The organism is Streptomyces sp. 3214.6, assembly GCF_900129855.1.
GTDB classification, from domain to species: Bacteria; Actinomycetota; Actinomycetes; order Streptomycetales; family Streptomycetaceae; genus Streptomyces; species Streptomyces soliscabiei.
Map to the genome: position 1 here is coordinate 5,086,155 of NZ_LT670819.1, position 57,355 is coordinate 5,143,509.

Sequence of the window (57,355 nt, forward strand, 5' to 3'; positions counted from 1 at the left end):
TCCTCTCCACGGGCGCGCTGGGACGCGCGCACACGGTCGGGGTCCTCACGGAGCAGGCGAAGGTCAATCACGCGGCCAAGGCTACCCGTGCGGGGTTGCCGCTCACGACTCACCATTCCGAACCGTGGGCCGACCGTAGGCCGAGGCTTCCGATTCATGGCTTACGTTCAGTTATGAGGGAATTGCCGCGCGTGTCAATGAAAAGCGTCTCACTCCCTGGGACGGGGCATGTGATGGGCGTCTCGTTGACTCGATTTCCTTGTGGAGGAGGGGACTTGGGGGTGCCGTTGTCCACAGGTATCCACACCCCCGGGATGGTTATCCACAGGGTGTGCGAAAGATCTGTGGACATTGGAATTGATCATTCCGATAGTGCCGTGGGGCTCGGTCAATTCCTTGCCCAAACCGTCTGCCGACCCACTTTCGGGTGGAAATGGGTCGCCCCAAAGGATTGATCGAAGGAAACAGGTGGACGAAGGGTGACGCGCAGGTTGCGAGTCGCCCTTGTGTCATGGAGGCCGATTTGTCGACTGGGTGGGGCTTCGGTGATCGACGTTGTCGACTTGTCCCCAGGTCGAGATGCCGCCCTGTGGATAACTTCTGTGGATAACGAAGATACGCAGATAGGACCGGCTGAACGGCAGCCAGGACGGCGTGAACGACAGCCAGAACCGCTAGGGGACCGGCTGCTAGAACCGGCCGTCCTGGCAGCGGGCCACCCAGTCCGACGCCGCCACGAACTCGCCGTCCGAGGTCCCCGGCAGCGGAGTCGGCACGTCCGCCGAGCTCACCTCCGCGCGCGGGTACGAGCCGAGGAAGCGCACCTCGCGGCAGATGCGCTTCAGCCCCATGAGCGCCTCTGCCATCCGCCGGTCCGAGATGTGTCCCTCGGCGTCGATGCAGAAGCAGTAGTTGCCGATGCCCGCGCCCGTCGGCCGGGACTGCAGCAGCATGAGGTTGACGCCCCGGGTGGCGAACTCGCCCAGCAGGTCGCGCAGGCCGCCGGGATGGTCGTCGCGCTGCCACAGCACGACGGACGTCTTGTCCGCGCCGGTCGGCGCGGCGGGCCGGGCGGGCCTGCCCACCAGCACGAACCGGGTCTGAGCGTTCTCGGCGTCGTGGATCCCGGTCTCCAGGGCCGTCAGGCCGTAGCGGGCGGCCGCGAACTCGCCCGCGAAGGCGGCGTCGTACCGGCCCTCCTGGACCAGCCGGGCGGCGTCCGCGTTCGAGGCGGCCGACTCCCACAGGGCGTCCGGGAGATTCCCCTTCAGCCAGTTGCGGACCTGCGGCTGCGCGGCCGGATGCGCTGAGACCGTCTTGATGTCCGCCAGCTTCGTGCCCGGCCGCACCAGCAGCGCGAAGGTGATCGACAGCAGCACCTCGCGGTAGATCATCAGCGGCGCGCCCGCGACCAGCTCGTCCAGGGTCGTGGTGATCCCGCCCTCGACGGAGTTCTCGATGGGCACGAACGCGGCCTCGGCCTCGCCAGTGCGCACCGCGTCGAGCGCGGACTGGACCGACACATAGGGGATCAGCTGCCGGGTGGCAGCCTCCGGAAGCGTGCGCAGGGCGACCTCCGTGAAGGTGCCCTCGGGGCCGAGATACGCATAGCTCGCTGGCATGACCTCACCCTAATGGCCCTTGCGTATCCGGACGTATGCGTCTCACGACAGCCGCTCGCAGGAATGAATCCGCACGACGGGCCGTAACTTCACGACTCCAGCAGTCGCTGGCCCACGTACTCCCCCTCGGCCGCGCCGCCCGGCACCGCGAACAGGCCGCTCGACTCGTGGCGGATGTACTTCGACAGGGCGTCCCCGCGGTCCAGCTTGCGCTGCACGGTGACGAAGCCGCGCAACGGGTCCGCCTGCCAGCAGACGAAGAGCAGACCCGCGTCCGGAGTGCCGTCCGGGTCGATGCCGTCGTGGTAGGAGAAGGGCCGGCGCAGCATCGCCGCGCCGCCGTTCTGGTCGGGGCGGGTGATACGGGCGTGCGCGTTGATCGGGACGACCAGATCGCCGCGGGCGTCGGTCTTCTCCAGGTCCATCGCGGTCGTCTCGCCGCCCCCCGACAGCGGCGCCCCGTCGGACTTCTTGCGCCCGATGACCTGCTCCTGGTCCTTGAGCGACAGCCTTTCCCAGTCGTCGAGCAGCATGCGGATACGGCGTACGACGGCGTAGGAGCCGTTGGCCATCCACGCCGGGTCCTTGGTGCCGGACGCCGGGACGAAGATGCGCTGGTCGAAGTCGGAGTCGGTCGGCTTGGGGTTGCGGGTGCCGTCCATCTGACCCATCAGGTTGCGGGCCGTCATGGGGTGGGCGGTGGCACCCGGCGTCCGGTTGAAGCCGTTCATCTGCCAGCGGACCTTCGCCGCGCTGCCCGCGTCCTTCTGGATGGCGCGCAGGGCGTGAAAGGCGACCAGGGCGTCGTTCGCACCGATCTGCACCCACAGGTCGCCGTTGCTACGGGACTTGTCGAGGTGGTCGGAGGAGAAGTCGGGGAGTGGGTCGAGGGCGACCGGGCGCTGCTTCTCCAGCCCGGTGCGGGCGAAGAAGCTGTTGCCGAAACCGAAGGTGACCGTCAGCGAGGAGGGGCCGGCGTCCCGGGCCACGTCGGTGTCGTCGTTCGCCGCCGCCTTGCCCGCCATCAGCCGCCGAGCCGTCTCCGACCAGCGGCGCAGCAGCGCGGCGGCCTCCTTGCGGCCCGCGCCGGCGGCGAGGTCGAAGGCGACGAGATGCCCGCGGGCCTGGAGCCCCTGGGTGATGCCGGGCTGATGTTTCACGTGGAACATCGCCTCGTCGGCGCCGATCGAGGACAGCGGCGTGGCCTGCGACGGCGCCGTCGCATAGCCCACGGCGCCGCCGGCCGCGCCGAGCACGAGACCGGTGGTGCCTGCGGTGCCGAGCAGTTTGCGCCGTGTCAGCCCCTCGGGGGAGCGGGATTCCGAGGGCGCGCCTTCGTCCACGGAGGTGTGGGTCTCGGGCGTACGGGACTCGGGCGTACGAATCTGGGGCGTACGGGCCTCGGGGACGGACTGGTCGGGCATGGTGCGGTTCAGCCGATCTGCGCGTTCTTGGAGACGGTCACCTGGTCGATGTCGGAGGTCCGCACGGTCACGGCGATCTTCCACTCGCCGGCCAGGGGGATCTGTACTCCGGTCGCCGACCAGTGACCGGTCGTGATGTGGTCGGGGGAGACGGGCAGCGGCCCGATCTTCTTGGCTTCGAGAGTGAAGGCGACCTTGACCTCGGGCACGTCGAAGGCGCGGCCGTTGGGCCGGGTCACATAGACGTGCATCTCGTTGGCGCCGGCCCGTGCGGGGTCGAGGTCGACGCTGACCACGCCCTTGCCGTCCGTGCCGCCGGTGTCGAACGACATGTCCAGCGTCAGGGCGCCGGAGGTGGAATCCCCCGAGGAGGACGAAGAAGTAGAGGAAGAGGAGGAGGACTGGGTGGCCTTGGCGGCGTCCTGCTCCGTGCGGCCGGGTTCCGTCGACGTCAGGATGGTGGTGACGCCGAGCAGCACGACGGCGACGCCGGCCTCGGCGAGCACCGAGCGGCGCAGGCCGAAGCGGCCTGGATCGGAGTCCCGCAGCCGCTTCTGCCGGGTGGCGTCGACGGCGGCCTGCTGCCGGGCGAGCTGCGCGGCCCGCTTCGCTCCGCCGGACCCGGCCTTGGCGGCCCCGGCCCCGGCTCCGGCTCCGGCTCCGGTCCCGGCTTCGCTCGCGGCCCCGGATCCGCTCCCGGCCACCGCCGTGACGTGCTCCTTCTCGGGCGCCGACTCGGCCGCGGAGTCGAGGGCGGACTGCGGGACGGCCTCCGGGGCGGCCTCCTCGACCGTGGACCCATCGACCGTGGACCCGTCGACCGTGGCTGTCTTGGCCGTGGACCCGTCGACCGTGGCCGTCTCGGCTGTGCGGCTTTCCGCCGTGGGCTTCTCGGCCGCGGAGTTCCGGTCCGTCGTCTTCGTCGTCGTGTCCGCCAGCTGGGCCGTCCAGCGTCGGGAGATCCACGCGATGCCGACGAGCAGCGCCACGAGCCCGATCTTGATGAGCAGCAGTTGTCCGTAGCGGGTGTCGGTGAAGGCGGACCAGGAGCCGAGCTGACGCCAGGACTGGTAGACGCCGGTGGCGACCACGGCCAGGACGCTGCCGAAGGCGACCTGGGAGAAGCGGCGGACGACGGCTGTCTCGACGGGCCGGTCGGCGGGCGCCCGGTACAGCGCCACGAGGAGCGCGGTGAGCCCGCCGAGCCAGGTCGCGACCGCCAGCAGATGAAGCACGTCGACCGGCATCGCGATGCCCGGCTGCAGCCCGGTCGAGGCGTGCTCGGCCATGGCCCAGCTCGCCGCGAGCCCGGCGGCGACGACGGTTCCGCCGATGGCGAGCCCGAAGGTCAGATCCCGCTTCTCCTCGTCCTCTCGCTTGTCGTACGCGCCGAAGAGCACGGCGATGAAGAGGGCGGCCGCGGCGAGCAACAGCAGCCGGGAGACCAGGGCGGCGCCGGTCTTGGTCTGCAGGACCTCCCCGAGGAGGTCGAGGTCGAAGACGTCGCCGAGCTTGCCCGAGCTGGTGTAGGAGCCGCGCAGGAGCAGCAGGAACAGGGTGGCCGCGGTCATCGCGAGCCAGCCGGAGACGATGAGTCGCTGCACGGCCCGCGCCCCGGCGCCGCGCTGCCAGCAGACCAGCACGAAGGCGGCCCCGCCGGCCATCACGATGAATCCGGCGTACGACACGTACCGCCCGAAACCGTAGAGCCCGCCGACGATCCCGCCGCCGGCCCCCTGGTCGGACACCGAGACGCTGGTCTTGGAGGGGGCGCCGATGGAGAAGGTGTAGGCGCCGGCGACGGGATGGCTGTCGGCGGACACCACCTGGTAGGTCACCGTGTATGTGCCGTCGGGCAGCCCCGAGTGCAGCTGCACGGCGTACGACGTGCCGCTGGTGTTGGTCGCCTTGCCGCTGTCGACGCGGGTGCCCTTGGGGTCGAGGACGCGCAGCGAGTCGTCGTTCATCGAGACGGTCTCGGAGAAGGTCAGCGTCACCTGGGTGGGCGCCTTGTCGACCACCACCCCCTGCGCGGGGTCGCTGCCGGTCAGCGCGGCGTGCGCGGAGGCCGGTCCGGCGCAGGCGAGAAGCGCGCCGGTCACCGCCAGGAACAGCAGCATGAACATCCGGACGCGGGGGGCGATGGTCTGCGTCAAGGTGGTCCCTCCCTCAGTGGCCGGTCTTCGGGGTGTACGTGGCGGACTCGACCGGAATCTCGACCTCGAGGGGGTCGGACGCGGCGAAGTGCAGCTCGACGGCCACCGTCTGGCCCTGCACCGGCTTGCTCTTCAGCTTCTCGAACATCAGATGGTTACCGCCGCTCTTGAACACGAGTTGACCATGCGCCGGCACATCGAGGGACGTGACCTCCTCCATCGACGACCCGACGGTCTCGTGGAGGGTGACGCTGCCCGCGGTGGCACTGGTGACGGAGGTCAGTTCGTCCTTCGCACCGCCCTTGTTGACGATGGTGAGGAAACCGGCGGCCATGGTGTCGGAGACGGGCTGCGGTATGTAGGCGGCCCGGACGGACAGTTCGGCCCGTCCGTCGGAGTCCGACCCGCAGCCCGCCAGCAGCAGCGCCCCGGTGACGGCGGTGGCGGGCACGGCGAGGAGCCTCGCGGGCCGCCGCACAGACCGCACCGACCGCACACGCCGCACCGACCGCACAAGCCGCATCGACCGCACACGCCTCACGGGTTCTCGCCCTTGATGATCTTGGGGAGGTCCTTGGTGTAGTCGTTGACCGTGGCCTCCTCGCCGTACAGGAGGTAGCCGCCGTTCGTCTTCGGGGAGAAGGCGACGACCTGGGTGCCGTGGGTGGAGACGATCTTGCCGTTCTTGTCCTTGTGCGGCGCCTCGACGGAGATGCCGAGGGTGCGGGCGGCGGCCTGGATGGTCGCGAACTTCCCGCTCAGGCCGACGACCTGGGGGTCGATGCCCTTGAGCCACTTGCCGAGCGCGGCCGGGGTGTCCCGGTCCGGGTCGGTGGTGACGAACACGACGCGCAGCGCGTCCTGCTCGGCCTTGGGCAGCTGCTTCTTGGCGACGGCGATGTTGCTCATCGTCAGCGGGCAGACGTCGGGGCAGTTGGTGTAGCCGAAGTAGATCAGCGTCGGCCGGCCCGCGGTCTCCTTGCGGAGGTCGTAGGACTTCCCCTGGGTGTCGGTGAGGACCAGGTCGGGCTTGGTGAAGGGCTGGTCGAGCACGGTCGCGGCCTGCTTCGAGGCGCCGTCCTCGGAGACGGCGGCGACGGAACTGCCGCCGCTGCCGCTGCCGCTGCCACAGGCGGAGAGGGTGAGGGTGGCGGCGGTGAGCAGCGCGGCCACGGCGAACGTCTTCTTGCGCATAGAAAAATGTCCCAGATGTGTGAACTCCGGCGTGCACCGGGGTCGCACGCGCGGGTGCGTGCGTGTCCCCGGTGCGCGTCGCGGACGAGCAGGCGTCGGGCGCCGGGCCACAGGGCGGCCGGTCCGACGGGGGGTGGGGCTCAGGCCTCGGTCGTGGTCCGGCGGCGGCCGGCGAGCACGCCGTACGCCACACCGGCGGCGCCGACGACGATGCCGACCACGCCGAGGACCCGGGCGGTCGTGTCACTGCCGCCGGAGTCGGAGGCTGCCTCGGTCGTCTTCGCGGCGGACGCCTTGGCGTCGGCGGAGGACTCGTCGGAGGCGTCCTCGGCGCTCGTGCCGTGGTGGCCGCCCTCGGAAGCGGCCGACAGAGCCAGCACCGGGGCCGGGTTCTCCGGCTCCTCCGCGCCGTCCTCCTGGACCTCGATCCACCGCACGACCTCCTTGTTGGAGTACGTCTGGATCGCCTTGAAGACGAGTTCCTCGGCGTCCTCGGGCAGCGCGCCCACGGAGACCGGGAACTTCTGGAAGTAGCCGGCCTCGATGCCCTTGCCGGTGGCGGTCCAGGTGATCTTGGAGACGGCCTCGGAGATCTGCTTGCCGTGCACCGTGAGGGGCTTGGCGAGCTTCGCCTTGGTGACCTCGATCTTCCAGCCGTTGATCGGCTCCGGCATCGCGGAGGCCAGCGGGTGATCGGTCGGGAAGGTGACCTCGAGCTTGGTGGTCGAGGCGTCGTCCCGCTCGTTGGGGACCTTGAAGTCGACGACGGCGTAGCCGCCCTTGGCGGCGACGCCCTCGGCGGCGACGCTGACGTGCGCGAAGGCGGGCGCGGACAGGGCGAGAACGGCACAGCCGGCGACGGCAGCGGCGGCGGCGACGCGGGAGGTGACGCTGGAGGCGATGCGAGAGGCATTCATGACAGGGAGCACTCCACTCTGAGTGAATCTGCGGGTGAGGAGAGGCGCGCACTCGGTGGTGTGCACGCGCGCGTGCCGCACGACGGCGGCCGCCCCCCCCGTGTGGTGGAGTGCTGGTCGTGTCGCGTCAGGCAGCGAGGACGAGAACGGATACGGCCGGCGGTCCTCGTCTGATCACCGAGTGCTGAAGCGCGACGGTGCGGGGCGCGGATGGCGCGAGCAGGGCGGGGTGCGGGACGCGTGGCCTTGCGCCGGGCAGGCCGGGCAGACCCGCGAGCAGGGCGCGCACCAGCGCGAGCGCCCCGCGCAGGGACCGTACGAGCGCTCCCTCGGCGACGCCGTGGGCCGACAGCGCGAGCAGTCGCAGCAGGGCCGTGTCGCCGCGCCGCAGCAGCCATCCGGCGGCGACCGCCGCCAGGAGGTGGCCGAGCAGCATGGGCACGGACGGCAGCAGGGACATCGACGACCCGGCGGTGGACAGGGCGTCCGCCGGATGGTGCGCGGAGCCCATCCCGCTCATGCCGACCGTCCCGCGCATGCCGCCGGTCCCGGTCATGCCCCGCATCCCGCTCATGTCCGTCCCGGCGCCGCTGCCGGCGCCCTGGGGACGGTAGAGCCGCGCGTCGACGAGCAGCTTCTGTGCCTGGGCGGGGCTGATCGCCGCGGCCGAGGCCCCGCACACCAGCCGTGCCGCGCGTTCGACGAGCGTGGCGTCGGACGCGGACAGCGCGCCGGAGCCGACGGTGGTGGTGGCGGTCGTGGCGGCGGCGGTGTGCTGACCGAGGCCGAAGAGCGTGTGCAGCACGGTCTGTCCGAGCGCGAGGAGCGCCGCGATGCCGGGCAGCGAGCGCGTGCGTCCGGCGAGCGGCAGCACGACCGCGAGGGCGCCCAGGAATCCCGCGCCCAGCGTCCACGGCGGAAGGGTGGCGCAGGAGGCCATGGTGTGCCCGGCCGCGGCCAGCACGACGCAGACCGCGGCGAACACCGCGGCCCGCAGCAGCCGTAGATCGCGTCCGGAGCGCTCACCGTGGGGGGCAGTCATGGCGGGCTCATCATCGCACTGGCCTTACCGCGCCCATACGGCAGGTCCACAAGGTTCCTACGATATGGAAGATCACCTTCTGGTTCCGACTGGTGTGACTGGTGCTGTTGGTTCCCACATACACCGATTCCTGGTTTGCGTGCATCCCCCATATGGGCGGCATCACGCGGAAATCGCGCTTACATACGGCGCTGGGCGGCAATACGTATCGGTATGTCGAGCCGCAGCCAGGAGGCTGGAGCATGAGCATCTGGTGGTCACTCCATCTCCGGCGCGAAGCCGCGAGCGTTCCGCTCGCCCGCCGTCTGCTGATCGGCACCATGGAGACGGCAGGCGTCGATCCCGACGTCAGTTACGACCTGTCCGTCGCCCTGAGCGAAGCCTGCGCCAACGCAGTCGAGCACGGTGGGGACACCGCGCACGGCGGCTGCTCGGAGGCGTACCGCGTCACCGCGTACCTCGACGGTGAGAAGTGCCGCATCGAGGTCGCCGACTCGGGCCCGGGGTTCACGGGCGGGAGCCCCGCACCTGCCCCGGTCCGCACCAACACCGACGCCGAGCAGGGCCGCGGCCTCTACCTCATCCAGGAACTCGCCGACCACGTCCACATCGGCAACAAGCCGGGGCTCAGCGGCGCGGTGGTGAGCTTCGACAAAATCCTCAAGTGGCGCAAGGACGCGCCCCTCATCGCCGTCTGAGCGTCTGTCACCTCAGCGTGATGACCACCCTCCAGGACACCGAACTCCTGCACACCGCAGGCCTCCTGGCAGGCACCCTGTTCGTCGACACCCTGCCGACCACCGCACCGACCCGGGCAGCCCGAGACCGACGCGACGGTCGCCGAGCGTGCGCGGGCCCCGTGCCGGGAACTTGAGGCCGACGCAGACCGGTCTCCCCTGCGCGAGCCACCCGACGCTGACAAGACCCGTCCCGTGGCCGCCGCCAGCCGTCGCCAGCCGTCGCCAGCCGTCGCCAGCCGCCGCCAGCCGACCGGCGCGGCCGCCAGCGCGCCCGCCGCCCCACGCCTGCCTGCAACCCGCCCGCCTGCCCGCCCGCGTCCCTGCTGCCGTCAACTCGCCGGTATCAGTCGGGTTTCCGGCGTCTGCTGTCGCTCCCGGCTTGTCGCTGCCCTTCGGGCCGCTGGGCCCATTGCGTGCGATGCCGCGATCATGGCCGCGCCCAGGAGCAGCCAGCCGGGTGTGCCCCACTCGATGAGCAGCCAGGTCAGGGCCAGCGGGCCGAGGGTGCGGGCCACGGTGACGCCGGTGCCGAACAGACCCTGATACTCACCGACCCGGTCGGCCGGGGCGAGGTCGAAGGAGAGCTGCCAGGAGCCCGCCGACTGGGCCATCTCCGCCGCCACTTGAAGCACCGCCCCCAGCACCAGCGCGCCCGCCGCCATCCAGGGTGAGGCGCCCGCCGACAGCGCGAACACCGCGCACGCGGCGCACATCACCCAACCCGAGCGCCGCACCGCGCGCGTGGCGCTCGCGAGTCCGGTCACACCGCGCGCCGCCCGTACCTGGAACGCCGTCACCGCGGCGGTGTTGAGCACGAACAGGGCGGAGACAAGCCAGGCGGGCGCCGCGGTCCGCTCGGTGATCCACAGCGGCAGCACCAGGCTGAGCAGGGGCAGCCGCAGCAGCAGGACCGTGTTGAGGAGCGCCACCAGCGCATACGGCCGGTCCCGCAGCACCCCCAGGCCGTTCCCGCGCGGGCGCCCTGCGCGGGACGCGAGCCGGGGCAGTCCGACGAGCAGCAGCGAGCACACCAGGAAGCTCACCGCGTCGACCACGAACACGCCCAGATACGCTGCCCGCGTCCCAGCGTGCAGTGCGAGTCCGCCGAGCCCGGCGCCTACCGCCAGACCCGCGTTCAGCGTCGCCTGGAGGCGTGCGAGCAGCCGCGTCCGCTCCCCGGCGGGCACCAGGCCGGCCAGCAGCGCCTGCCGCGCCGCCGCGAGCCCCGACTGCGCGGCCGCGTATCCGCATGCCACGAGGACGAACGGCACGAAACCGCGCACCAGGGTGAACGACGCCACCGCGAGCCCTGTCGCCAGCGCCAGCAGCACCCCCGTACCGCGCGCCCCGCGCCGGTCGGCCAGTCGCCCCAGCGGCACCCCCGCGAGCGAACCGACCGCCCACCCGACGGTCAGCCCGAGCCCCACGCGCGCGGGGGCGAGTCCGATCACCTGGGTGAAGTAGAGGGCCGACGTCGTGTAGTACGCGCCGTCCCCGACCGAGTTGCTCAACTGGGCGAGGGCGAGCAGGCGTTGCGGGGAACTCTTCGTACTCTTCGTCATACGGACGACGTTAGAAGCGCAGTGGGCCCCTCAACAGCGCCAATCCCCCACCATATGACTGGCCCAATGAGCCCAATGAGCCCGACGAGCCCGACGAGCCCGACGAGCCCGATGAGCCCGATCAGTCCGGCCGGTGCACACCGTCAGCTGCCGTCCAGCACCCTCGCCAGCGCCTCCAACGCCTGCGGATACACCCGCTCCCGGGGCGTCCCGTACCCGATCACGAGCCCTTGGAGGCGGTCGCCGGACGGCTCGTGCCAGTGCTCGCCGAGTCGGCCCACGGCCAGGCCCGTCGCGGCCGCGCGGGCCAGCACCTCCGCCTCGTCGCCGACCTCCACCAGCGCGTGCAGCCCGGCCGCGATCCCGCGTACGCCCCGGCGCGCACCGAGCCGGTCGAGGAGCAGGTCTCGGCGCCGCCGATAGCGCAGTCGGCAGGCGCGCACGTGGCGGTCGTAGGCGTGGCTGTCGATCAGTTCGGCGAGGGCGAGCTGGCCGATGGTCTCGGTGTGGTGGTCGCTGTGCAGCTTTACGTCGGCGACCGTGTCGACCAGGTGCGGCGGCAGCACCATCCAGCCCAGCCGCAGCGCCGGCCCGAGGGTCTTGGAGGCGGTGCCCAGATAGACGACCTGCCCCGGCGCCATGCCCTGGAGCGCGCCGACGGGTTGACGGTCGTAGCGGAACTCGCCGTCGTAGTCGTCCTCGACGATCAGTGCGCTACGCGCGCGTGCCCACTCCGTCAGCGCCCGCCGCCGCCCGGGGTGCAGCGTCACGCCGGTCGGGTATTGGTGGGCCGGTGTGACGACCACGGCCGCCACGTCGCCCAGTTCCCCGACCCGCACCCCCCGCTCGTCGACCGGTGCCGGCGTCACGCGCCCGCCGCCCCGCCGTACGACCTCGCGGTGGAAGGGCAGCCCAGGGTCCTCCATCGCGACCCGGGCGCCGTCCAGCACGCGGGTGAGGAGCGCCAGGCCCTGCACGTACCCGGAGGTGATCACGATCCGCTCCGGCGGCGCGATGACACCCCGCGCCCGCCCCAGGTACCCCGACAGCGCGGTGCGCAGCTCGATACGGCCGCGCGGGTCGCCGTAGTCGTACGCCAGTGAGGGCGCCGTCGCGATGGCGCGGCGCAGCGCGCGCAGCCAGGCCGCGGCCGGGAACGCCCCGACGTCCGGGCTGCCGGGCCGCAGGTCGAAACGTGGCGCACGCGCGCGTGCGGCGGCCTCCGGCGGTTCGGCGGCGACGGGGGGCAGCGGCGCGACCTGTGTGCCGGACCCCTGGCGGGCGGTGAGGTAGCCCTCGGCGACGAGCTGGTCGTAGGCCGCCTTGACCGTGTTTCGTGAGATCCCGAGCTCGCCCGCGAGCCGGCGCGTCGCGGGCAGCCGCGTTCCGGGCGCCAGCCGCCCGTCCCGCACGGCGTCGCGCAGGGCCCGCTCGAGCCCGGCCCGCCGCCCTTCGCCGGGATCCGCTTCCACATGCAGGTCCACACCAGCCCCCCGCGCCCCGTAGACCGCCCCGCTGGACCGCCCCGCTGGACCGCAATGTGGCCGGGCACCCCCTCGGGTACCCGGCCATCGATCCGCCGTCAGCCGTTCAGCGCGGCCATCCAGCTCTCGACCTCGTCCGACTGCCGAGGCAGCGCAGCGCTGAGGTTCCGGTTGCCGTCCTCCGTGACGAGGATGTCGTCCTCGATGCGGACGCCGATCCCCCGGTACTCCTGCGGCACCGTCAGGTCGTCGGCCTGGAAGTACAGCCCCGGCTCGACCGTCAGCACCATGCCGGGCTCCAGCGTGCCGTCGACGTACGACTCCACGCGCGCGGCGGCGCAGTCGTGGACGTCCATGCCGAGCATGTGACCGGTGCCGTGCAGCGTCCAGCGGCGCTGCAGGCCGAGCTCCAGGACCCGCTCGACGGGGCCCTCGACGAGTCCCCACTCGACGAGCCGCTCGGCCAGCACGCGCTGCGCCGCGTCATGGAAGTCGCGGTACTTGCCGCCCGGCCGGACGGCCGCGATACCGGCCTCCTGGGCGTCGTACACCGCGTCGTAGATCTTCTTCTGGATCTCGGTGAACCGCCCGTTGACGGGCAGCGTCCGCGTGACGTCCGCCGTGTAGTACGTGTGCGTCTCGACGCCCGCGTCCAGCAGCAGCAGGTCGCCGGAGCGGACCGGGCCGTCGTTGCGCACCCAGTGCAGCGTGCAGGCGTGCGGTCCGGCGGCGGCGATGGTGCCGTAGCCGACGTCGTTGCCCTCCACGCGCGCGCGGAGGAAGAACGTGCCCTCGATGTAGCGCTCGGAGGTCGCCTCCGCCTTGTCGAGGACCTTGACCACGTCCTCGAAGCCGCGGACCGTCGAGTCGACGGCCTTCTGCAGTTCGCCGATCTCGAAGTCGTCCTTGACCAGGCGGGCCTCGGAGAGGAAGACGCGCAGCTCCTCGTCGCGCTCGGCGGTGACCTTGTCGGTCAGGGCCGCCTCGATCCCGGCGTCGTACCCGCGTACGACCCGCACCGGACCGGTCGCCTCGCGCAGCGTGTCCGCCAGCTCGCGCACATCGGAGGCGGGGATGCCGTGCAGCTGCTCCGCCTCGGTGAGCGAGTGCCGGCGGCCGACCCACAGTTCGCCCTGGCCGGACAGCCAGAACTCGCCGTTCTCCCGGTCGGAGCGCGGCAGAAGGTAGATCGTGGCCCGGTGGCCGTCGGCGACCGGCTCCAGGACGAGCACGCCGTCCTCGGTCTGGTTGCCGGTGAGGTACGCGTACTCGACGGACGCCCGGAAGGCGTACTCCGTGTCGTTCGAGCGGGTCTTCAGGTTGCCCGCGGGGATCACCAGGCGCTCGCCCGGGAAGCGCGCGGAGAGCGCGGCGCGGCGGGCGGCCGTCTCGGCGGCCTGGGCGATCGGCTGCAGGTCGTGCAGCTCCGTGTCGGCCCAGCCGGACTTCATGCTCTCGGCCAGCTCGTCGGACACGCCCGGGTACAGGCCGTTCTTCCGCTGCTTGATGGGCTCCTCAGACTCAACTTCCGGGGTCTCCGGGGTGAGCTCCTCCGCCACGGTCATCCTCCTAGATACGGCACTGGACCCCCTCCATCGTACGGTCGTACGTAAGGGGGCCCAGGCGAGAAGGACCTGTTACCGCACCTGTCGGACCTGTTACCGCACCTGTCGGACCTGTTACCGCACCTGTCACCGCATCTCTCGCCCGCAGCCACCGGCAGGTTGCACGCTGTCACCGGCGCCTACTCGAAGCGGGCCGCCAGCAGGACCACGTCCTCGTCGCTGTCCTGCTCGGCGAGCCCGTCCGGCAGGACCGTGCGCAGCACGTGGTCGGCGATCGCGCCCGGGTCGCGCCGCAACGGCTTGGGCACCCCGGCGGCGGCCGCGTGCAGCCGGGCGAAGGCGCGGTCGACGGGGTCGCCGGTACGGTGCAGCAGGCCGTCGGTGTAGAACAGCACCGTCTCGCCGGACTCGGCCTCCAGCTCCACGCTCGGCGCCTCCCAGCAGGCCAGCATGCCCAGCGGCGCGGAGACGGAGGTCTCGGCGAACTCCGTGCGCCGCTCGCCGACCAGCAGCGGCGGGCAGTGCCCGGCGCCGGCCAGGGTGATCTTGCGCAGGGCGGGTTCGCAGTAGGCGAACAGGGCGGTGGCGGAACGGGCCGGCTCGGTCAGCCGCAGCAGCAGCTCCAGGTCGGACAGGACCGCGACCGGATCCTCGCCCTCCATCACGGCGTACGCCCGCAGGGAGGCGCGCAGCCGGCCCATCGCGGCGACGGCGCTCGGCCCGGACCCGGTGACGGACCCCACCGCGAGGCCCAGCGCGGCGTCCGGCAGCGGCAGCGCGTCGTACCAGTCGCCGCCCCCGCGAGGGCCGGTGCGGTGCCGGGCGGCGAGCTGGACGCCGGGCACCCGCGGCAGGCGGGAGGGCAGCAGCTCCTCGGCCATCGTCTTCATGCACGCGCGCGTGCGCTCGACCTCCAGCAACCGGGCCAGGTGCTCGACGGCGTGGCGGACGTACAGGCCGACCAGGTGGCGCTGGCGCTCGCCCGGCTCGGCGGGCTCGTCGTAGAGCCATACGGCCGCGCCGAGGCGGCCCGGCGCGCCCTCCGCCTGCAGGGGCAGCGCGTAGCTGGCGGCGTAGCCGAGGCGGGCGGCCACCTCGCGATGGCGGGGGTCCAGGCCGGCCTCGGCGAACAGGTCGGGTTCGGCGATCTCGCCCTCGCCGCCGGGCAGCCCGTCGAGGATCCGCCCGAACGACAGGGCGCTGCGCGGGACGGTCTCGATGTGGCCGAGGTCGGCGCGGCCGAGGCCCAGGCCGATGGTGGTCTCCGGTCCGAGCCGGTCGGCGGGCTCCAGGACGACGAGTCCGCGCCGGGCGCCCACCAGGGCGGCTCCGGCGTGCAGCAACTCCGTCAGGGACGCCGACAGCGTGTCCGTGCGGGCGAGACGTTCGGTGAGCTCATGGAGGGTCGTGAGGTCCGAGACCCAGCCGGCGAGCCGGTCGGTCAGGAGGGCGGCCGGCACGGGGGAGCCGGTGGGGAGGGGGGTGGCCGAGGGGACCGTCGGGGACCCCGGGGTCACTGGCGCGGGCGCGACAGTGTGTGCGGGCGAGGGAACCGTTGAATCGATTCCAGCCACTTTCGGAGGGTGAGGGGCGTTCATGGCGTCCGGCTCTCGGACCGGAGCATATTGCTCAAAAGCATCGCAAACCCCCATGTCATTCTGCGCCGCTAGCGGTGTCTCCACATGTACACGCACTCGTGAGGGGATGTCCAGCATTGTCCTGCTGGGATTACTGGTGTCCGTGGGCTCTTTGGGAGAATCACGCACGGTTCTTCCGGCTCCCTTGCGAAATTGCAAAGTTGGCTTAAAACTGACTCGGGTAACGGGTGTTTGCGGTCGACTGGCCTTGCTCCACGGAGCGTCACAGCGGTCGTGATGGGTACGTACTCGGTAAGGGCCAGGGGTCGTTGGGAGCTCATGGGGAGCCTCCCGGAACCTGGTGACCGGCCCGGGCGTCATAGTCATCGACGACCGTGCCCCATCCTCCCGTGGCGGAGGCGGAGAGAAATACGCGCGACGTTAAACGCCAGACTTCGCCACCCCACGCCACGCCCAGGCATTAGATGGACGCAAGTCGGACGGAGTGGCCGCGGAAGCAGCCACCGCTCGACCCTGAGGGGTTCCCCCTGTCTCGGACAGGGGTGTGATGCGCCAACAGGTACGCACAGTGAAGTGATCGACGCATGGTGTGATGTGACCCACGGTGTTGCCAGCGGTGCAACGGAAAGGAACGAGCGCTCATGCGCGAGATCCTCGGAAAGCGACGCAGGCTCCTGTCCCAGCGAAGCGACGGGCGGCCCGAGTTGATCGACTCGGCCCTGACCTTCGCGACAAAATGGCAGTGGCCCGTCCTCCCGGGGGCGGCGGCGGATCAGCGGAGCACGTCCCGCTGCAGCTGCCCCGACCCGGAGTGCACGGTCCCCGGTGCTCACCCCTTCGACCCCGGCCTGCTCGCGGCCACCACCGACGAGCGCATGGTGCGCTGGTGGTGGACCAACCGGCCGGCCGCACCGATCGTCCTGGCCACCGGGGACACGGCCCCCTGCGCGGTCAGCCTCCCCGCTCTCGCGGCCTCGCGCGCGCTCGCGGCGCTCGACCGGCAGGGCATGCGCCTCGGCCCGGTCGTCGCCTCGCCGACCCGCTGGTTCCTCCTCGTACGGCCCTACACGATGGAGCAGCTGGGTGAACTGCTCTACGCCAAGGACTTCGTGCCCGGCTCCCTCCGCTTCCATGGCGAGGGCGGCTACATCACCCTGCCCCCGTCCGAGACCGGCCGCGGCGACGTCCGGTGGGAGCGCGCGCCGCTGCCCGGCTCGGCCTCGCCCTGGGTGCCCGATGTCGAAGCCGTGGTGGACGCCGTCGTCGACGCCCTCACTCGTACGGGTGTGAGCGCGCCCGAGTTGTAGGGGTGTCGGGCGCGCGCCGGGCGGGACGCCCCGGTTCGCCCTCTATCTTCCGCTACATGAACCTTCGTCTCCTCGCCCTCGGGGGCGCCGTGGCAGCCGCGATCGCCCTGCCCCTGGCCATGGCGTCCGCGGGGCCGGTCGGCGACGAGGGGCGCGCGGCCCAGTCGGCCGGTTCCCGCTCGGCCGACACCCGGCCGGCTGACGCGGGGGATGCTGACGCGGGGGAGTCGGAGGGCGCGCGATCCGCCGCTCGTACGGACCCCAAGGCGCTTCCCGGCAAACCCTCCCGGACCCCGCTGTTGCTCGGCCTGGGCCTGGCCACCGCCGCCCGCTGCGGCCCCGAACTCACCTCCCCCGACGGCGTGGAGGCGCAGACCTGTGTGCTGTCCCAGGGCGAGGACACCTGGGCGCGCACCTACTACCGCAACGCCACCGGACGCGCCCTGGACGCCTTCCTGAGCCTCATGGGGCCCGCGGGGCGCACGGTGCGGACGAACTGCGCGATGGCCGCCGAGGACGAGCCGGAATCCTGCGAGACGCCGCACGAGCGGAGCCGGGGGGAACTGGCGGCCTACACGGCGGTCGCGGAGTTTGCCGGAGCGACCGTCGACGGACCGCTGCTGCTGCGCTCCGGGAGCAACTCCCGTTGGGATACGGGCAGTTGACGTGCGCTGGCACCGTGTAAACGGAGCCGCGCACAGAAGAACCCGGTTGCTGGCGACGGGGGATGCACCAGCAACCGGGCTACTCGAACGGTAACAAGAGATCGGCGTTACGCAAATTCGATCTCTTGTTTTCATCGGCTTTCCGGACATCGGCGAATCGACTCTTCTGGCGCCGACTCGCCTTGTCCGCACGGCAGTTGTGAGCCCAGTCACGACAGCCGCCGACGCCCGGCCTGCTGACCGGTCGGTCAGTGCGGCCGGGTTCGCTCCCTGTGCGTCAGCTGAGCGTGACCTGCCGGTTGGTCAGGCCGCCACGCGCGCGCCGCTCGTCGGCCGTGAGCGGTGCGTCCGAGGCCAGGGCGTTGGCGAGCCGCTCGGCGAACTCTGCGGCCGGCTTCTCCACGTCGTCCGCGGTGATCGCGCTCGGCAGGTCCCAGACCGGGACTGTCAGGCCGTGCGCCCGGAAGGAACCCACCAGGCGTGTGCCCTCGCCGAGGCTCGAACGGCCCGCCGCGTGCAGCCGCGCGAGGGCGTCCAGAAGTTGTTCCTCCGGGTACGGCATGACCCAGCGCAGATGGTTCTTGTCCGGGGTCTCGCACCAGTACGCGGCGTCCACACCGGTCAGCTTCACCGTCGGGATCGCCGCGGCGTTGGCCCGCTCCAGGGAGGCGGCCACCTCCGGCGCGGCGTTCTGCGGGTCCGGCACCCAGAACTCGAAGCCACTGTGGACAACTGGCTCGAACGCGCCTTCGGGATCGAGCAGATCCTGCATCCGCGGACCGTCGGCCGGGGCACGGCGCGCCTGCACCGGGGTACCGGGGTCCGCCTCCAGGGCCCGCTGCAGGGTGTCCGCCAGGTCGCGGCTGATGTCGCCCGACGGCGTGTCGTTCTGCAGGCCGAGCAGCACCGAGCCGTCGTCGCGGCGCAGCGCGGGCCAGGCCATCGGCAGCACCGTGGCCAGCACGACCGACGGGACGCCCTCGGGCAGGCCGGCCTTCAGGGTCAGCTCGACCGTGGCGGCCGGCACCAGTTCGCGCAGCGCCACCCAGTCGCCCTCGCCCGGCAGGCCCTCGAAGGGGCGCTGCACCAGCTCGGTCACGGCATGCGCGGCGGCCCGGCCGTGACAGGCCTTGTAGCGGCGGCCACTGCCGCACGGGCAGGGCTCCCGCGCGCCGACGACCGGGACCTCGGCGTCGGTGAGCTGCGGCCGTCCGGCCTTCGTCTGGGGTCGCTTCTTGGCCATCTGGCTGTCTCCCGGGTACGGCTCGTCTGTACGGGCGGGAGCCTAGCCGCTCGTACGCTCCGTCACCGGGACCTGTGGACAACCGGTGTTCGGGGACGGCCCCGAGCCTGTGGACGACCAGCGGGCCGCTGGACAACCCGGGGCCTCCGGGCGAGCCGGGTCGGCCTGCGGACCATGGCCCCCGCGGTGTTCACCGGGCCGTGTGCGGCGGGTGCCGATCCGCAGGTCTAGTCCAGCTCGTCGAACGCGTCCGCGAAGTCCAGGTCGGCCATCGACGCCACCGACGGGGCCGCGACCCGGGACGCGAAGTCGTCACGACGACAGCCGGCGTCGGGGTCGTACACATCGGCGTGGACGACGACCCACACCGTGACCTCGCCGCGCGCGTCGTCCCGGACGCCCCAGTCGTCGGCCAGCGCCGTGATGATGTTGAGCCCGCGGCCGCCGTGCGCGGTGACGGAGGGTGTCGCCGGGGCCGGACGGGTCGGGCCGCCGCCGTCGGTCACCTCGACCACCAGCCGGCCACCCTGATCGACACGCCACGCGGCCCGGACGTCGCCGTCGCCGGCCAGGGCGTCGCCCAGTGGCCTGCCGTGCTTGCACGCGTTGCTCAAAAGTTCGGAAAGGATCAGTACGGCGTCGTCGATGACCGATTCCGACACCCCGCCGCTGCGCAACTGATCGCGCATACGGTGTCTCGCGTTCCCCACGCCCGCAGGACCATGGGGTACGGCCATGCTCGACGACGCGGGCACCTCCTGTGCCACCACCAACGCCACCCCCGAGACCTCCTTCGCCCCACGCCACGGTGTGGATGCCCCATTGGCCTGTACCGGAAACCGGCCAATGCGGGTCCCGTGACGCATTCGGAATGGTCGGATACGGAACGAACGCGCCGGTGCACTCCCTGTGAGGGGCCTGTCAGTGAGTGGCTTGATTTGGATGATATGGCCGAGAACGGAGGATGCTGTAGGCGCGCTGTGAGGTCAAGAGGTGCGGATGGGACTTGAGGTGTTGTTGGGACTTCTGGTGCTGTTGGTGCTGGTTAGTACTTCTGATGCCACTGGGGCGATCTTGGGGCTTCTGCGGGGTCGAGATTCTGTGAAGTCGAGGCTTTTGTGAGGTCGAGGCTTATGTGAGGTCGAGGGGTGGGCGGGTTCAGCGGCCCAGTCGTCGCAGGACCGCGCGCGGCCGGTTGGTGATGATGGCGTCGACGCCCAGCTCGACACAGAGATCGACGTCCTCGGGTTCGTTCACGGTCCACACATGCACCCGGTGACCGGCCCGCTTCAGACGCTCGATGTACGCCGGGTGATTGCGCACGATCCGGATCGACGGACCGGCGATCTCCACCCCCGCGGGCAGCCGCCCGTCACGCAGCCGTGGCGAGACGAACTGCATCAGGTACACCGTCGGCATCGTCGGCGCGGCGGCTCGCACGCGATGCAGCGAACGCGCCGAGAAGCTCATGATCCGCACCGGGGACTCGGCCGCCGAGGCCGGCGCGTCCAGACCGAACCGCTTCAGCAGCACCAGCAGCCGCTCCTCCACCTGTCCGGCCCAGCGTGTCGGGTGCTTGGTCTCGACGGCCAGTTCCACCCGGCGCCCCGCGTCGGAGACGAGCTCCAACAGCCGCTCCAGGGTCAGCACCGACGTCTCCTCGCGGTCCTCGGGCCGCACCTCCCAGTCGGGATCCTCCACGCGCGCGTGCCAGGCCTCGCGCGCCTCCCGCGTCTTCCAGGAGCCGAAGTCCAGCGCCGCGAGATCGGCGAGTTCCAGGGCGGAGACCGCGCCGCGGCCGTTGGACGTACGGTTGACACGACGGTCGTGTACACAGACGAGATGGCCGTCGGCGGTCAGCCTTACATCGCACTCGAGGGCGTCCGCACCGTCCTCGATCGCCTTCTTGTACGCGGCCAGGGTGTGCTCGGGGGCCTCCTCGGAGGCGCCGCGGTGAGCGACGACTTGAATATGGTGCTGCCGTGCGTGAGTCACCGCGTCATCGTGCCACCGGGGCGCCGCCGTCTGAGAACCCTCTGAGATGTTTCGAGGATGCGCACTTATTGTACGCAATGACCCTTATAAAGAATGGCCATGGACCCACAGCCACCGCTTATGGTGCTCTGACGGCCCGTGGGAAATGCTGAGACGTACAAAAGCACATGCACAGCTTCAGCGCGCCGGGTCGACGACAGAGTGTGCGACGAAGCGCGACGAGCGCCGACGAGCGTGACCCAGTGCGACCGACGACAACAGCCGTGGATCGAGGAGAAGAGCTGTGAGCACCGAGAACGAGGGCAAGAACGAGGGCACCCAGGTACCCCCAGCCCCGTCCGCACCCCCCGTGCCGGTGGAATCTCCCGCGGCCTCCCCGCAGGCGCCGGAAGCCGCCCCGGCCACCCCGGCGGGCCCGCCCGAGGCCGGCTGGCCGCCGCCCGCCGCGCCCCAGGGAGCACCGGCCCCGGCCGACGGCGACTGGCCGCCGCCGACCGCCGCACAGGCGCCCTCCCCGGCCCCGCAGGGCCCCCCGGCCGCCCCCGGCGACGACTGGCCGACACCGCCCCCGGCCACACCGCTGTACGCCGACCCCGGCGCGGGCACGCACGCGTACGGCACTGCAGAGCCCGGAGCAGGCGGCGCCGGTGGGGCGGACGGGACCGGCTGGGGCGCCGCCTACCAGCAGCCCGCACCCAAGCCGAGCCGTGGCCGCGGCGGTCTCGTCGCCGCGATCCTGGTCGCCGCGCTGGTCGCGGGCGGCCTGGGCGGCGGCCTCGGCTACACGCTCGCCAAGAACGACGACAACAGCGGCTCGACCACCGTCTCCGCCTCCACCAGCGGCGGCGACATCAAGCGGGACCCGAGCACGGTCGCCGGGGTCGCCGCCAGGGCGCTGCCCAGCACGGTCACCATCGAGGCCGAGTCCAGCAACGGCGAGGGCGGCACCGGCACCGGCTTCGTCTTCGACACCCAGGGCCACATCGTCACCAACAACCACGTCGTCGCGGACGCGGTCGACGGCGGCAAGGTGACGGCCACCTTCCCCGACGGCAAGAAGTACAACGCCGAGGTCGTCGGACACGCCCAGGGCTACGACGTCGCCGTCATCAAGCTCAAGAACGCTCCGTCGGACCTGAAGCCCCTCGCCCTCGGCGACTCCGACAAGGTGGCGGTCGGCGACTCGACGATCGCCATCGGCGCCCCCTTCGGCCTGTCCAACACGGTCACGACGGGCATCATCAGCGCCAAGAACCGCCCGGTGGCGTCCTCCGACGGCACCAACAGCACCTCGTCCTACATGAGCGCCCTGCAGACGGACGCCTCGATCAACCCGGGCAACTCAGGCGGCCCGCTGCTGGACGCCTCGGGCAACGTCATCGGCATCAACTCCGCGATCCAGTCCACCGGCGGCGGAGGCCTGGGCGGCACCACCCAGTCCGGCTCGATCGGCCTCGGCTTCGCCATCCCGATCAACCAGGCCAAGTACGTCGCCCAGCAGCTGATCAAGACGGGCCAGCCCGTGTACGCCAAGATCGGCGCATCCGTCTCCCTGGAGGAGTCCACGGGCGGAGCGAAGATCACCGAACAGGGTGCGAACGGCGCCTCCGCCATCGAGGCGGGCGGCCCGGCGGCCCAGGCCGGCCTCAAGCCCGGCGACGTCATCACCAAGCTCGACGACATGGTGATCGACAGCGGCCCGACCCTCATCGGCGAGATCTGGACCCACAAGCCCGGCGACAAGGTCACGATCACCTACGAGCGCGGCGGCAAGTCCCACACCGTCGACCTCACCCTCGCCTCCCGCAAGGGCGACAGCTGACCCCAGGGGCCAATCCCACCAACCCACGCGCGCGTACCTCCCCGGTCCGGCACCCACTGCCCCCACGCGCGCGTGCCCACCCGTTACTCTCGTCCCGCGCCGCCGATCACGAGCGGCGCGGGGTGGGTTGCCCGAGCGGCCTAAGAACTCCTAACGAAATGATCTTCGGGGTGGTTGGATCACTGCGGGACTGGTGATCTGGGAGTGTGGGGTGGCTCGGCCGAAGCCGTGGGAAGTCGATGACGAGTTGTGGGCGGTGGTCGAGCCGCTGTTGCCCACGGTTGAGCGTCGGACGCGGACGAAGCCCCGTTGACCGGGGCAGGACGGGCAGCAAGCATCACCTGATCACCGACGCCACTGGCATCCCGCTTGCCGCGACCCTGACCGGCGGCAACCGAAACGACGTCACCCAGCTGATCCCGCTCCTCCAGGCGATGCCGCCCGTGCGCGGCAAGCGTGGCCGGCCCCGTCGCCGCCCGGATGTGGTACTGGGCGACCGTGGCTACGACCACGACAAGTACCGCCGCCTGGTCTGGGATCTGGGCGTGAAGCCGCTGATCGCCCGCCGCGGCACCGAGCACGGCTCCGGCCTGGGCACCCAACGCTGGGTGGTGGAGCGGCGCGTTCGCCCACCTGCACTGGTTCCGCCGCCTGCGGATCCGCTGGGAGATACGCGACGACATCCACGAAGCATTCCTCACCCTCGGATGCGCACTCATCCGCTGGCGGCGACTGCGCGCTCTGCCGAGCGAGTGCGAGAGCTGGTCGGCCGCCGCGAGTCGTCATCCATGAGCCACTGGAAGATCCACGTTCAGCGGCGTTCGGCAAGATCCTGGGTGCGGAAGGGCGGTGCGCCCGCTGGGGCTTCGCTGCTGGATGCCTCTGCTCTCGCCGTGGGTACGCTGGGTGTGGGTGTTCTTCATGGAATGGCTGACTAGGCTGCCTGGCATCGCACGGCTGAGACGTACGCACCTGTGGCGGGCGTTCGAGCGGCTGGCCACGGTTCACTGGGCCCGGCTCGCCGCCGCCATCACCTTCACGAGTTTCGTCGCCCTCTTCCCGCTGATCACCGTGGGCGCGGCGATCGGCGCCAAGCTGCTGAGCGAGGACCAGCTCGGGAAACTCCAGGACAAGATCGCCGACCAGGCGCCGGGCCTTTCGGACCTGCTGGACCTGGAGAGCCTCGTCGCGCACGCCGGAGCCGTCGGGCTCATCGCGGGCGTGCTGCTGCTCGTGATCGGCATCAACTGGGTCGGCGCCCTGCGCGGGTGCCTGCGCGCGGTGTGGGAGAAGGAGCAGGACCCGGGGAATCCGATCCTGCTGAAGATCAAGGACACCGGCGTGCTGGTCGGTCTCGGCGTGGTCGGGCTCCTCGCGATCGGCAGTTCGGTGTTCGCGAACAGTGCGGTTGGCTGGGCCGCCGACAAGGTCGGGATCGAGGGCGGGGCGGGACGGGCGCTGCTGTTCTTCGCGGGTCTGGCCATCGCCCTGCTCGTCGATTTCCTGCTGCTGGTCTACCTGCTCACCCGGCTGGCGCGGGTGCATCCCGGCCGGCGCGCGGTCGTGGTGGCCGGTCTGATCGGTGCGGTCGGCTTCGAACTGCTCAAGTGGTTGCTGACCGGCTATCTGCAGGGTGTCGCGGGGAAGAGCATGTACGGCGCTTTCGCCGTGCCGGTCGCCGTCGTGTTGTGGATCAACTTCATGGCCAGGCTGCTGCTGTACTGCGCCGCCTGGACAGCGACAGAGACGGGGATGGCGGTGCAGTCCGGCGAGACAGCCGAGGGTGAGGGCCCTGAGCCCGGGATCAGCCCCGCAGCCAGCGATGCACCACAGCGGGCATCGGCCAACAGCCCCGCACCAGCAGCACCGCGCCGCACGGCGCCTCCAGCGCACGGCCCGTGATCCGAGCGCCGGTAGCTGCGGGGGGTATGAGATTCAAACTCGTGAGGGTTTGCCCCACCCGCTTTCTGAGCGGGCGGCCCTCGTCGACAGCCTCCGCCTGGGGAATTACGTGACGCTCAAGCCGTCGAGCAGGGCGAAGTACTTGACCGTCGACATGAACCGCTCTGACTCATGACCACCTGACCCCAACGTTCCGCGCCACTCATTTCGTTAGGAGTTCTAGGGCCTGTCCTGGCGATCACGAGCGGAGCCAGATGACGAGTGCGGCTGCGGTGACGGTGCCGAGGTAGACGTAGCCGCGCTTGTCGAACCTGGTCGCAACCGCGCGGAAGGTCTTCAGCCTGTTGATCGCCCGTTCGACGGTGTTGCGCTTCTTGTAGCGGTGCCTGTCGAAACCGGGCGGCCGACCCCCGGCGTTGCCGCGTCGGACCCGGTTGGCGGCCTGGTCGGCCTTCTTCGGGATGACGTGCCGGATTCCTCGTCTGCGCAGGTATCGGCGGGTTCGGCGGTTGCTGTAGCCCTTGTCGGCGCTGACGCTGTCGGGCTTGGTGCGCGGCCTGCCGCAGGTCAGCCGCGGCACGCGGATCCTGTCCATGACCGACTCGAACTGGGTGCAGTCGGCGTATTGCCCGGGCGTGATGACCAGCGAGAGCACCCGGCAGTGGCCGTCCGCACTCAGGTGGATCCTGGTAGTGAACCCGCCACGCGAGCGGCCGAGCGCCTCACCTCCCGCACTACCACCACCTCCGCCAGCCGGTCGATCAGTTCCGACCGGACCCGCAAATCGCGCCACTGCACGCCCGTGCGTATCCGGTACAGCACCCCGTTCACGACCTGGCGATGGTCCCGCCACCTGCCGCAACGCCCGTTGCTCACCGGCAGAAGCGGCTCCAGCAGCTCCCACTGGGCATCTGTCAGATCACTCCTACTCCCCATAGTCGTATCAACGACTGACTGATCGTCGCGACGCGTCCAGCCCCAGCGATGCTCGGTCCTGACCGCTGAATACGGTGGAGGGGCCCGGTTGAATGAGAGGACGCGAAGACGTGGATGTGTATGAGGCCGTGGACAGCCGCCGGGCCGTACGGGCGTTCAGCGATGAGCCGGTGCCCAAGGAGGTCCTCGAACGAGTGCTGACCGCAGCAACGCGGGCTCCGTCCAGCGGGAACCTCCAGCCGTGGCACATGTATGTCGTGAGCGGCGAACCCTTGGCCGAACTGAAGAGGCGCGCGACGGCCAGGGCACTGGCGGGAGACCTGGGTGATGAGCGGGAGTATCCGATGTACCCGGACGAACTGACCTCGCCGTATCTGGACCGCTTCTCCGCTGCGGCGGCTCAGCGATACGAAGCGCTGGGGATTGAGCGCGACGCCCCCGACCGGCCCCAGAAGATCGCTACCTTGAACTCGGAGGCGTTCGGAGCGCCGGTCGTCTTGTTCTGCTACCTCGACCGGACGATGGGGCCCGGACAGTGGGGTGATGCGGGGATGTACTTGCAGACGGTCATGCTGTTGCTGAGGGCGGAAGGGTTGCACAGCTGCCCCCAGGTGATGTGGACCATGTACCGCAAGACCGTCAGCCGAACAGTCGGAGCCGATGACGAGCTTGTGCTGTACTGCGGCATCTCAGTGGGATTTGAGAAGGAAGGCGTGCCAAGGCTGCGTACCGGGCGGGCGGACATGACGGAAACGGTGAGCTTCATCGGAGTGTGTGACGGCCGCGATCGACAGGACAGGGCCTAAGGGAACGGTCTTGAAAAACGTGAGGACGCGAAAGCGTCTCCGGGGGCCTGGATCCCGCCCACTCCGCAGGTCATAGACATGCTGGTCAGAGGGGGTGCCTCTCATTGAGGGGCACCCCCTCTGCGTGGGGCTGTCTCACCTTGATGCGGCATTGTCGCGGTGCGGATCAGTGCGTGTGGACCAGGCGTGGACCACGCTCCGCGCCTGAAGCCTCTGCAAGGCCAGCCCGATGCGCCACGTCAGCAGTGGCAGTGGACCCGGACAAGGAGCGTGTCTCCGGGAAGGTTCGCGAGGTACGCCTCGCTGCCCGGCCATACGGCGGGACGCGGAGAGTCGTGCGGACACAGCGCAGGATCACAGAAGGCGTGGACGGCCATACCGCGCTCGTAACCCTCCAGCCACCAGCCATCCAGAGTGAGTACATCCGTATTCGGAGGTTCGGGCCACGTGTGATCTCGGATGTACGCGGCGCGGGTTCCCTTGTAGCCGATGACGGGGTGCTCCGAAGGATCGGTGTCGCCCAGGAAGCCCAGATATCCCAGGTCCAGGCTGAAGGGGTGATCGAGGTACGCCCCGATCAGCGGCTGGGCCCGGTAGGCGGAGAACATCTCGTCTCCATACCGATCACCGGGGAATGCGTCAGGATCGTTCAGCCAGCGGTCCACGAAGTCCGAGAGAGGAACCGCCGCGGGGTGCACGGCGGACAGGCTGTGCCACAGATCCCACGACGCGGCGGCGGCACGCTCGGAAGCCAAGTGTGGCTGGGAGAAGTCGAGCAGGGCGCGCGGACCTCCGGCGCAGACGCCCGGGGCGCTGGGGCGGGGTGTGCCGTCGGGTGCAGGGTCGTCATGGATGAGCCGGGGATCGTCCTCGTGCCCAGGGGCGACGGCGAAACCCCCGCCGTTGCTGCCACCGCGGATGCGGCGGGAGTCCCACATGCCACGGCTGACAGGGTTGTTTCCTGAATCGGAGTCGAAGGGCGCGAGGGCCTTCGCGAGCGCCCCTTCGACATCGTCCGCAGCCTCGGCCGGCAGGCAGACCGTCACCGTTACGCCAGCCATCAGCTCTCCTTACTGTCAATCTCGTAGATCCGCCCTTGAAGCTGTTCACCCGCCCAGTCCAGCCCGACGCCCAGGTCAAACCAGTGCCGATCCTTGCGGACTTCGGGCCGTGAGAGGTTTACAGCCACCCAGGAGAACACCCCCAGGAGGATGGAACGCCCGTGCTGCGTCGTGCTCACGGACAACGCAAACGGAGCGGCGAGTGCCGCGCGGGTGACCAACATGGCCTGTTCGTCCTCAGAATGTCGACGCCCGCCCGTGAGGAACCGGGGCGTTTCATAGCTGCACGTGACCGCCGATCTCACCCATGACGACGCCGATGCGTCCGCTGGCACTGTCCTTCGCCAGTTCGCCAATGTCTGGCCTGGTCTGCTGATTGCTCGCCATGCACACGAGCATCGCGACCCGGGCACCCCTGCCAAAAGGTCAGGCTGATTACCCAACTTGGGTAACGTCGCGGCAAGTAGAGAATCCGCGACGTTGCGTAGCCCTCGCAGTGTGGGAGCTGGCCCGATGCCCGACGCCGACCGGCCGCAGGAATTGCCTGCCCGGTTGCTCACCGATCCCGAGATGATCAACGCGTGCCGAGTACGGGACTTCGGCAGAGTCTTCCGGCTGGTGAAGACTAGGGCGGGCATCTACCCGTCGATGATCGCGAGGCGATGCGAGCTGACGCCCAGCCGAGTCGGCGAAGTGATCGCGGGCCGCCGTCAGTTGCTGCATATGGACGTCGTCGAACGCATCGCAGACGGCCTGCGCACCCCAGGGCACATGCTCGGTCTCGCCCGGCGCCCCTGGGAGACGCCCCAGGCTCTGGCGCACACCGAGCGCGAGGCACCCCAAGCGCCGGAGCCGGAACAGCAGACTCCTGCGTCTCTGCCGGGGCCCGATGTGGACAGCATCCTTGCTCTGACCACGCGAACCAACCTCAGCGCAGCCACACTTGAAGCCTTCCGGTCCTCCATCGAGGACTACTGGCGGCGAGACGACCAGCACGGCGGGGAGGCTCTCAGGCCGGCTGTCGTCGGGCAGCTTCGATATGTGGTCGGGCTCCTGAAGGAAAGCCGACCGCCGGCCATCCAGAACGGCCTTTACGGAATTGCGGCCGAGCTTGCACGGCTCACCGGCTGGACCTATTTCGACGCCCGCCAGTACAACCAGGCCCGCGCCTACTTCACCGAGGCCCTGCAACTCGCCAAGGCCATCGATGACCGCCAGTTCATGGCCAACGTGCTTGCCTGCATGAGCTTGCAGGCGACCTACCAGGACAAGCCCGCGGACTCACTGGCACTCGTGACCGCCGCCCAGGACCAGGCCCGCTCGGCTAGGTCACGTCCCCCGTGATGGTGTAAGCGATCAACCGTCCGTAGCGTTCGGGGTGTTGGGGAGTGCAGGGGTGGTGCGGTCGACGTGTTCGGCGGCGTAGATGGCCGTCATGCTGCCTTCGGACAGGTAGCGGCGGGGGAAGGCGACTCATTCGTCGTGCATCTCGCTGAGCACGGCGGTGACCAGTCGTTCGAGCGCGGCCGGGTTGGGGAAGACCTGCACGACGTCGGTGCGGCGCTTGATCTCACGGTTGATCCGCTCCAGGGGATTTGAGGACTGGATCTTCTTCCAGTGGGAGATGGGGAAGGCGGCGAAGGCGGTCAGGTCCTCCTTGGCGTCCAGAAGCATCTGCCTGACCTTGGGAAACTGCTGCCCGAGCATGTCGGCCACCGCATCGAGCTGGTGATAGACGGCTTCGGCGGTGGGCTGGATGAAGATGGTGCGGATGGTGGCCGCGACCATTTCCCCGGATCCCTTGGGGATCACGGAGAACACATTCCTCAGGAAATGGACACGACAACGCTGCCAGGCGGCGCCGAGCATGACCTTGCGGATCGCGGCCACCAGGCCGCTGTGACTGTCGGAGATCACCAGACGGACCCCGCCCAGGCCACGTTCGCGCAAGGAGCGCAGGAACTCGCTCCAGAACGCCTCGGTCTCGCTGTCACCGACCATCACGCCCAGCACCTCCCGGCCACCGTCCTCGCTGATGCCGGTGGCAATGACCACGGCCTGGGAGACGATCCGGTGGTTCACGCGCACCTTGCAGTAGGTCGCGTCCAGGTAGAGGTAGGGGAAGCGGCTGTGGTCCAGGGGCCGGCCGCGGAAGACCGTAAGCTGTTCGTCCAGGCCACCGCAGATCCGCGAGACCTCACTCTTGGAGATGCCGCTGTCCGCGCCGAGCGCCTTGACCAGGTCGTCGACCGAACGGGTGGACACCCCGTGCACGTACGCCTCCATGATGACCGCATACAGGGCCTGGTCGATGCGACGCCGACGTTCCAGCAGGCTGGGGAAGAAGCTGCCGCTGCGCAGCTTCGGGATGGCCAGGTCCAGATCGCCGGCCTGGGTGGCGAGGGTCTTGTCGCGATGACCGTTGCGGTAGCCGGTGCGGTCCTCGGTGTGCTCGTTCCACTGGGCGCTGATCCGGCCGCTGAGCTCGGCCTCGATCAGCTCTTGCAGCATGCGCTCGGCGACGTTGCGGACGAGCTCGATCCCGTCCGCCGTGCGTAGTGACTCCAGCAGGCGTTGTAGGTCAGACTGGGACAAGGCCATCGGGCACCTCCCGGGTTGAACTGGCCGTTCACCAGGGAGATTTGCACGGTGGCCTGCCCTATGCGCAGGGAGCGGAAGCGGTCACCGGATGCACGCCCCGGGCACCCGCCCGCGCACACCCGCACGGTGATCGCCTACACCACCACGCGGGACGCCATCCTCGGCTAGCGACACCACCCCGCGCGTTCTGTCGATGCTGTCCATGCGGGAAGCCTTCGCCCACGCCACGCTCGGCAGCCAGACGTCCACTCACCGGGCGATCGCCGAGGCACACCGTCAATTCGAGCAGATCCAGGCGAGCGACCCGGACCCGTCGTGGGTGAGCTACTTCGATGAACCGAAGCTCATAGTGGACACGGGCATTGCCCACGGCCGACTGGGCGAGGCCGCGAGGGCTGAACCGTTGATCGCGGATGCCTTGCGTCGGGAGGCCCACACCAATCAGCGTGGGCGTGCGTTTCACGCCTTCTGGCTGGCTCGTACGCAGCTGGACCAAGGCAAGCTCGACCAGGCGTGCCACACGGCCACCCAAGCTCTGGAGCCCGCGTCGGCGGTGGCGTCGGAGCGAGTGTCAGGCCACCTCAGGGAGTTCTACGACCAGTTGGACCCACACAGGCAGGAGCTCGTAGCCCTGGCTTTCGAGACGCGGCTACGGGAGCTCCTGCCACCGGTCAGCGGATCGCTTCATCCATGAGGACGTACAGGAGGCCGACGAGGGATCCGCTGCTCACGATCTCGCGGCGGTCGATCATCCCGCGTATCTCGCTGAGCGGGATCCACTCGATGCGGTCGGACTCGTTCTTCTCCGTGGGCGGACCGTCGTAAGTCGCCCCGTCCGCACGGACGACGTGGTGCTGTGAGTCGGTGATGCCGTTGGCCGGCTCGGCATAGATCAGAGGCTTGATGGGACCAGGACGCCAGCCCGTCTCCTCCAAGACCTCACGCGTCGCCGCCTCCTCAGGAGACTCGCCCTCCTCCACCAGGCCCATGGGCAACTCCCAGGCCCAGGAGTCCGTGATGAAGCGGTGCCGCCACATCATCAGCACCTCATGGCGGTCGTTGACCACGGCAGCCACGGCCAGGTGCCGCAGGCGAACGACGTGGTACTCCCACCTGCGCCCGTCAGGCTGTTGGACGTCCACCAAGCACAGGTTCACCCAAGGGTTGGTGTAGATCTGACGCTCACCGTGGGTCTTCCACTCCATACCTACGGCCCCTCTCGATCGGACTCCAGGATCTCAGACCGCTCAGCAGAGGGGCGCAAGTTCGACTCTTTTCGCGTCACCTTGACGAGATGTTCCGCCGTTCGCTGCACTCCGGGGCTGGAGCGGCCAAGCGGCAGGGGAGAATCCAGGGAGTAGAGGTGTGTCGTCGAGCTGGGGCCTCCTCGGGTACGGGCCTGGAGCCCACCAGGGAACATCAGCTTGGAAAGCTTTGGGTTCTCTGGGGCCGGTTGCTGCGCTGACCTGCGGCGGAGTCATGTTGAAGTCCTGGTCCCACCCTGGAACCCGTAGGGAAAGTTGTACCTCCGTAGACACCGGCGCTCTGGGGACGCCGGCAAGGCCGGCACAGGCCCTACGCTTACCCGCGTTGGCCGGGTCCTGCGGACCGGGTGCCGGTGATCGGCGTATCGGGTATGGGGTGCGTACGGAGTCAGTGGACCCCGTGTGGACCACGCCCCCCGAGCAGCGTCTGCGCCCGGTAGTCTGTACCCGCTCCGCCCCAGGTGGGCCGGGGCGCAGGTGGGTTGCCCGAGCGGCCTAAGGGAACGGTCTTGAAAACCGTCGTGGCAGCGATGTCACCGTGGGTTCAAATCCCACACCCACCGCAGCAGGTCAGAAGGTTGCAGTTCAGAAGGGGTGCCTCTCGCTGAGGGGTACCCCTTCTGTTTGCGGTCCGTCTCACCCGGGTTCGCCGGTGTCCCGCTCCTGAGCAGCGTGTGTGGCCAACCTGCGGCCCGACACCGACAGGTTTCCCGCAGCCGCTGACCCCTTCCCCCGTCACACCCGTCCGGGGTCCGTGACGGCTTTGTCCCGGCTGTGTGACGTAAGGGCTTGCTGTGCTGCCCTGTGACCAGCGGCGTTGTTACCGTCCCGCCTCGGGAGCGACCGGTCGAGCGGTCGCCCGTGAACAGGGGGGACGTCCCTATGAAGGTCAACCGGCTCAGATCCGTCGTCGGTGTGCTTGCCGCCGTCACGTTGAGCGCTGTGCTCGTCGGGTGTCAGGCGGATGGGGCCGACGGCGGGGCGAAGGCGAGTGCCGCGGGTGCGGGGTCGTCCTCCAGTCCGGCGGCCGGGGGCGCCGCAGGTGCTGCGAGTGCTGCGAGTGCCGCGGGTGCTGCGGGTGCTGCGGGTGGCCACTCCGGCGCCACCCCCGCTGCCGCCTCACCAGCCGCCGCTGCGCCCGCCGCGCCCGCTGGGTCCGTCGTCTCCGGGGCGGCCGTCGCCGCCTCGCCCGCCGGTGGTTGTTCCGACGCGACCCCCGGCCCCGACGACGTCGACCCCGACGAGTTCGCCGTCTACCGGGTCGAGGAATTGGCCGGGAGCACCGGCAAGGTGAATCTCGTCATCCAGCACGGGGTCTGGGGGTGCCCCGGGAAGGACACGGACGGTGCGCCGTTCGTCGTCACCGGGGAGGAGAGTCGGTGGGCCCTGGACCAGGCCGCGTATGTCACCGCCACCAACCCCATCACCGGTGGCGCCGAGAACCAGCGCATCGGCGTGCAGGAGCTGATCGACTGGATCGACGCGCACCCCGACTCCGGTCTCGTGTTCCGCTACGAGACCGGTGACGACGGGGCCATCCACCGGCTGGAACAGGTCTTCACACCCTAGGGGGCTCCAGGGGTGCTGTCCCGGGTCATGCGGGCCGCCGAGGCGACCGTCGCCCGCGCCTCTCGTGGCGTCAGGCCGGTTCGTACGGCCGCGTCGACGAGGTCCTCGGACAGCTCCGGGCCGATCCCGTCCTCGTAGGCCCGGCAGGCCGCCCAGAACAGGCGGGTGTTGCGCTGGCCCTCGTGCGCGGCCAGGACGAACTGGACCAGGCCGCGGCCGTGTGCGCCGCCCGCCGTCGAGTCCGCACCCGCCGGTCCGCGGTGGGGCGTGCGGGGCGGCGGGAGGAGGAGGCGCAGGAGTGAGCGGGGGCACGGTGCCGGGGTGAGGTGGGCGGTGCCGGGGGCCGTGGCGTAGGCGCCGTGGGCGGTGCGGGAGCCGGGGCCGACCAGATAGCCGCCGGCGCCCCGGATGTCGATGCCGGGGGCGAGGCGGCCGGCCGAGTTGGGGACGACGACGTCCGGCGGGCCGGTGAGCCAGAGGTGGCGGCCCCCGGACGGGGTGAGGACGATGATCGTGGGCGGGATCGTGAACAGGTGCCGCAGGGCGAGTTCGCGCAGGGCGGCGGTGGAGTCCGTGTCCGACTTGGTGTCCAGGTCCACGCCGATGAGGTGGTGCGGGGGCAGGCCGCAGGCGATGCCGTAGCCGGTGGCCCAGGGCGCGGCGGCGAACATCTCGCGGACGCGGGCGGGGTCGGCGGAGGCGTCGTACACGCCGTGGCCGAAGCGGCCGCACTCGCCGCGGCAGGGTGGCCCCGCCGGTCCCGTCGGTCCCGTCGGTCCCGCCGGTCCCGTCGGTCCCGTCGGTCCTGCCCGTTCCGCCGGTTCCGGGGCGTCGCGGTGGGGGGAGCGCAGGGCCGGGAGTTTGGTTCGGGACAGGGGGATGACGGCCAGGCCGCGTTCGGCGGCCGACAAGGCGTGGGCGAGGGCCAGCGTGGTGGCCTGCCGGGGGTACCGGTCGGTGGTGGCCATGAATCCATGGTCGTACGTATGTTCGAAAAAGGGAAGGGGGGCAGGGGTGTGACGCGCCCGGGGGCGGCCGAGCGGGCGGGAAAAATGCCGGAACGGTTCGTCCCTTGTGAGGCCTGAGGTGCTGATGTCTGAGTTGCCGGGGATTATGCGGACACGGGCAGGAAAAGTGGTGCTAGGGGTTTATCGACTTGTCATCACGCTTGAGTGCTAATCGAGGCTTCCGGGGTGGTTCGCCGGGGATTCGGTGGGCAACTCTGGTCTCGCGACGTCGTCACAAAACGCCGGGACGGTCGGCCAACCGGCCTGGTGGAACCCATACTTCGCGCTCTGGAGGAACAACATGGCAAGCATCCGTACCGCCCGCGTCATCGCCGCCGTCTCCGCCCTCCCGCTGGCAGCCGCTCTCTTCACCGGCGTCGCGGCGGCGGGCAACGGCGGCTTCGCGGACGACGGATCGAACGCGGGTGTCGCGAGCATCGTCGGCAGCGGCGTCGGGCATGACAACCGCGGCAACTCGTCCACCACACAGCAGAACGCCGTCGGATCGGGCGCCTCGAACCAGAGCAATACCGCGCAGGTCAACGGGTCCGCGTTCACGGCCGTCAATCAGGGCAACAGCAACGTGGCGGTGTCCTTCGCCCCGCTGTGGTGGTGATGTGAGGGGGTCGGCGCCGCGCGCCGGTCCTCCGGGGGGACCGTACTGGGTGCGGTGCGTCTGCGCGGCGGTGCTTCGGTGCCGCCGCGCAGGCGCGTTTCCGAACGTCGCTGAAGCCTTTATTGACAGGCCATCATATCTGACGGACAGTCAGAAATCTGTTCCGGCAAGGGACCTGAAGGGAGTGCACCGGTGGACGAGGACCCGCTGTACCCACGGCTGAAAGCCCACGTGGGCCGCCCCGCCGTGGTCGCCGGCACCGGCCGGGACCCTGTCAACGCACCTATGATCCGGCACTGGTGCGAGGCGATGGGCGACCTCAACCCGGCGTACACCGGCCCTCGCGCGATCGCCCCGCCCACCATGCTCCAGGCGTGGATCATGGGCGGCCTGAGCGGTCACGAGGGGCGCGCGCAGGCCTACGACGAGCTGCTCTCCCTCCTCGACGAGGCGGGCTGCACCTCGGTCGTCGCGACCGACTGCGAGCAGGAGTACCTGCACCCGCTGCGACCGGGGGACGAGGTCGCGTTCGACACGGTGATCGAGTCGGTCTCGCCGCGCAAGACGACCAAGCTGGGCACCGGCTACTTCGTCACGACTCGAACGGACGTCCGCGTCGGCGAGACCCTTGTCGGCACCCACCGTTTCCGCATCCTGAAGTACGCGCCGGCCGCGCGAGAGCAGCACCCACGAGAGCGGCACCCACGAGAGCGGCAGTCCACACAAGGGCAGTCCACGCCAGGGCAGCAGGCCCCACGAGGGCAGAGGGAGCCGCGGCAGCCGGATTCCCGGCAACCCCAGGAGCTGCGCCCCCGCCCCGTCGTCAACCGTGACAACGCCGGTTTCTGGGAGGGAGTCCGGCAGCACCGCCTCCTCATTCAGCGCTGCACCGCCTGCGACACCCTCCGCTTTCCGTGGCTCCCCGGCTGCAACGCCTGTGGCGCGGCGCGGTGGGACACCGTCGAAGCGGGCGGCGAGGGCACGGTCTACTCGTACGTCGTGATGCATTACCCGCCCTTCCCGGCCTTCTCCCCGCCCTTCGCGATCGGACTGATCGAACTCGCCGAGGGCGTCCGGATCATCAGTGACGTGGTCGACGTGCCGTACGACAAGGTGCGTATCGGGATGCCGGTGGAGCTGGAGTTCCGGGCCTACGACGACGAGCTGGTGCTGCCCGTCTTCCGCGCGCGGGAGGTGGCCGCGTGAAACCGGGGGACGAACTGCCGCCGCTGGAGATCGAGGTCACCCGCACCCTGATCGTCGCCGGTGCGCTCGCCTCGCGCGACTACCAGGACGTCCACCACGACCCCGAGGCGGCCCGCGCCAAGGGCTCCCCGGACGTCTTCATGAACATCCTCACCACCAACGGCCTGGTCGGCCGCTACATCACCGACTTCTTCGGCCCCGCCACGGTCCTGCACAAGGTCGCCATCCGGCTCGGGGCACCCAACTACCCCGGGGACACGATGGTGTTGCGGGGCACGGTCGAGGACGTACGCGACCCGGACCTGATCGTCGTACGGATCACCGGCGACAACGGCATCGGCCGACACGTCAGCGGGACCGTGACGGTCACCATCCCTGACGGGCCTGATGGGCCGGAAGGGGCCGGGCGATGAGTGTCAGGACGCGGGACGCTCTGGGCGGGCGGGCGGCGATCGTCGGTGTCGGGGCCACGGAGTTCTCCAAGGACTCGGGGCGCAGCGAGCTGCGGCTGGCGGTGGAGTCGGTCCAGGCCGCGCTCGCCGACGCGGGGCTCACGCCCTCCGACGTGGACGGTCTGGTGACGTTCACGATGGACACGAGCCCCGAGATCACCGTGGCGCAGGCCTGCGGGATGGGCGAGCTGTCGTTCTTCTCCCGGGTCCACTACGGGGGTGGGGCGGCCTGCGCGACCGTGCAGCAGGCGGCGCTCGCCGTCGCGACGGGCGTCGCCGAGGTCGTCGTCTGCTACCGCGCCTTCAACGAGCGTTCCGGGCGTCGTTTCGGCTCGGGCGTACGGCATCGCGAGCCCTCGGCGGAGGGGACGGCGCTCGGCTGGACGCTGCCGTTCGGGCTGCTCACGCCCGCCTCCTGGGTGGCGATGGCGGCGCAGCGGTACCTGTACACCTACGGGCTGACCCCTGAGGAGGCCTTCGGGCCGGTCGCGGTCACGGCCCGTCGCCACGCGGCGGCGAACCCGGCGGCGTACTTCCACGGACGTCCGATCACCCTCGCCGACCATGCGGCCTCCCGCTGGATCGCCGAGCCGCTCAGGTTGCTGGACTGCTGCCAGGAGACGGACGGCGGCCAGGCGCTGGTCGTCACCTCGGTGGAACGGGCCCGCGACCTGCCGCATCCGCCCGCCGTGGTCGCCGCGGCGGCCCAGGGCGCCGGGCGGGCCCAGGAGCAGATGACCAGCTTCTACCGCGACGATCTGACGGGCCTGGCGGAGATGTCCGTGGTCGCCCGCCAGCTGTGGCGGAGCTCCGGGCTGGCGCCGGCCGACATCGACGTCGGGATCCTGTACGACCACTTCACGCCGTTCGTGCTGATGCAGCTGGAGGAGTTCGGCTTCTGCGCGCCCGGCGAGGCCGCGGCCTTCGTGGTGGCGGACCGGCTGCCGCTGAACACGCACGGCGGCCAGCTCGGCGAGGCGTACCTCCATGGGATGAACGGCATCGCGGAGGCCGTACGACAGCTGCGCGGCACGTCCGTGAATCAGATACCCGGCGCGAGCCGGACCCTGGTGACGGCGGGGACCGGGGTGCCGACCTCGGGCCTGGTCCTGACGTCGGACGGGTGAGCACCCTGCCTGGACGGTGAGCACCCGGACCGGACGGGCGGGCACGGGCCCGGACCGGGCTGCGAGCCGGAGTCCGGATCGTCCCGTCGGGGGTCACCCCAGGGGTCATCCCGTAGTAGTCGACGCCTGTTCGTCCACCTTCAGGAGGTGGGGCAGGCACCACCCCTACAACCTGAGACGGACGTCCCTTCGGGACCTGCGGCCGATCCGCCCGAGCGGCAGTCGAACCTAGCGTGGAGACATGACCACACCCGTGTGCACCAGCGCTTCGAACGGCATGACGCGGCCTGCTCCGTACCCGTCCTTCGCGTCGTACGTCAGGGCCCGTCAGCCGGTGCTGCTGCGCACCGCACGGTCGCTGACCGCGAACCCGAGCGACGCGGAGGACCTGCTGCAGACCGCGCTCACCAAGACGTATGTCGCGTGGGAGCGGATCGAGGACCATCGGGCGCTCGACGGCTATGTCCGCCGGGCCCTGCTGAACACCCGTACGTCGCAGTGGCGCAAGCGCAAGGTCGACGAGTACGTGTGCGACGAGCTGCCGGAACCGGAACCGGCTCCCGGCGGGGACGACCCGGCCGAGCAGCAGGCGCTGCACGACGCCATGTGGCGGGCGATCGCGAAGCTGCCCACGCGGCAGCGCGCGATGGTCGTCCTCAGGTATTACGAGGACCTCAGCGAGGCCCAGACGGCGGAGGTGCTCGGTGTCTCGGTGGGCACGGTGAAGTCGGCGGTGTCGCGGGCGCTCGGCAAGCTGCGCGAGGACCCCGAGCTGGTGCTTGTTCGATAGCGGCGTGGCGTGGGGCGTGGCGTGGTGCGAGGCGTGGGGTGTGACGTGGGGTGGCGTGGAGCGTGATGTGGAGCGGGATGTGGGGTGGCGTGGCGCGTGACGCGGGGGCGCGACGCCGGGGGAAACATGGGGCATACATGGGGCGACGTGGGGTTTTGGGCTGACGGCGTGACCCGATCGTTCACCGCTTCCTAGTGACATACCGATCGGTATGTGCGCAGAATCAGCACAACCGTTACCACCGCGTAGGCAATGTCGCCGCCCTGGGAGGACGCCGTGCTGAGCACCATGCAGGACGTACCGCTGACCGTCACCCGCATCCTGGAGCACGGGGTGCTGGTGCACGGCCGGTCCCGGATCACCACGTGGACCGGCGAGGGCGAACCGCAGCGGCGCAGCTTCGCCGAGGCGGGCACGCGCGCGGTGCAGCTGGCGAACGCCCTGCGCGACGACCTCGGCGTCCACGGCGACGACCGGGTGGCCACCCTGATGTGGAACAACGCCGAGCACGTCGAGGCGTACTTCGCGATCCCCTCCATGGGCGCGGTGCTGCACACCCTGAACCTGCGCCTTCCGGCCGAGCAGCTGGTGTGGATCGTCAACCACGCCGCCGACAAGGTCGTCATAGTCAACGGCTCCCTGCTCCCGCTGCTCGCGCCGCTGCTGCCGAAGCTGCCCACGGTCGAGCACGTCGTCGTGTCCGGCCCCGGTGACCGCTCCCTCCTCGACGGCGTCCACGCGCGCGTGCACGAGTACGAGGAGCTGATCGCGGACAAGCCGACGACGTTCGACTGGCCGGAGCTGGACGAACGCCAGGCCGCCGCCATGTGCTACACCTCCGGCACCACGGGTGACCCCAAGGGCGTCGTCTACAGCCACCGGTCGATCTACCTGCACTCCATGCAGGTCAACATGGCCGAGTCGATGGGCCTGACCGACCGGGACACCTCGCTCATCGTCGTCCCGCAGTTCCACGTCAACGCCTGGGGACTGCCGCACGCCACCTTCATGACCGGCGTGAACATGCTGATGCCGGACCGCTTCCTGCAGCCCGCGCCGCTCGCCGAGATGATCGAGAGCGAGAAGCCGACCCACGCTGCCGCCGTCCCCACCATCTGGCAGGGCCTGCTGGCCGAGCTCACCGCGAAGCCGCGGGACGTCTCCACCCTCACTCAGGTCACCATCGGCGGCTCGGCCTGTCCGCCCTCCCTCATGTCCGCCTTCGACGAGCTCGGCATGCGGGTCTGCCACGCCTGGGGCATGACGGAGACGTCCCCCCTCGGTACGATCGCCCGCCCGCCGGCCTACGCGGTCGGCACCGACGAGGAGTTCGGCTACCGCCTCACCCAGGGCCGTTTCCCGGCCGGCGTGGAGGCCCGCCTCACCGGTCCCGGCGGCGAGCGTCTGCCCTGGGACGGCGAGTCCGCGGGCGAGCTGGAGGTGCGCGGCACGTGGATCGCGGGCGCCTACTACAACGGCCCTGACGGCGAACCCCTGCGCCCCGCCGACAAGTTCAGCGAGGACGGCTGGCTGAAGACGGGCGACGTCGGCACGATCTCCCCCGAGGGCTTCCTCACCCTCACCGACCGCGCCAAGGACGTCATCAAGTCCGGCGGCGAGTGGATCTCGTCGGTGGACCTGGAGAACGCGCTGATGTCCCACCCGGATGTCGCCGAGGCCGCCGTCGTCGCCGTCCCGGACGCGAAGTGGGGCGAACGCCCGCTGGCCACGGTCGTCCTGAAGGAGGGAGCCACTGCCGACTTCGAGACCCTGCGTGCCTTCCTCGCCGGGGAGGGGAAGATCGCCAAGTGGCAGCTCCCCGAGCGCTGGACGATCATCGAGGCGGTCCCGAAGACGAGCGTGGGCAAGTTCGACAAGAAGGTGCTCCGCAAGCAGTACGCAGCGGGCGAACTAACCATCACCCAGCTCTGACCCGACCCCCAACCCCCAACCCCCAACCCCCGACCCCCGACCCCGGCCTCGGCCTGGCCCCGGCTCCGGCCTGGGCTCCGGCCTCCGGGGCCGGGCCGGTCATGAATCCCGGCCCCGGGGCTGGTCGCTGAACGCGGCCCCGCTGGCCGGGGCTCGGGGTGTGTTCGGCTCGGGTCCCGGCCCTGCTTTCTCGGCGGCTCGGCCCTTCACGTGCGCCCGCCGGGCAAAGCTCCTTGCGGTTCCTGCTCGGCGGGCGTCGGCGTTGGCGGGGTGGGGCGTGGTCAGCGGTGCGTCGGGATGGTGGGGCGGCGAGTGGCCGTGGTTGTCCAGCCCAGGAGCAGCCAGGTGGCCGCTACCGCGACGACTCCGGTCCAGCCGAAGTGGGTGAAGGCGAGGCCGGCCAGCGCCGAAGCGGTGGCGCCGCCGGCGAAGCCTGCGACGACGTAGGCGCTGTTGGCGGTGGCCGGGGCCGAGGTGGTGGTCAGAGCGAGGGTCTGGTTGGCGACGTGGGAGGCGACGAGCGCCGCGTGGATCAGGATCGCGGCCGCGAACAGCGCCGCGAGCACCTGCCCACCCAGCCAGAACAGCGGCACGGAGACGGCCGCGAGCAGGTACGCGTTGCGGACCACCTTCGCCGCGCCGAAGCGGTCGACCAGCCCGCCCGCCAGGGGCGCGACGGCGCTGGCGGTCAGTCCGAAGAGACCGAACAGACCGGCGGTGGCCGTCGACAGGCCGTACGACTCGTCGCTCGTCAGCAGAAGGGCCAGGGAGGTCCACAACGCGCTCCAGGCGCCGTACATCCCGGCCTGGCGTACGCAGGCCCGCCACAGGTCGGGCGAGCGTCGCACCAGGCCCGGCATCGCGGTGAGGCCGGCGAAGAGGTGGCCCTCGCGGGCGCGGCGGCGCTCGGCGGGGAGGGCGGCCGCGGTCAGCAGGCCCAGGGCCGTGGTGAGGACGGCCGCGCCCACGAACACCGCCCGCCAGCCGAACGCCTGTCCGGCGAGTCCGCCGAGGACTCGCGCGGCGACGATGCCGGTGAACAGTCCGGCGATGACGGCGGCCACATGCCGGGCGCGCCGGTCGGCGGGCGCGCGTTCGGCGACCAGCGGGACGAGGAGCTGCGGGACGACGGTCGCGGCCGAGGCGACGAGCACGGCCGCCGCGAGGGCGCCGGTCCCGGCGGCCGAGGCCCCGGCGACCAGGGCCGCCGCGGTGACCAGCGAGAGGACGGCGACCAGTCGGCGCCGGTTCACACGGTCGCCGAGCGGGGCGAAGAAGAGCAGGCCGGCCGCGTACCCGAACTGGGCGACCGAGGCGATCCAGGCCACGGCCGAGGGCGTCGAGCCGAAGTCGCGGGCGATGAGGGGCAGCAGTGGGGCCGCGAGGTAGATGTTGGCGGCCGTGACGGCGGTGCAGAGAGCGATGAGGACGAGGAGGAGGTTCCGACCGCGGGGGGCGGCGGCGCCGGGGGTCGGACCAGGCCCGTGGGCCGGATCGCCGGTCGTGCTGACGGTGGGGTGATGGGTCGGGTCGCCGGTAGGGCCGGCCGACGGACCGTGTGTCGGTCCCCCGGTCGGGCCATGGGTAGGTGTCTGCCGGGGCGGGGTGCTCGTGTGTTGGGCGGTGGTGACCGGGGACGGCGAGGTCGCCATGGCGGAGATGCTCCTTCGAGCCGACTCTAGTAACCAACCGGTTGGTTGGAACGGCAGGTCCAACAGCCTGCCGCCGACGCGCATTCCCTGTCAACCAACTAGTTGGTTACCTGCCTGATTCGCGTGACTACGATGTGCCCATGGCAACGACCAGGGACCCCGAGGCCACCAAGGCGCGGATCTTCGATTCGGCCGTCGCGGAGTTCGCCCGCCACGGCATCGCGGGCGCCCGCATCGACCGTATCGCCGCCGAGGCCAAGGCGAACAAGCAGCTCATCTACGCCTACTTCGGCAACAAGGCGGAGCTGTTCTCCCAGGTCCTCGGCCGCTGCATGGTCGACCTCGCCGCCGCCGTCCCCGTCGACCCGGACGACATCGAGGGCTGGATCGACCGGCTGATGGACTACCACGCCGCCCACCCCGAACTCCTGCGCCTCCTCTACTGGGAGGGCATCGAGTACGGCACCGCCGAGCTGCCCGACGAGGCGGAACGCCAGCAGCACTACGCGCTCAAGGTCGCCGCCATGCGGGACGGCCAGGACCGGGGCGTGATCACCGACGCCATCCCGGCCCCCGACCTGCTCTTCCTGCTGGTCGCGATCGCCAACTGGACCACCGTCGTCCCCCAGATGAGCCGCATCCTGGTGGGCGCCGAGGACACCGACCGCGTCCGCCTGCGCGCCTCGGTCAAGGAGGCGGCGCGCAGGCTCATCGCGAAGCCCTGACCAACCGGTGGACCAGGACCCCTCTCTTCAGGGGTGAGTCTTCAGGGTTGAGTCTTCAGGGTTGAGTCTTCAGGGTTGAGGACCTGTCCTAGTTGGTGCCGATGCGCGCCAGCAGGTCCACGATCCTGCCCTGCACCTCGGGGCTGGTCGACCGCTCGGCGAGGAACAGAACCGTCTCTCCCGACGCCAGCCGCGGCAGGTCCGCCTGGTCGACCGCGGCCGTGTAGACGACCAGCGGAGTGCGGTTGAGCTGGCCGTTCGCCCGCAGCCAGTCCAGGATCCCGGACTGACGGCGATGCACCTGCATCAGGTCCATCACGACCAGGTTCGGCCGCAGCTGCCCGGCGAGCGTGACGGCGTCCGCGTCGCTCGCCGCCCGCGCGACCTGCATCCCCCGCCGCTCCAGCGTCGAGGTCAGCGCCAGCGCGATCTCGGCATGCTGCTCGATGAGCAGCACCCGCGGCGGATGCTGCTCGCTGTCGCGCGGGGCGAGCGCCTTCAGCAGGACGGCGGGGTCGGCGCCGTACGCCGCCTCGCGCGTCGCCTGCCCGAGCCCGGCCGTGACCAGCACCGGAACCTCCGCGGCGACGGCGGCCGTACGCAGCGACTGCAGAGCCGTCCGGGTGATCGGCCCGGTCAGCGGGTCGACGAACAGCGCGGCCGGGAAGGCGGCGATCTGCGCGTCGACCTCCTCGCGCGAGTGCACGATCACCGGCCGGTAGCCCCGGTCGCTGAGCGCCTGCTGCGTGCTGACGTCCGGCGCCGGCCACACCAGCAGCCGACGCGGGTTGTCCAGCGGCTCCGGCGGCAGCTCGTCGTCCAGTGGCTGCGGCCGAGGCGGATCCGCCACCTCGACGGCCCCACCGGGCCCGTCCAACGGCTCGGGCCCCTCGGCGGCGTTCTCGTCCGGCGCCCCTATGGCGTACGACCGCCCGGCGCCCTCGGTCGCCGACCCGGGCACGAGCCGCGTCTGACCGGCGAGGGAGGGATGCGGAAGGGGCGAGGAGGCGGACGTCGGGGCAGGTGTGCGGGTGGGCGTCGCGGTGGACTGCGGCGCCTGGGCCCCGACGGCCTGCGACGGCATCGGCAGCTGCGGGGCCACCGAGGCCTGCGGGGCCTGCGGTCCGACGGGCTGCTCGGCCGGCGGGTGCGGGCGCGCCGTCTGCTCAGGTCGGCCCGTCTGCTCCGGGCGGGCGGCCGGGTCGGGCGGAGTCCCCAGCTTGCGGCGCCGCCCGGAAGCACCGGGGGCGTTCGGGGCAGGGGTGGCCGGCGCCTGCTGGGGCTGCGGCTGGAGCTGCTGCACCTGCGCGGCCTGCCGGGTGAAGGGCACGCCCTGCCCCAGGGTGCGCACGCTGATCGCCCGCCCCTGCGTCGAGTTGGGGTCCATGGGCAGACCCGCCGCGGCCTCGGCGGGCAACGGCTGCGCCGCCCGCGGCTGCCCTACGACGGCCTCGGGCGGAAGCGGGGTGCCTCCGCCGGGCGTCTGCGCGGCCGGGGCGCCCGGCATGGCCTGCGCGGGGGCGGGCGCCGCTTCGGCCGGGAGCGGCTGCCCCTGACCGGGCGCGGGGGGTGCGGCAACGGCCGGGTTGTGGCTGCCGACTGCCTGCGCGGCGCCGGCCCGCTCGACACCCTCCCCCGCCTGGGCCTGCAACTGGGCCTGCACTTGGGGGTGACCCTGTGCCGGGACGGCGGCCTGGGCCCCCGCGGGCACGCCCTCCCCGGCCATGCCGACAGCCTCCGCGGGCTGGGCGACGGCCCGGCGGCGGCGACCCGTGGGCGCGTTCGTGGGGTGCGGCTGGGGCGGGGTGTGGTCGTCGGCCTGGTCGTGAGGGACGGCGTCGTGCCGCCCATGATCGCCCGTCGGCCCCTCGGAGGAACCCTGAACCGGCACCTGTGCCGGTGCCTGGACATGACCCTGACCAGAGGCCTGGGCCTGCGCGGGAATCGGCACTTGGCCGGGAACCGGGGCCTGGGCGGGCACCTGAACCACTCCCGCCCCCGGAACCGCTCCAGGAGCCGGAACCGGCAGAGGACTTGGCACGGGAAGAGGACCAGCCACAGGAAGGGGACCCGAGGCAGGAAGGGGACCCGAGGCAGGAAGGGGACCCGAGGCAGGAAGGGGACCCGAGGCAGGAAGGGGACCCGAGGAAGGAAGAGGCGGCCCCTGAGCCGGCACGGGACCCGATGCGGGAACAGCCCCCTGACCAGGCACGGGACCCGACGCCGGAACAGGCCCCTGACCAGGCACGGGACCCGACGCCGGAACAGGCCCCTGCGCGGGGATCGGACCCTGCGCCGGAGTCGGCCCCTGCGCCGAAACCGGGCCCGCGGCCCGGGACTGGTCGGCCGCGCTCGTGCCGCCGGAGCCGTCCGGCGCCCGGTCGGCCTCCGCGGGCGGCAGGGCGAACACCGCACGCGGCCCCGCCTCCTGCGCGGCGGCGCGCTCGTTCGCCGCGGCCAAGGCACGCCGACGGCGCCCGGTCGGCTGCCCGTTCTCCCCCTCCGTACCTACATCGGTACCGGTACCCGTGCCCATGCCCGTCGGCGAGGCGTCGGCTGGCGGTGCTGCGCTCGCGAGCGCCGGCAGCGCGGGCGGCAACGCGTTCTGGGGCTGCTGGCCGCCGTCCGGCGCGTGCCGGGCCCGCCGTCCACCCGGAGCCGGTACGCCCTGCGGCGGTACGGTGCCGCCGAGCCCCGTACCCGAGGCGGCGGTCCCCGCCGCATGCTCGGCGGCCGTGACGACAGCGCCCTCGCTCACACCCCCGTCGACCGCCGCACCGAACGCCGTGCCGACACCGCCGTCGACGCCCGCCTCGGCCCCCACGACGGCGACCTCGGCCGACCGCCCGCGCCGCCGCCCGGTACCGCCGGAACCCTCTGCGCCATCCGCGCCGTTCGCGCCCTCCGCGTCCGCGTTCGCGGACACCTCACCCGGCGTCTGCTCCCCGGCCGGGGCGGCGGAGGCGGCACGCCTGCGCCGCCGTCCGGTCGGAACCGCCGCCTCCGCGTCGGCACCGCCCTCGGCGCCCGGGCCGTCACTCTCCAGGAAGGCGTCCACGGAGGACCGTCGGGCCCGTCGGCGCCCACCGGCGCCCTGCTCGCCCGGAGGCTCCTCCGCCGAAGCCGTGCCCATGCCCATGCCCACGCCCGCGCCCATGCCCACGCCCGCGCCCATGCCCGCATCCGGGCCTGCGCTGGACGCGAGGGCGGGCAGTGCCATGGCCGCCGGAGCCGCCACGGCCCCCGCCCCGCCGCCGAGCGGCACCTCGAGGACATACGCGCTGCCGCTCATGCCCGGCACCTCGTGCGTCTGGAGCACGCCCCCGTGTGCACGCACGATCCCGCGCACGATCGGCTCGTGCACGCGGTCGCCGCCGGCGTACGGCCCGCGCACCTCGATGCGTACGACCTCCCCGCGCTGGGCGGCCGCCACCACGACGGTGTTGTCCATGTAGCCGCCCGCCGAGACGGGCGCGTTGCCGGTGGCGTCGACGCCCGCGACGTCCGCCACGAGGTGCGCGAGCGCGGTCGCGAGGAGCCGCGCGTCGACCTCGGCCTCGATGGGCGGCGCGTGCACCGCGAACTGCACCCGCCCCGGCCCGATGAGCTCCACCGCACCGTCGACACCGGCGGCGACGACGGCGTCCAGCATCACCTTCGTCCGGTCGACCGACTCCGCGCCGGTGTCGAGACGCTGATAGCCGAGCACGTTGTCGATGAGCGTCGTGATCCGCGAGTAGCCCGCCGACAGGTGATGGAGCACCTGGTTGGCCTCGGGCCACAGCTGGCCGGCGTCGTCCGCGGCGAGCGCGGCCAGCTCGCGGCGCAGCTCGTCCAGGGGGCCGCGCAGGGAGTCCCCGAGCAGGGTGAGCAGCTGATCGTGCCGCCCGGCGAGCGCCTCGAAGCGGTCCTTCTCCCGCTCCCCGAGCGCGGCGTACCGCTCCTCGCCCGCCGCGAGCTCCTCCTCGTGCCGCTCGCGCAGCTCCTCGACCTCGGTGACGTGCTGCTGGCGCAGCGCGGTGAGGTCGGAGGCGTGCTCCTCGGAGAGCTTCTCCAGCTCCTCCTCGTGCCGCTTCTCGACGGCGTCCTTCTCCTCGGCGAGGGCGTCGTAGGGCCGCCGGTCGGTGAAGGTCATGACGGCGCCGACGAGTTGGTCGCCGTCGCGCACGGGAGCGGTGGTCAGGTCGACGGACACCTTCTCCCCGCCCTTGGACCACAGCACCTGCCCGCGCACCCGGTGCTTGCGCCCGGAGCGCAGGGTGTCGGCGAGCGGCGACTCGTCGTACGGGAACGGCGAGCCGTCGGCGCGCGAGTGCAGCACGAGGGTGTGCAGCTCCTTGCCGCCCAGATCACTCGCCCGGTAACCCAGTATCTGGGCGGCGGCCGGATTGACGAGCACGATCCGCCCGTCGGTGTCGGTGCCCACGACGCCCTCGGCCGCGGCCCGCAGGATCATCTCGGTCTGCCGCTGCGAACGCGCCAGCTCGGCCTCGGTGTCCACCGTGCCGGACAGATCGCGTACGACGAGCATCAGCAGCTCGTCGGATGCGGAGGCGTAGCCGTAGCCGTCGTAGGCCTGCTGGCCGTTCTCGAGATTGGCGCTGGTGACCTCGACGGGGAACTCGGACCCGTCCGTCCGCCGGGCGACCATCCGGGTCGGCTTGGTCCGGCCCCGCGGGTCCATGTGGTCGGGCCGCCGCATCGAGCCCGGAATGAGCTTGGAGTCAAACTCCGGAAGAAGATCGAGCAGCCCACGCCCCACCAGCGCCGTGCCCGGCGTCTCGAACGTCTCGAGCGCGATGGTGTTCGCGTTGACGACGGTCCCGTTGGCGTTGACCAGCACCAACGCGTCGGGAAGTGCATCGAGTATGGCTGCGAGGCGAGCAGCGCCTCGGGATGGCCTGCTGCTCACGAGTCGCTTCCTCCCTGTTACCGCACCTTGCCGACCGATCGGGCCATCTTGCCAACCGGCCCGCAGCGTGTCACGCGAGGGAGTCTAAGGGCTGGGGTCCCGTCGGCGACGCCGGATGAGAGGGAGCTCGCACGACGAAGTGACACAGAACGTATGTCCTGGCCTGTCGCCGTGCGTCGTCGCGCACGACCGGCAGCTCAGGCTTTGCGGGACCTTCGCGCGACTTTTACGGAACGGGTGCTTCCGCAGTGAGCCATCGGCGAGAAACCATCCGATGGCCCCAAACCCCGACTGACCGGAACCGGGCCGACCGCCCCAACGTCGCTACGTCGCTGTGTCAGCGGGTGGGGGTCGGGCGCAGGTCCGGCAGCAGCGGCACGAGCCGGTCCCATCGCTCGATCTGACAGCCGTCGCTGCGGTCGTACGTCGCGTCGACCGGGCGTCCGGCCCAGCGCCCGGTGACATGGGCGGTGGCCGGCCCGCCGTACCGCATGGTGCAGACGCCGCCGTCCGGGGCCGGCGCGAAGGCCTCCCGGCCCCACCGGGTGTTGCGGTCCACGGCGCGACAGGCGCGTCCCACGTCCGGGTGATCTCCGTCCTCGGGGTGGCAGTACACCTCGAACGTCCCGTCGGCTCGCCCACCGGCGTGCCGCACGGTGACCGTCAGATGATCGTCGGGGACCTGGTCCTCGTCCCGCACGGGCGGCGGCGCCAGGGGGCCGACGGCCGTCCCGGCATGCCCGGACGCGGGGGCAGGGCCGACGAGCACCGAGGCGATCACGGCGGCACAGGCGGTGACGGCGAGCCGTCGAAGCGGGGTGACCTGGAACATGACCGGACTAACGCCGCCCCGCCGACGACGTTGCGCCCCGACAACGGCTTTGCCCTGCGGCCCGCCTGCCTAGTACCGTGGATGCCGATTGGTGACACGCCGCTCGACTGTGTCATCATCTGCACGCACCACTCGCACGCACGCGAGCGGTTGTGCTGGAGGCGTCGCCTAGTCCGGTCTATGGCGCCGCACTGCTAATGCGGTTTGGGCCTTCAAGCCCATCGAGGGTTCAAATCCCTCCGCCTCCGCTCGATCATCGAAGCCCCGGTCCTCGGACCGGGGCTTCGTCGTGTCCCCCACAGGGCCCTCTGGAGTCGTTTCCCCAGCTCACAAGGGGTACGGCAAACGGATTTCACATGGCGGCGGCAGTCATGTAATGTTCTTCCTGTCGCCGCGAGCGGCCCGGAAGGGCCAGAAGCAAAGACAGAAAAAACCGAATAACAAGCACTCGTAGCTTAACGGATAGAGCATCTGACTACGGATCAGAAGGTTGCAGGTTCGAATCCTGCCGAGTGCACACAGGTGAGAGGCCCCGGAGAGATCCGGGGCCTCTTGCGTTTGGGGGGGCGTACAGCAGCGAAGTGCAGCAACGGGCTCGACGAGGAGCCCGTCGCCGACGATCCGGTCGCTACTGCGTCTGCAATACCGCCACGATGACGGCTGCCGCGGCCGCCGCGAGGGTCAGCGCTGGCACCACGGATGGGTGCTCCATGGCGACATACCCCACGAAGGCGGCGCAGAGCAGAGCGATGATGGCCTGGTCGATGGTCACTCGCTGTCCTTTCGACGTGGGGCCCGCCCGGACGCCTGTCAGCTGCGGGCGGGCCCCGTTTGCTGGCCCACCACACATGTGGAAGGCCCCCCATCCCTTTCGCGGGATGAAGGGCCCTCGGCGTCTCACTAGCCGACCCACTCATCCCTGAAAGGGAAGCCAGGTGAGGTCGGCTCATGTACAACGAGCCGATGCCTGGGCGGTTACGGCCATTGCGGGAAAGAAGGTGTGCGGGGTTCAGGATTCGCCGCCCATCGCTGCGGACAGCTTGCCGAGCGCGGCGCGCACCTCCTCCTCGCTCGCCTCTGCGTAGACCTCCATCGTCATGGCGATCTGGGAGTGGCGGAGGATGCGCTGAGCCACCTTCGGGTGGACCTTGAGCGCGAAAGCTGCACGTGTGCCGGGTGTTCCGCAGCGGGATCACGCGGAGGCCGGCGCGGCGGGCCCGCAGGGCGAACATGCGGGTCAGGTTCCCCGGCTCGATGGGCGTCCCGTACTTCGTGGTGAAGACCAGGCCGCGGGTGTCCTGTCAGAGCTACCCGGCCGCCTTCCGGTCTCCCGTCTGCTGAGCGTGGCGCATGCGGAGCGCCTTGAGACAGAACGCGGCGAGCCCTCAGCCCGCTGTTCCCGGGCGATGGCGGACGCCCGTCCTGCACCTGCTTCGTCGTGGGCGGCACACAAGCCCCTTGCAGGAACGGGTACTTGACCGCCGAGGGTCCTGAGTCAGAGGGGAAGGTCGTCGGGGAGCACCCGGAACGCCTTATAGCGGCCCAACGGGCGTACGGCCCGGAAGTCTCGTCGGTCGAGGGTCAGGATCGCGTCCGTGTCGTAGTCGGCGGCAAGGGCCACGTTCACCGCGTCGGCGAGGTCGAGGTCCAGCGCGCGGTAGCGGACACGGACGGACTGGGCGGCGCCCAGGTGGTCCTCCGTGATCTCCGGCATGACGACACGACCCCGGCTCATCCAGCGCCGCAGGTCGTCGACCGCGCTGAGGGCAGCCTCCCTGCCGAGCTCACGCGTCGCCACGTGGTCCAGTTCGGCCAGCAGGAGCGGGGACATGACCAACAGGCCCGCCGCCATGATCGCCTCGTTCGCCGCCCGGTGTTCCGGATGAGCCGAGTCCAGGGCCGCCAGAAGGCCGGACGTATCGGCGATGACAATGATCACGCGGCGGATCCGGAACCCGAGCCGGTCTCACGCCGGACGGCCTCGGCGACGGTGTCGCGGACCTCCGACTTGGACAGCGTATGGCCCGGCCCCTCGAAGGTGCGTGAGAACAGCGGCTCGTCCCAGACCCGGTTCGCCATGGCTGCAAGGTGGATGCCCTGGCGGATGATCTCGGCCTCGCTTATACCTCGGCGCTTGGCGGCCTCCTTGATGATGGCCAGGTCCTCGGGATCGGCGTAGACGTTGGTGCGCTTCATGGGCATGTACCAAAGGTAGTCCATGTACCGGATTGATGTATCAGCGGCGGTTGCCAAGGTGTCGACCGGGCTCGGCCCTTTCTACGCGTCGAGTTCTCGCGGCGGCAATCGGCGGCGCACCAGTACGCGGCGTACGACACGATCTCGTACGGTCGCCCCCTCAGCCACGCAACCGGACCGGGCGCGCCGTCAGGCGGAGTGGGAACAGCAGGAGGCGGAGCGCGATGCCGTCATCGCTCAGTTGCGAGAGCTGAGGCGGCAGGAGTACGGCTGGGACAGAAGGTGTCCCTAGTTAGTGCCGCCGAGCGCCATCCCGTCCTGGCCCACGATGAGGACCTGGGGGCTCTCCTGCGCCCTGTCATGCCTCGGCATCTCCATGCCGCCATTCTCTCGCACGCATGCTTTCCCACACGGTGTGCCCCTGGACGAGGGTGATCCGCCCTCGTCCAGGGGCACGGTCCGGCAACGGAGGCTCAGTGCGCGGCGCGGCGGGCCAGCGCCCCGCGCGAGCGGGTCACCAGCGCGGCCAGCAAGGCGGCGCCGAGGGGCACGGCCACCAAGAGGGCGGCGAGCGTCTCCCAGGGGACGACGATCGGCACGTACGGCGGGGCGTCACCGCCGCCGCCCCAGCCATTGTCGAGAGCCTCCTGGTAGAAGCGCATCTGCTCGCGCTCCTCGGTGAGCCGCAGCCCGACCGCGGGCAGGACACCGGCCGCCGAGCCGAGGACCACACCCATCGCGGCGACCACACCGCACTGGAAGCCGCTGAGCGTGCGGCGCACCCGCGGCGGGGCGCCGACCGCGGCGAGCGTCTTGAGATCGGCCTCCGCGTCGGCCTGGGCGAGACCGGTGGCGATGCCGGCCGCACCGATGGTGACCAGGCCGGCGAAGACGGTCAGCGCGAGCAGGACGAGCCCGTTCTCGTCGACCCAGCCCTGCTCCACGGTCAGCTCGACGTTGCTGCCGAGCTTGGCGATCTCGGCGTCGAGCTTCTGCCGCTCCTCCGTGCTGGGCATCCGGTCGGTGCTGAAGAAGGCGCCGAGGGGGACGGTGGTCAGCCCGGCGGCCTTGGCGGCGGCGGGGCTGAGCACGCTCTGCAGTCCGTAGGCGTCGGGCGAGCCGGCCACCTGGTAGGCGGGGAAGGACTTCAGCTCGCCCGGGACCGGCTTGTTCTGCTCGGCGGCGCGGTCGGCGGCCTTCAGGTCGGTGATCAGCTTGATGCCGACGGTGCCGTTCCTGTCGACCTGGGGCTTGTGGAAGCTGAGGAGCTTTCCGTGGGCGAGGGCCTTGGCCGCGCCCGGGTCGTCGATGCCGAGGACCTTCAGGAGCGGGGCGTCGGCGATGAGGAGACCGCCCTCGACGTAGACGCCGTTGCCGTCGCGCGAGAGGCAGCGCCAGTCCTTGGCGAGCGCGCGCCGCTGCTCCTTGGTGTACTTCTGCGCCGGGTCGGAGCCGTCGGGGGTGCTGACCCACAGCGGGCACTCGTTGGCCGGCGGGGTGACGACCTCGAAGCGGCCACAGCCCTCGCCCTCGCCATACGGGGCGCAGCCGGGCTTGCCGACGGCGATCCGGAACACGTCGGCGCGGACGTCGACGGGCAGCGTCCGCTGCACGGCGTCGCGGACCTCGGGGACGTCCCGGCCGCCCTCCTCGGTGACGAGCGCGGCGACGGCCCCGTGCGGCAGGCTGGCCCGGTACTCGGCCAGACTCTGGGCGTCGCTGCTCGCGGCGTACGTCGAGACGGCGACGGTGCCCGCGACGGCAGCCAGGACGGCGGCGACAGCGGGTGCCGTACGGCCCCGGTTGCGGACGGCGTCCCGCAGGGCGAGGCGCGGCGAGAGCGGCAGCCAGCGGCCGGCCCGGCCGAACAGGCCGACCAGGGCGGGCGTCATGGCGACCACACCCAGCTCGGCGATGGCCGAGCCACCCGCGACCAGGACGAACTGGTCGGAGACGACCGAGCCGTACAGGGCGATGGCCGCGCCGAGCAGGACGGCGCCGAGGCCGATCAGCGGCAGCACGCGGTTGCTGCGGCGCACGCCGCGACGGCCGGTGAGGGAGGCCAGGACGGTCTGCCGGGAGGCGGTGACGGCCGGGACGATCGCGGAGAGCAGGCCGGTGAGGACGGCGAGCGCGGCGATGGCGAGCAGTTCCAGCGGCTTTACGGTGAAGCCGCCGAACCGCTGCCCCATGTAGTCCTCGATGAGCGGCCGGAGGGCGAAGGTCAGGATCAGGGCGAGGACCGTGCCGACCAGGGCCGCCGCGACGCCGATGACGAGGCCGCCGCTCAGCATGATGGCCCGGATGTGGCTACGGGCACCGCCGTTGGCGCCGACGAGGCCCAGCTGGCGGCGGGAACGACGGGCACCGACGGCGAAGGCGGGACCGGCGAGCAGGCAGATCTCCAGCATCGCCAGGCCGACGACCGTGCCCACGGCGGCGAGCGCGGCGGCGTCGGCGGCCCCGCTGCTCTCGTAGTTGGCCCAGCCTTCCTTCTGGTAGAGCGGCACCTCGGAGTCGGCGGGCGGGTCGAGGGCCACGGCGCGCGAGGTGACCAGGACACCCTTGGCGTTGATCGCCTGGACCGTGTTCCACGTGAAACCACCGGACTTCTTCACCAGGTAGGTGGTGGAGACGTCGGGCTTCGGCAGTCCGGCCTTCTCGACCGCCTTGGCGTACGGCGCGAGGAAGGCCCCCGGCAGGGCGTTTACCTGCTGTGCCGTGAGGTCGTTGGGCAGCTCGTACGAGCCGCTGATCACATAGGTGCGGTCGAAGCCGCGGGCGGTGAGGGTGGAGCCGACGGACAGCCCGCTGCTCTCCAGGAACCGGGTGGTCGCGGCGATCTCGTCGTTCTTCTCGGGGAAGCGGCCCTCCTGCAGCCGCATGATGCCCCGGGCGACGGGATCGGCGGCGGCCAGCTCACGGACCTCGGCCTGGAGCAGACCGTGCCTGGTGGTCAGCTTGGCGCTGCCCCCGCTGTCGGTCAGCACCGTCGAACCGGCCGGGATGGTCTTGGTGACATCGGTCGGGCCGTCGGGCCAGGATTTGCCCGGCGAGTCGTAGTCCCCGGCCGGGGTGTGCTGCTCGCCGCTGGGGTCCTGCAGGATGGCCACGCCGCCTGTCCGGGCGTCGGAGAAGCGAGCGTCGGCGGCACCCAGGGTGCGCTCCATCTGCTGCGCGGGGGTGAGTTCGGCGCTGCGCACGGTCAGCTCCAGGGCGCTCACGCCCAGGATCGGCAGCGCGATCATGGCGAGGACGAGGAAGCTGCGGCCCTTGGAGCGCCAGGCGTCACGGCGGGCGATGCGGACCGCGGCCCGCCAGGAGTGGAACCAGGTCGTCACCGCTGGGCCGCCCGGCCGGTCAGGAGCGACTCGGCGTCGCTGCGTAGGGTCTGGTCGACGACGGCGCCGTCCCGCAGGAAGACGACCCGGTCGGCCCAGGCGGCGAACCGCGGCTCGTGGGTGACCATGATGCCGGCGGCTCCGGCGTCGCAGCGGGAGCGCAGCAGGGCCAGCACGGACTCGCCGGTCTCGGAGTCGAGGGCGCCGGTGGGCTCGTCGGCGAGGACGAGCCGGCGGTCGCCGATGAGGGCGCGGGCGATGGCCACGCGCTGCTGCTGGCCGCCGGACATCTCGTCGGGGAACCGGTCGGCGAGATGGCCGAGGTCCATCTCGGCGAGGGCGGCGAGGGCCTCGGTGCGGGCCTTGCGGGCCGATATGCCGTCCAGTTCGCGGGGCAGGGCCACGTTCTCGGCGGCGGTGAGGGCCGGGATGAGGTTGTAGTCCTGGAAGACGTAGCCGATGCTGCGGCGGCGCAGGGCGGCGAGCCCCTTGATGCCGAGGGCAGTGACGTCGGTGCCCTCGACGAAGACCTGCCCGGAGGTGGGGGTGTCGAGGCCGCCGGCAATGGTGAGCAGGGTGGACTTGCCGGAGCCCGACGGGCCCATGACGGCGACGAGTTCACCGGGGTGGACGTCGAGGTCGATGCCGCGCAGGGCGTGCACCTCGGTGGCGCCGGAGCCGTGGACGCGGGTCAGGTTCTGCAGACGCAGCACGGGCTGCTGCTGTGTGGACATGGTTCCCCCTCGGGCGTACGCCGACGAACGGCCGGACGTCGGTGCGATGGACGGTCGTCGGCGGCGCCGTGCGTACGTATGGGTCTGGTCGGGTGGTTCGGAGTCTTCGGGTGGTACGGGTGGATCCGGTGGGTCGGGTGGAGCCGGTGGACTCGGTCGGCCCTGTGGATCCGGTCGTTCGGGTGCTCAGGGCCGGTCGAAGGGCGGACATCACGGGCGGTGGCGTGCGGCCTCCTCTGCCCCGGCCCCCGCCCGCGCCCCCATCCCCGTCGCTCCCGCTGCCGCCCCCGGCGAGGCCGGCTCCGGCCCCGCCGCCGGGGCGGTCGACGAGAGACGGATCAGCCGGGACTCGCAGTGGTCGAGCCAGCGCGCCTCGGCCTCGGTCTGGAAGATCAGCTGCTCCAGGACGAGGAGCCAGGCGATGTCGTCCCGCTCCCGGACCCCGTTCTTCTCCACGGCGGTGAGGGCCTGCGCCTTCAGCCGGGTGTAGTCCTGCATGGCCTTCACGGTGTGCCGGCGCTGGGACTGGATGACGTCACGGATGTCGACCCCGGGCGCCCCGACGGCCATGGCCAGCTTGATGGCCAGCTCGTCACGGGCCGGGCTGGTGCGGTCAACGGGGTTCTCGAACCAACTGCGCAGTTCGACGCGACCGCTGTCGGTGATCGCGTAGAGCGGGTGGCCGGCCTTGTCCTCGCCGTCCTGCACGACCATGCCGTCGCGTTCGAGCCGGCTGAGCGTCGTGTAGACCTGCCCCACGTTGAGCGGCCAGGTGGAGCCGGTGCGGGACTCGAACTCCGTACGGAGCTGTGAGCCGTAGCGCGGGCCGCGTTCGAGGAGGGCGAGAAGCCCGTGGCGGATTGACATACCGAGTATGTATACCGAGTAAGTCCGCGTGGACAAGCGTCCTGAGGCGGACGCCGGAGGTCCTACTCAAGGGGGACCCAGGCCGTCGCGAGCCGCTCAGCGGCGGCGCATCCGCACCCCGAGGAAGCCGATGCCGAGGCCCACCAGAGCCAGCCCCACGCCCAGTGTGAGCACGGGAATCCGCCGGTCGGAGAGGTCGAGGGGGGCCTTGGTGCCGGTCCGGTGAGCGGCCGCCGGCAGCTCCGCGGGCGAGCTCTCGGCGGCCGGGGCGTCCGTCTCGGGTACCGCCTCGCCCCCCTCGTCCGACTCCTCGGCGGGCTCCTCCTCTGTTGCCGTTTTGGTACGAGCGGGCTTCACCGGGCTCGTGGAGGACGGCGAGCCGGAGGGGTCGGCCGGTCGGCCGGGCCGCTCCCGGCCCTCCCCCGCCGGCCGCCCCGCGAGGGAGGCGGAGTCGCTGGGCGCGGGCGCGTCGGGCGGCCCCGACGGCTCGGGGGCCGCCGGACGGGCGGCTCCGGAGGAAGGCGACGCCGACGGGGCGGACGGGCGATCGGGCGGGGTGGGTGCGGCGGTCGTGGCCGCGGAACCGTTCGGAGCGGAACCGTTCGGAGCGGGGGCGTGAGCGGGCGGTGCGGGGGAGGCCGTCGCCGTGGCCGGGCGCGAGGGGGCCGGCGGGCGCGGGACGGACGGGATGGTGGGCGGCCCGGAGGGGTGCCTCACGGCGGCGGCCTCCGGCCCGAAGGCGCCCGCGCTCCGCACGGCGTGGGGCGCGCCCTCGCCCTCGTGCGCATCGAGGCCCAAGGAGTCCTCAACCCGCAGCAGGATGCTTGATGCGCGCCACTGCATCCGAAAGCCGCCATGTGTTCAGTCGCGACGGCCTCACTCGGCTGCCGTTCGAGTCGGAGCCACTCGCGGTCTCTGGCAGCCAACCGGAGGCCCTGATCTCCCCCATCCCTGCGTCGTGCCCATAGCGTGCCCTTCAGAGCGGACAACCACGGTCAACAACGGTGCAACCAGTCCCTCACACCTGCCGCCTGACAACGAATTTGCCCAGGTCAGAGGCCCTACCTCTACGCAAGCGCCGTCGCTTCCCAAGCTGAGGGCTCGCACCGTCGTCACGGGCCGGCCGTCGCGGCTTGCTCTGCTCGACGCACCGATAGCGTGGCTGAGGCAGGTAGGGGTGCAGCGAGCACACGCGTGCGTGGTCGGTCGGCGCATCCGCCGTCATGGCTGACTTTCGTCGGCTGAGGTTCAGACGGGGGCGCATCGAGGGTGCCGGCCGTCAGTCGACTGCGGCAAAGCTGGGCCGTCCCTGGGCCGTCCGAGGCCGGTCAACAGTGGCCAATGACGACCAACGACGACCACCAGGCGCAAGATTCCACCGCCCTTGACCAGCAAAAGCCCAGCTCACCAAGATCTCCGGCAAGCCCCAGGGCAAGAAGTCACCTTAGGTTGCATCCCTCAGCGGGCAAGTTGTGCCACTCGTGACCGCACCCATCGGCACAATGCAGCGTCCGCCTGCGGGTGTCCGCGATGCTGAAGAGGGCAACGAGCAAGCGGAAGGACTTGGTGAGTTCATAGGCCGGAAGCCCTGCCATCCCGAAGCGCCACTTCGTGAGCATCACCGCAGGCGTGTGAGTGGGACGAATACCAGAACGCGCAATGCTCTCCGGCACATCGTCCTCGCAGGCGCGGGCCTGCCCGCAGAACAGCACCAGTGCGTGCAAGACCTTGCGTCGGTCATCCTCCGAGAGGCCCTCGAACCACTCGACCCCCTCGGCCACCGGTCTGAGCCCCTGCGCGAGTTCGTTCAGGACCACCTCGTGCGCGTACAACACCGGCCACCTCCCCTGAGATACGAACGTCGACGATTCCCCGGCTGTTCAGCGCGAAGGCGTGAAGCCGACGGACTGGTCGAGGTGGAACACGGGGCCCGGAGCCGTCGGAGTCCACCCCTCATGCAGGGCGAGCCGTACCGCCATGGCGACACCGGACGGCAGTACAGGCTCGGCCTCTCGACCCATCCAGTTGCTCGGATGCGGCTGGTCGGTGGTGACCACGAGCGTCATACCTGGGGTGTCGGCATGCTCGACCGCGAACGTGCACGGCGACCAGGCCAAGCCCTGAAGGTACGTCGGCCGGCCCCGCAGCCGCCAGCGGTAGGCCGTGCCGTCGACAACGATCCGTCGTGCCCCCTTGCGGACCAACGCCATGACTCCCCCTCCAACAGCGAAGATGCTAGCGAGCCCGGCCCCACCGTCCGTCTCAGTTGCCGTCTCATACAGCGCCGTTCAAGGCCGTTCAGACCGGGCCGAAGCTGGCAGCCGCTCTCACGACCGGCCGCCCACGAACACAGGTGAACGGCCCCGTCCGCAGCCCCCATAACCACCAACACAGTTGGAAAGCGTGTGGGCGGTGCAGAGCTTCAGCAGGTGTCCTGCCGCGCCGCGCCCGGTGGGGTCTGTCGGACGCCGGTGCACGCCACCAGCGTGT

The 57,355-nt window shown here is 71.0% G+C and carries 46 protein-coding genes, 3 tRNA genes and 7 pseudogenes (2 of these 56 only partly in view); 20 read left to right on the forward strand and 36 right to left on the reverse strand.

The genetic code is table 11. The features are described 5' to 3' along the window. The 8 genes from serS to B5557_RS22905 form a co-directional block, all read right to left on the reverse strand. Positions 1–71: the beginning of a serine--tRNA ligase gene (serS, locus tag B5557_RS22870; protein WP_079661228.1), read on the reverse strand. It extends 1,207 nt beyond the left edge of the window; only the first 71 of its 1,278 coding nucleotides appear in the window; its start codon is at positions 69–71; its stop codon lies beyond the left edge, outside the window. A gap of 618 nt (positions 72–689) precedes the next feature. Beyond that, a complete protein-coding gene (gene pheA / locus B5557_RS22875) occupies positions 690–1,622 on the reverse strand; it encodes a prephenate dehydratase (protein WP_079661229.1) in 933 nt (310 codons plus the stop codon). A gap of 89 nt (positions 1,623–1,711) precedes the next feature. Continuing rightward, positions 1,712–3,046 (reverse strand): iron uptake transporter deferrochelatase/peroxidase subunit, encoded by a 1,335-nt coding sequence (gene efeB / locus B5557_RS22880; protein ID WP_079661230.1) that lies wholly within the window; start codon positions 3,044–3,046, stop codon positions 1,712–1,714. 8 nt (positions 3,047–3,054) lie between these two features. Next, positions 3,055–5,202 carry a copper resistance CopC/CopD family protein gene (locus B5557_RS22885; RefSeq protein WP_079661231.1) on the reverse strand — a complete coding sequence of 716 codons (2,148 nt, stop codon included), beginning with the start codon at positions 5,200–5,202 and terminating at the stop codon, positions 3,055–3,057. A gap of 13 nt (positions 5,203–5,215) precedes the next feature. Continuing rightward, positions 5,216–5,725 carry a copper chaperone PCu(A)C gene (locus B5557_RS22890; protein WP_079661232.1) on the reverse strand — a complete coding sequence of 170 codons (510 nt, stop codon included), beginning with the start codon at positions 5,723–5,725 and terminating at the stop codon, positions 5,216–5,218. 14 nt (positions 5,726–5,739) lie between these two features. Next, positions 5,740–6,396 (reverse strand): SCO family protein, encoded by a 657-nt coding sequence (locus B5557_RS22895; RefSeq protein WP_079661233.1) that lies wholly within the window; start codon positions 6,394–6,396, stop codon positions 5,740–5,742. 140 nt (positions 6,397–6,536) lie between these two features. Next, on the reverse strand, positions 6,537–7,313 hold the full coding sequence (locus B5557_RS22900; RefSeq protein ID WP_079661234.1) for a YcnI family copper-binding membrane protein: 777 nt from the start codon (positions 7,311–7,313) through the stop codon (positions 6,537–6,539). A 127-nt stretch (positions 7,314–7,440) separates the two neighbouring features. After that, entirely contained in the window at positions 7,441–8,355 is a 915-nt protein-coding gene (locus tag B5557_RS22905) for a hypothetical protein (RefSeq protein WP_079661235.1), read from the reverse strand. A 242-nt stretch (positions 8,356–8,597) separates the two neighbouring features. Between B5557_RS22905 and B5557_RS22910 the strand changes: the two genes are divergently transcribed. Then, a complete protein-coding gene (locus B5557_RS22910) occupies positions 8,598–9,053 on the forward strand; it encodes an ATP-binding protein (RefSeq protein ID WP_079661236.1) in 456 nt (151 codons plus the stop codon). A gap of 371 nt (positions 9,054–9,424) precedes the next feature. Here B5557_RS22910 and B5557_RS22915 read toward each other — a convergent pair whose 3' ends face one another. The 4 genes from B5557_RS22915 to B5557_RS22930 all read right to left on the reverse strand — a co-directional run bounded on the left by B5557_RS22915 (position 9,425) and on the right by B5557_RS22930 (position 15,421). Further along, positions 9,425–10,657 (reverse strand): MFS transporter, encoded by a 1,233-nt coding sequence (locus tag B5557_RS22915; protein ID WP_079661237.1) that lies wholly within the window; start codon positions 10,655–10,657, stop codon positions 9,425–9,427. A 143-nt stretch (positions 10,658–10,800) separates the two neighbouring features. After that, the gene (pdxR, locus tag B5557_RS22920) at positions 10,801–12,141 is read right to left on the reverse strand and encodes a MocR-like pyridoxine biosynthesis transcription factor PdxR (protein WP_079661238.1); all 1,341 of its coding nucleotides are present in this window, start codon (positions 12,139–12,141) and stop codon (positions 10,801–10,803) included. Positions 12,142–12,239: 98 nt separating this feature from the next. Then, a complete protein-coding gene (locus B5557_RS22925; RefSeq protein WP_099937210.1) occupies positions 12,240–13,700 on the reverse strand; it encodes an aminopeptidase P family protein in 1,461 nt (486 codons plus the stop codon). A gap of 185 nt (positions 13,701–13,885) precedes the next feature. Then, on the reverse strand, positions 13,886–15,421 hold the full coding sequence (locus B5557_RS22930; RefSeq protein ID WP_079661240.1) for a PP2C family protein-serine/threonine phosphatase: 1,536 nt from the start codon (positions 15,419–15,421) through the stop codon (positions 13,886–13,888). Between the two features lie 524 nt (positions 15,422–15,945). On the opposite strand from B5557_RS22930, the gene B5557_RS22935 reads away from it, so the two are divergent. Together B5557_RS22935 and B5557_RS22940 are read left to right on the forward strand one after the other, a co-directional pair. After that, entirely contained in the window at positions 15,946–16,611 is a 666-nt protein-coding gene (locus B5557_RS22935) for a bifunctional DNA primase/polymerase (protein WP_079661241.1), read from the forward strand. A 56-nt stretch (positions 16,612–16,667) separates the two neighbouring features. Then, positions 16,668–17,276 (forward strand): hypothetical protein, encoded by a 609-nt coding sequence (locus B5557_RS22940; RefSeq protein ID WP_079661242.1) that lies wholly within the window; start codon positions 16,668–16,670, stop codon positions 17,274–17,276. Between the two features lie 277 nt (positions 17,277–17,553). Here B5557_RS22940 and B5557_RS22945 read toward each other — a convergent pair whose 3' ends face one another. The 3 genes from B5557_RS22945 to B5557_RS22955 all read right to left on the reverse strand — a co-directional run bounded on the left by B5557_RS22945 (position 17,554) and on the right by B5557_RS22955 (position 20,514). After that, positions 17,554–18,519, reverse strand: a complete 966-nt coding sequence (locus B5557_RS22945) for a DUF5926 family protein (protein ID WP_079661243.1) — start codon at positions 18,517–18,519, stop codon at positions 17,554–17,556. Positions 18,520–18,746: 227 nt separating this feature from the next. Next, positions 18,747–19,385 (reverse strand): ATP-binding protein, encoded by a 639-nt coding sequence (locus tag B5557_RS22950; protein WP_079661244.1) that lies wholly within the window; start codon positions 19,383–19,385, stop codon positions 18,747–18,749. A gap of 292 nt (positions 19,386–19,677) precedes the next feature. Then, positions 19,678–20,514 (reverse strand): glycerophosphodiester phosphodiesterase, encoded by an 837-nt coding sequence (locus B5557_RS22955; RefSeq protein ID WP_079661245.1) that lies wholly within the window; start codon positions 20,512–20,514, stop codon positions 19,678–19,680. Positions 20,515–20,797: 283 nt separating this feature from the next. On the opposite strand from B5557_RS22955, the gene B5557_RS22960 reads away from it, so the two are divergent. The 3 genes and pseudogenes from B5557_RS22960 (at position 20,798) to B5557_RS22970 (ending at position 24,238) form a co-directional block, all read left to right on the forward strand. Continuing rightward, the gene (locus tag B5557_RS22960) at positions 20,798–22,336 is read left to right on the forward strand and encodes a S1C family serine protease (protein ID WP_079661246.1); all 1,539 of its coding nucleotides are present in this window, start codon (positions 20,798–20,800) and stop codon (positions 22,334–22,336) included. 296 nt (positions 22,337–22,632) lie between these two features. Beyond that, positions 22,633–23,128, forward strand: a pseudogene (locus B5557_RS22965) (IS5 family transposase); the annotation flags it as partial. A gap of 129 nt (positions 23,129–23,257) precedes the next feature. Then, entirely contained in the window at positions 23,258–24,238 is a 981-nt protein-coding gene (locus tag B5557_RS22970) for a YihY/virulence factor BrkB family protein (protein WP_079664941.1), read from the forward strand. 238 nt (positions 24,239–24,476) lie between these two features. Here B5557_RS22970 and B5557_RS22975 read toward each other — a convergent pair. Beyond that, positions 24,477–25,174, reverse strand: a pseudogene (locus B5557_RS22975) (IS5 family transposase). Positions 25,175–25,284: 110 nt separating this feature from the next. Here B5557_RS22975 and B5557_RS22980 point away from each other — a divergent pair. After that, a complete protein-coding gene (locus tag B5557_RS22980; protein ID WP_079661247.1) occupies positions 25,285–25,980 on the forward strand; it encodes a nitroreductase in 696 nt (231 codons plus the stop codon). 239 nt (positions 25,981–26,219) lie between these two features. On the opposite strand, the gene B5557_RS22985 is transcribed toward B5557_RS22980, so the two are convergent. Both B5557_RS22985 and B5557_RS22990 read right to left on the reverse strand, forming a co-directional pair. Then, positions 26,220–27,041 carry a hypothetical protein gene (locus tag B5557_RS22985; RefSeq protein ID WP_159424420.1) on the reverse strand — a complete coding sequence of 274 codons (822 nt, stop codon included), beginning with the start codon at positions 27,039–27,041 and terminating at the stop codon, positions 26,220–26,222. Next, positions 27,041–27,265: a hypothetical protein gene (locus B5557_RS22990; RefSeq protein WP_231976003.1), complete on the reverse strand. Its 225-nt coding sequence runs from the start codon at positions 27,263–27,265 to the stop codon at positions 27,041–27,043. The genes B5557_RS22985 and B5557_RS22990 overlap by 1 nt, the downstream gene beginning before the upstream one ends. 289 nt (positions 27,266–27,554) lie before the next feature. Between B5557_RS22990 and B5557_RS22995 the strand changes: the two are divergent. Then, a pseudogene (locus B5557_RS22995) lies at positions 27,555–28,382 on the forward strand (helix-turn-helix domain-containing protein); the annotation flags it as partial. Between the two features lie 15 nt (positions 28,383–28,397). Here B5557_RS22995 and B5557_RS23000 read toward each other — a convergent pair. Beyond that, positions 28,398–29,642 (reverse strand): annotated as a pseudogene (locus tag B5557_RS23000) (IS256 family transposase). Positions 29,643–29,805: 163 nt separating this feature from the next. Here B5557_RS23000 and B5557_RS23005 point away from each other — a divergent pair. Continuing rightward, a pseudogene (locus B5557_RS23005) lies at positions 29,806–30,336 on the forward strand (hypothetical protein); the annotation flags it as partial. Here the strand turns inward: B5557_RS23005 and B5557_RS23010 are convergent. Then, a complete protein-coding gene (locus B5557_RS23010; RefSeq protein WP_079661249.1) occupies positions 30,314–30,847 on the reverse strand; it encodes an NUDIX hydrolase in 534 nt (177 codons plus the stop codon). The pseudogene B5557_RS23005 and the gene B5557_RS23010 overlap by 23 nt on opposite strands. 536 nt (positions 30,848–31,383) lie before the next feature. Between B5557_RS23010 and B5557_RS23015 the strand changes: the two genes are divergently transcribed. Both B5557_RS23015 and B5557_RS43820 read left to right on the forward strand, forming a co-directional pair. Then, positions 31,384–31,470: transfer RNA gene (locus B5557_RS23015), tRNA-Ser, on the forward strand. A 319-nt stretch (positions 31,471–31,789) separates the two neighbouring features. Further along, positions 31,790–32,476 carry a hypothetical protein gene (locus B5557_RS43820; protein WP_079661250.1) on the forward strand — a complete coding sequence of 229 codons (687 nt, stop codon included), beginning with the start codon at positions 31,790–31,792 and terminating at the stop codon, positions 32,474–32,476. Here B5557_RS43820 and B5557_RS23025 read toward each other — a convergent pair. Continuing rightward, positions 32,473–33,444, reverse strand: coding sequence for a bifunctional DNA primase/polymerase (locus B5557_RS23025; protein WP_079661251.1), 972 nt, complete (start codon positions 33,442–33,444; stop codon positions 32,473–32,475). The two genes, B5557_RS43820 and B5557_RS23025, sit on opposite strands and share 4 nt — an antisense overlap. A gap of 340 nt (positions 33,445–33,784) precedes the next feature. On the opposite strand from B5557_RS23025, the gene B5557_RS23030 reads away from it, so the two are divergent. From B5557_RS23030 to B5557_RS23055, 6 genes are all read left to right on the forward strand, one after another. Next, entirely contained in the window at positions 33,785–34,099 is a 315-nt protein-coding gene (locus B5557_RS23030) for a hypothetical protein (RefSeq protein ID WP_079661252.1), read from the forward strand. A gap of 192 nt (positions 34,100–34,291) precedes the next feature. Next, a complete protein-coding gene (locus tag B5557_RS23035; protein ID WP_079661253.1) occupies positions 34,292–35,305 on the forward strand; it encodes a bifunctional MaoC family dehydratase N-terminal/OB-fold nucleic acid binding domain-containing protein in 1,014 nt (337 codons plus the stop codon). After that, positions 35,302–35,718 (forward strand): MaoC family dehydratase, encoded by a 417-nt coding sequence (locus B5557_RS23040; RefSeq protein ID WP_079661254.1) that lies wholly within the window; start codon positions 35,302–35,304, stop codon positions 35,716–35,718. Before B5557_RS23035 ends, B5557_RS23040 begins: the two co-directional genes overlap by 4 nt. Then, positions 35,715–36,884, forward strand: coding sequence for a lipid-transfer protein (locus B5557_RS23045; protein ID WP_079661255.1), 1,170 nt, complete (start codon positions 35,715–35,717; stop codon positions 36,882–36,884). Before B5557_RS23040 ends, B5557_RS23045 begins: the two co-directional genes overlap by 4 nt. Before the next feature lie 241 nt (positions 36,885–37,125). After that, positions 37,126–37,674 (forward strand): SigE family RNA polymerase sigma factor, encoded by a 549-nt coding sequence (locus tag B5557_RS23050; protein ID WP_079661256.1) that lies wholly within the window; start codon positions 37,126–37,128, stop codon positions 37,672–37,674. A gap of 276 nt (positions 37,675–37,950) precedes the next feature. After that, a complete protein-coding gene (locus B5557_RS23055; protein WP_079661257.1) occupies positions 37,951–39,606 on the forward strand; it encodes a long-chain fatty acid--CoA ligase in 1,656 nt (551 codons plus the stop codon). A gap of 281 nt (positions 39,607–39,887) precedes the next feature. Here the strand turns inward: B5557_RS23055 and B5557_RS23060 are convergent, their stop codons facing one another. Continuing rightward, a complete protein-coding gene (locus B5557_RS23060; RefSeq protein ID WP_231976005.1) occupies positions 39,888–41,258 on the reverse strand; it encodes an MFS transporter in 1,371 nt (456 codons plus the stop codon). A gap of 140 nt (positions 41,259–41,398) precedes the next feature. Between B5557_RS23060 and B5557_RS23065 the strand changes: the two genes are divergently transcribed. Continuing rightward, positions 41,399–41,983, forward strand: coding sequence for a TetR family transcriptional regulator (locus B5557_RS23065; RefSeq protein ID WP_079661258.1), 585 nt, complete (start codon positions 41,399–41,401; stop codon positions 41,981–41,983). 88 nt (positions 41,984–42,071) lie between these two features. Here the strand turns inward: B5557_RS23065 and B5557_RS23070 are convergent, their stop codons facing one another. Further along, positions 42,072–46,895, reverse strand: coding sequence for a hybrid sensor histidine kinase/response regulator (locus B5557_RS23070; RefSeq protein WP_079661259.1), 4,824 nt, complete (start codon positions 46,893–46,895; stop codon positions 42,072–42,074). Positions 46,896–47,232: 337 nt separating this feature from the next. Next, positions 47,233–47,727, reverse strand: a complete 495-nt coding sequence (locus tag B5557_RS23075; protein ID WP_079661260.1) for an SSI family serine proteinase inhibitor — start codon at positions 47,725–47,727, stop codon at positions 47,233–47,235. A 157-nt stretch (positions 47,728–47,884) separates the two neighbouring features. Between B5557_RS23075 and B5557_RS23080 the strand changes: the two genes are divergently transcribed. Next, positions 47,885–47,975, forward strand: a tRNA-Ser gene (locus B5557_RS23080). A gap of 196 nt (positions 47,976–48,171) precedes the next feature. Then, a tRNA-Arg gene (locus B5557_RS23085) sits at positions 48,172–48,244 on the forward strand. A 111-nt stretch (positions 48,245–48,355) separates the two neighbouring features. Here the strand turns inward: B5557_RS23085 and B5557_RS43825 are convergent. The 12 genes and pseudogenes from B5557_RS43825 to B5557_RS23140 form a co-directional block, all read right to left on the reverse strand. Then, positions 48,356–48,499 (reverse strand): hypothetical protein, encoded by a 144-nt coding sequence (locus B5557_RS43825; protein WP_159424421.1) that lies wholly within the window; start codon positions 48,497–48,499, stop codon positions 48,356–48,358. A gap of 237 nt (positions 48,500–48,736) precedes the next feature. Next, positions 48,737–49,109, reverse strand: a pseudogene (locus B5557_RS43070) (site-specific integrase); the annotation flags it as partial. Between the two features lie 113 nt (positions 49,110–49,222). Then, complete coding sequence (locus tag B5557_RS23095; RefSeq protein WP_079661261.1) at positions 49,223–49,666, reverse strand: PIN domain-containing protein; 444 nt, start codon at positions 49,664–49,666, stop codon at positions 49,223–49,225. Next, the gene (locus B5557_RS23100; protein WP_079661262.1) at positions 49,663–49,929 is read right to left on the reverse strand and encodes a CopG family transcriptional regulator; all 267 of its coding nucleotides are present in this window, start codon (positions 49,927–49,929) and stop codon (positions 49,663–49,665) included. The genes B5557_RS23095 and B5557_RS23100 overlap by 4 nt, the downstream gene beginning before the upstream one ends. A gap of 291 nt (positions 49,930–50,220) precedes the next feature. Next, positions 50,221–50,301: pseudogene (locus B5557_RS44510) on the reverse strand (DUF2587 domain-containing protein); the annotation flags it as partial. 95 nt (positions 50,302–50,396) lie between these two features. Next, positions 50,397–53,264, reverse strand: a complete 2,868-nt coding sequence (locus tag B5557_RS23105; RefSeq protein ID WP_079661263.1) for an FtsX-like permease family protein — start codon at positions 53,262–53,264, stop codon at positions 50,397–50,399. Beyond that, entirely contained in the window at positions 53,261–53,998 is a 738-nt protein-coding gene (locus B5557_RS23110; RefSeq protein ID WP_079661264.1) for an ABC transporter ATP-binding protein, read from the reverse strand. Before B5557_RS23110 ends, B5557_RS23105 begins: the two co-directional genes overlap by 4 nt. A gap of 210 nt (positions 53,999–54,208) precedes the next feature. Further along, complete coding sequence (locus tag B5557_RS23115) at positions 54,209–54,865, reverse strand: PadR family transcriptional regulator (RefSeq protein WP_079661265.1); 657 nt, start codon at positions 54,863–54,865, stop codon at positions 54,209–54,211. Positions 54,866–54,961: 96 nt separating this feature from the next. Further along, entirely contained in the window at positions 54,962–55,663 is a 702-nt protein-coding gene (locus tag B5557_RS43830; protein ID WP_143688217.1) for a hypothetical protein, read from the reverse strand. A gap of 641 nt (positions 55,664–56,304) precedes the next feature. Next, positions 56,305–56,700, reverse strand: coding sequence for a DUF5958 family protein (locus B5557_RS23130; protein ID WP_231976006.1), 396 nt, complete (start codon positions 56,698–56,700; stop codon positions 56,305–56,307). 45 nt (positions 56,701–56,745) lie between these two features. Beyond that, positions 56,746–57,075 carry a hypothetical protein gene (locus B5557_RS23135; protein ID WP_079661268.1) on the reverse strand — a complete coding sequence of 110 codons (330 nt, stop codon included), beginning with the start codon at positions 57,073–57,075 and terminating at the stop codon, positions 56,746–56,748. A 212-nt stretch (positions 57,076–57,287) separates the two neighbouring features. Then, positions 57,288–57,355, reverse strand: the 3' end of a protein-coding gene (locus B5557_RS23140) for a hypothetical protein (protein ID WP_173877720.1). Its footprint extends 298 nt past the window's final position; the window shows 68 of its 366 coding nt (coding positions 299–366); its start codon lies off the right edge, out of view — the gene reads right to left on this strand; it ends in the stop codon at positions 57,288–57,290.

Coding starts and splice junctions, on each gene's coding strand:
- pheA (WP_079661229.1), bottom strand. CDS start 1,622: ATGCCAGCGAGCTATGCGTATCTCGGCCCCGAGGGCACCTTCACGGAG.
- efeB (WP_079661230.1), bottom strand. CDS start 3,046: ATGCCCGACCAGTCCGTCCCCGAGGCCCGTACGCCCCAGATTCGTACG.
- B5557_RS22890 (WP_079661232.1), bottom strand. CDS start 5,725: ATGCGGCTTGTGCGGTCGGTGCGGCGTGTGCGGTCGGTGCGGTCTGTG.
- B5557_RS22895 (WP_079661233.1), bottom strand. CDS start 6,396: ATGCGCAAGAAGACGTTCGCCGTGGCCGCGCTGCTCACCGCCGCCACC.
- B5557_RS22900 (WP_079661234.1), bottom strand. CDS start 7,313: ATGAATGCCTCTCGCATCGCCTCCAGCGTCACCTCCCGCGTCGCCGCC.
- B5557_RS22905 (WP_079661235.1), bottom strand. CDS start 8,355: ATGACTGCCCCCCACGGTGAGCGCTCCGGACGCGATCTACGGCTGCTG.
- B5557_RS22910 (WP_079661236.1), top strand. CDS start 8,598: ATGAGCATCTGGTGGTCACTCCATCTCCGGCGCGAAGCCGCGAGCGTT.
- B5557_RS22915 (WP_079661237.1), bottom strand. CDS start 10,657: ATGACGAAGAGTACGAAGAGTTCCCCGCAACGCCTGCTCGCCCTCGCC.
- B5557_RS22930 (WP_079661240.1), bottom strand. CDS start 15,421: ATGCTGGACATCCCCTCACGAGTGCGTGTACATGTGGAGACACCGCTA.
- B5557_RS22935 (WP_079661241.1), top strand. CDS start 15,946: ATGCGCGAGATCCTCGGAAAGCGACGCAGGCTCCTGTCCCAGCGAAGC.
- B5557_RS22940 (WP_079661242.1), top strand. CDS start 16,668: ATGAACCTTCGTCTCCTCGCCCTCGGGGGCGCCGTGGCAGCCGCGATC.
- B5557_RS22945 (WP_079661243.1), bottom strand. CDS start 18,519: ATGGCCAAGAAGCGACCCCAGACGAAGGCCGGACGGCCGCAGCTCACC.
- B5557_RS22950 (WP_079661244.1), bottom strand. CDS start 19,385: ATGCGTCACGGGACCCGCATTGGCCGGTTTCCGGTACAGGCCAATGGG.
- B5557_RS22970 (WP_079664941.1), top strand. CDS start 23,258: ATGGAATGGCTGACTAGGCTGCCTGGCATCGCACGGCTGAGACGTACG.
- B5557_RS22985 (WP_159424420.1), bottom strand. CDS start 27,041: ATGGCTGGCGTAACGGTGACGGTCTGCCTGCCGGCCGAGGCTGCGGAC.
- B5557_RS22990 (WP_231976003.1), bottom strand. CDS start 27,265: ATGTTGGTCACCCGCGCGGCACTCGCCGCTCCGTTTGCGTTGTCCGTG.
- B5557_RS23010 (WP_079661249.1), bottom strand. CDS start 30,847: ATGGAGTGGAAGACCCACGGTGAGCGTCAGATCTACACCAACCCTTGG.
- B5557_RS43820 (WP_079661250.1), top strand. CDS start 31,790: ATGAAGGTCAACCGGCTCAGATCCGTCGTCGGTGTGCTTGCCGCCGTC.
- B5557_RS23025 (WP_079661251.1), bottom strand. CDS start 33,444: ATGGCCACCACCGACCGGTACCCCCGGCAGGCCACCACGCTGGCCCTC.
- B5557_RS23030 (WP_079661252.1), top strand. CDS start 33,785: ATGGCAAGCATCCGTACCGCCCGCGTCATCGCCGCCGTCTCCGCCCTC.
- B5557_RS23045 (WP_079661255.1), top strand. CDS start 35,715: ATGAGTGTCAGGACGCGGGACGCTCTGGGCGGGCGGGCGGCGATCGTC.
- B5557_RS23050 (WP_079661256.1), top strand. CDS start 37,126: ATGACCACACCCGTGTGCACCAGCGCTTCGAACGGCATGACGCGGCCT.
- B5557_RS23060 (WP_231976005.1), bottom strand. CDS start 41,258: ATGGCGACCTCGCCGTCCCCGGTCACCACCGCCCAACACACGAGCACC.
- B5557_RS23065 (WP_079661258.1), top strand. CDS start 41,399: ATGGCAACGACCAGGGACCCCGAGGCCACCAAGGCGCGGATCTTCGAT.
- B5557_RS23075 (WP_079661260.1), bottom strand. CDS start 47,727: ATGTTCCAGGTCACCCCGCTTCGACGGCTCGCCGTCACCGCCTGTGCC.
- B5557_RS23100 (WP_079661262.1), bottom strand. CDS start 49,929: ATGCCCATGAAGCGCACCAACGTCTACGCCGATCCCGAGGACCTGGCC.
- B5557_RS23110 (WP_079661264.1), bottom strand. CDS start 53,998: ATGTCCACACAGCAGCAGCCCGTGCTGCGTCTGCAGAACCTGACCCGC.
- B5557_RS23115 (WP_079661265.1), bottom strand. CDS start 54,865: ATGTCAATCCGCCACGGGCTTCTCGCCCTCCTCGAACGCGGCCCGCGC.
- B5557_RS23135 (WP_079661268.1), bottom strand. CDS start 57,075: ATGGCGTTGGTCCGCAAGGGGGCACGACGGATCGTTGTCGACGGCACG.